The 57671-nt window shown below is 61.1% G+C and carries 40 protein-coding genes and 1 pseudogene (1 of these 41 running past the window's edge); 14 read left to right on the top strand and 27 right to left on the bottom strand.

Annotated features, from left to right (window positions below):
• Nucleotides 1-396, top strand: partial view of an ABC transporter ATP-binding protein gene (locus tag J4E53_RS05315; RefSeq protein WP_103308585.1) — the end only. Its footprint begins 576 nt before the window's first position; the window shows 396 of its 972 coding nt (coding positions 577-972); the start codon falls outside the window, past its left edge; it ends in the stop codon at nucleotides 394-396.
• A 28-nt stretch (nucleotides 397-424) separates the two neighbouring features.
• Complete coding sequence (locus J4E53_RS05310) at nucleotides 425-1939, top strand: ABC transporter substrate-binding protein (RefSeq protein ID WP_060739264.1); 1515 nt, start codon at nucleotides 425-427, stop codon at nucleotides 1937-1939.
• Nucleotides 1940-1960: 21 nt separating this feature from the next.
• On the opposite strand, the gene J4E53_RS05305 is transcribed toward J4E53_RS05310, so the two are convergent.
• Nucleotides 1961-2551 carry a hypothetical protein gene (locus J4E53_RS05305; RefSeq protein WP_103308586.1) on the bottom strand — a complete coding sequence of 197 codons (591 nt, stop codon included), beginning with the start codon at nucleotides 2549-2551 and terminating at the stop codon, nucleotides 1961-1963.
• Nucleotides 2552-2910: 359 nt separating this feature from the next.
• On the opposite strand from J4E53_RS05305, the gene katG reads away from it, so the two are divergent.
• Nucleotides 2911-5175, top strand: a complete 2265-nt coding sequence (gene katG, locus J4E53_RS05300; protein ID WP_103308587.1) for a catalase/peroxidase HPI — start codon at nucleotides 2911-2913, stop codon at nucleotides 5173-5175.
• A gap of 97 nt (nucleotides 5176-5272) precedes the next feature.
• Here the strand turns inward: katG and J4E53_RS05295 are convergent, their stop codons facing one another.
• Both J4E53_RS05295 and J4E53_RS05290 read right to left on the bottom strand, forming a co-directional pair.
• A complete protein-coding gene (locus J4E53_RS05295) occupies nucleotides 5273-6133 on the bottom strand; it encodes a phosphatase PAP2 family protein (RefSeq protein ID WP_103308588.1) in 861 nt (286 codons plus the stop codon).
• 24 nt (nucleotides 6134-6157) lie between these two features.
• The gene (locus J4E53_RS05290) at nucleotides 6158-6829 is read right to left on the bottom strand and encodes a histidine phosphatase family protein (protein ID WP_371919211.1); all 672 of its coding nucleotides are present in this window, start codon (nucleotides 6827-6829) and stop codon (nucleotides 6158-6160) included.
• Between the two features lie 212 nt (nucleotides 6830-7041).
• Here J4E53_RS05290 and J4E53_RS31000 point away from each other — a divergent pair.
• Both J4E53_RS31000 and J4E53_RS30995 read left to right on the top strand, forming a co-directional pair.
• Nucleotides 7042-8055, top strand: a pseudogene (locus tag J4E53_RS31000) (methyl-accepting chemotaxis protein); the annotation flags it as partial.
• A 42-nt stretch (nucleotides 8056-8097) separates the two neighbouring features.
• Nucleotides 8098-8961 (top strand): methyl-accepting chemotaxis protein, encoded by an 864-nt coding sequence (locus tag J4E53_RS30995; protein ID WP_371857826.1) that lies wholly within the window; start codon nucleotides 8098-8100, stop codon nucleotides 8959-8961.
• Nucleotides 8962-9015: 54 nt separating this feature from the next.
• On the opposite strand, the gene J4E53_RS05280 is transcribed toward J4E53_RS30995, so the two are convergent.
• Together J4E53_RS05280 and J4E53_RS05275 are read right to left on the bottom strand one after the other, a co-directional pair.
• Nucleotides 9016-9435 carry a type II toxin-antitoxin system VapC family toxin gene (locus J4E53_RS05280; protein ID WP_103308590.1) on the bottom strand — a complete coding sequence of 140 codons (420 nt, stop codon included), beginning with the start codon at nucleotides 9433-9435 and terminating at the stop codon, nucleotides 9016-9018.
• Nucleotides 9432-9677, bottom strand: coding sequence for a FitA-like ribbon-helix-helix domain-containing protein (locus tag J4E53_RS05275; RefSeq protein ID WP_060739269.1), 246 nt, complete (start codon nucleotides 9675-9677; stop codon nucleotides 9432-9434). The genes J4E53_RS05280 and J4E53_RS05275 overlap by 4 nt, the downstream gene beginning before the upstream one ends.
• 230 nt (nucleotides 9678-9907) lie before the next feature.
• On the opposite strand from J4E53_RS05275, the gene J4E53_RS05270 reads away from it, so the two are divergent.
• The 4 genes from J4E53_RS05270 to J4E53_RS05255 are packed head-to-tail and all read left to right on the top strand — an operon-like array spanning nucleotide 9908 to nucleotide 23591.
• Nucleotides 9908-12457: a Tc toxin subunit A gene (locus J4E53_RS05270; RefSeq protein ID WP_103308591.1), complete on the top strand. Its 2550-nt coding sequence runs from the start codon at nucleotides 9908-9910 to the stop codon at nucleotides 12455-12457.
• A gap of 30 nt (nucleotides 12458-12487) precedes the next feature.
• Nucleotides 12488-16312, top strand: a complete 3825-nt coding sequence (locus J4E53_RS05265) for a neuraminidase-like domain-containing protein (RefSeq protein ID WP_103308592.1) — start codon at nucleotides 12488-12490, stop codon at nucleotides 16310-16312.
• Entirely contained in the window at nucleotides 16309-20796 is a 4488-nt protein-coding gene (locus tag J4E53_RS05260) for a SpvB/TcaC N-terminal domain-containing protein (RefSeq protein WP_103308593.1), read from the top strand. Before J4E53_RS05265 ends, J4E53_RS05260 begins: the two co-directional genes overlap by 4 nt.
• On the top strand, nucleotides 20793-23591 hold the full coding sequence (locus J4E53_RS05255; RefSeq protein WP_103308594.1) for an RHS repeat-associated core domain-containing protein: 2799 nt from the start codon (nucleotides 20793-20795) through the stop codon (nucleotides 23589-23591). The genes J4E53_RS05260 and J4E53_RS05255 overlap by 4 nt, the downstream gene beginning before the upstream one ends.
• Nucleotides 23592-23657: 66 nt before the next feature.
• On the opposite strand, the gene J4E53_RS05250 is transcribed toward J4E53_RS05255, so the two are convergent.
• From J4E53_RS05250 to J4E53_RS05235, 4 genes are all read right to left on the bottom strand, one after another.
• The gene (locus J4E53_RS05250; protein ID WP_060739274.1) at nucleotides 23658-24026 is read right to left on the bottom strand and encodes a glyoxalase superfamily protein; all 369 of its coding nucleotides are present in this window, start codon (nucleotides 24024-24026) and stop codon (nucleotides 23658-23660) included.
• A gap of 124 nt (nucleotides 24027-24150) precedes the next feature.
• Nucleotides 24151-25623 (bottom strand): amidohydrolase family protein, encoded by a 1473-nt coding sequence (locus J4E53_RS05245; protein ID WP_103308595.1) that lies wholly within the window; start codon nucleotides 25621-25623, stop codon nucleotides 24151-24153.
• A gap of 1 nt (nucleotide 25624) precedes the next feature.
• Entirely contained in the window at nucleotides 25625-26485 is an 861-nt protein-coding gene (locus tag J4E53_RS05240; RefSeq protein WP_072411014.1) for a MurR/RpiR family transcriptional regulator, read from the bottom strand.
• A 27-nt stretch (nucleotides 26486-26512) separates the two neighbouring features.
• The gene (locus J4E53_RS05235; RefSeq protein WP_103308596.1) at nucleotides 26513-27862 is read right to left on the bottom strand and encodes a gluconate:H+ symporter; all 1350 of its coding nucleotides are present in this window, start codon (nucleotides 27860-27862) and stop codon (nucleotides 26513-26515) included.
• A 309-nt stretch (nucleotides 27863-28171) separates the two neighbouring features.
• On the opposite strand from J4E53_RS05235, the gene J4E53_RS05230 reads away from it, so the two are divergent.
• On the top strand, nucleotides 28172-29617 hold the full coding sequence (locus tag J4E53_RS05230) for a SulP family inorganic anion transporter (protein ID WP_060739278.1): 1446 nt from the start codon (nucleotides 28172-28174) through the stop codon (nucleotides 29615-29617).
• A 143-nt stretch (nucleotides 29618-29760) separates the two neighbouring features.
• On the opposite strand, the gene J4E53_RS05225 is transcribed toward J4E53_RS05230, so the two are convergent.
• From J4E53_RS05225 to J4E53_RS05215, 3 genes are all read right to left on the bottom strand, one after another.
• Nucleotides 29761-30654, bottom strand: coding sequence for an NAD-dependent epimerase/dehydratase family protein (locus J4E53_RS05225; protein WP_060739279.1), 894 nt, complete (start codon nucleotides 30652-30654; stop codon nucleotides 29761-29763).
• Nucleotides 30655-30756: 102 nt separating this feature from the next.
• On the bottom strand, nucleotides 30757-31668 hold the full coding sequence (locus J4E53_RS05220) for a LysR family transcriptional regulator (RefSeq protein WP_060739280.1): 912 nt from the start codon (nucleotides 31666-31668) through the stop codon (nucleotides 30757-30759).
• 88 nt (nucleotides 31669-31756) lie between these two features.
• Entirely contained in the window at nucleotides 31757-32347 is a 591-nt protein-coding gene (locus J4E53_RS05215) for an NAD(P)H-dependent oxidoreductase (RefSeq protein ID WP_103308754.1), read from the bottom strand.
• A 201-nt stretch (nucleotides 32348-32548) separates the two neighbouring features.
• On the opposite strand from J4E53_RS05215, the gene J4E53_RS05210 reads away from it, so the two are divergent.
• Nucleotides 32549-32863, top strand: coding sequence for a putative quinol monooxygenase (locus tag J4E53_RS05210; protein ID WP_060739282.1), 315 nt, complete (start codon nucleotides 32549-32551; stop codon nucleotides 32861-32863).
• Here J4E53_RS05210 and J4E53_RS05205 read toward each other — a convergent pair.
• On the bottom strand, nucleotides 32853-33617 hold the full coding sequence (locus J4E53_RS05205) for a sulfite exporter TauE/SafE family protein (RefSeq protein WP_103308755.1): 765 nt from the start codon (nucleotides 33615-33617) through the stop codon (nucleotides 32853-32855). The genes J4E53_RS05210 and J4E53_RS05205 overlap by 11 nt on opposite strands.
• A gap of 216 nt (nucleotides 33618-33833) precedes the next feature.
• Here J4E53_RS05205 and J4E53_RS05200 point away from each other — a divergent pair, with 216 nt between their 5' ends.
• The gene (locus J4E53_RS05200) at nucleotides 33834-34715 is read left to right on the top strand and encodes a LysR substrate-binding domain-containing protein (RefSeq protein ID WP_103308756.1); all 882 of its coding nucleotides are present in this window, start codon (nucleotides 33834-33836) and stop codon (nucleotides 34713-34715) included.
• 97 nt (nucleotides 34716-34812) lie between these two features.
• Entirely contained in the window at nucleotides 34813-35157 is a 345-nt protein-coding gene (locus J4E53_RS05195) for a cupin domain-containing protein (RefSeq protein ID WP_060739285.1), read from the top strand.
• 67 nt (nucleotides 35158-35224) lie between these two features.
• Here the strand turns inward: J4E53_RS05195 and gntB are convergent, their stop codons facing one another.
• The 8 genes from gntB to J4E53_RS05155 all read right to left on the bottom strand — a co-directional run bounded on the left by gntB (nucleotide 35225) and on the right by J4E53_RS05155 (nucleotide 44777).
• Nucleotides 35225-36211, bottom strand: coding sequence for a guanitoxin biosynthesis L-arginine gamma (S) hydroxylase (gene gntB, locus J4E53_RS05190; protein ID WP_103308757.1), 987 nt, complete (start codon nucleotides 36209-36211; stop codon nucleotides 35225-35227).
• Between the two features lie 202 nt (nucleotides 36212-36413).
• On the bottom strand, nucleotides 36414-37529 hold the full coding sequence (locus J4E53_RS05185) for an aminotransferase class V-fold PLP-dependent enzyme (RefSeq protein WP_103308758.1): 1116 nt from the start codon (nucleotides 37527-37529) through the stop codon (nucleotides 36414-36416).
• A gap of 3 nt (nucleotides 37530-37532) precedes the next feature.
• Nucleotides 37533-38714: an MFS transporter gene (locus tag J4E53_RS05180; RefSeq protein ID WP_371919215.1), complete on the bottom strand. Its 1182-nt coding sequence runs from the start codon at nucleotides 38712-38714 to the stop codon at nucleotides 37533-37535.
• Between the two features lie 23 nt (nucleotides 38715-38737).
• A complete protein-coding gene (locus tag J4E53_RS05175; protein WP_103308760.1) occupies nucleotides 38738-40042 on the bottom strand; it encodes a hypothetical protein in 1305 nt (434 codons plus the stop codon).
• Nucleotides 40039-41100, bottom strand: a complete 1062-nt coding sequence (locus J4E53_RS05170; RefSeq protein ID WP_060739290.1) for a low specificity L-threonine aldolase — start codon at nucleotides 41098-41100, stop codon at nucleotides 40039-40041. Before J4E53_RS05170 ends, J4E53_RS05175 begins: the two co-directional genes overlap by 4 nt.
• Before the next feature lie 11 nt (nucleotides 41101-41111).
• Nucleotides 41112-42074, bottom strand: a complete 963-nt coding sequence (locus tag J4E53_RS05165; RefSeq protein WP_103308761.1) for a proline dehydrogenase family protein — start codon at nucleotides 42072-42074, stop codon at nucleotides 41112-41114.
• Between the two features lie 278 nt (nucleotides 42075-42352).
• A complete protein-coding gene (gene mmsB, locus J4E53_RS05160) occupies nucleotides 42353-43240 on the bottom strand; it encodes a 3-hydroxyisobutyrate dehydrogenase (RefSeq protein ID WP_103308762.1) in 888 nt (295 codons plus the stop codon).
• A 10-nt stretch (nucleotides 43241-43250) separates the two neighbouring features.
• Nucleotides 43251-44777: a CoA-acylating methylmalonate-semialdehyde dehydrogenase gene (locus J4E53_RS05155; RefSeq protein WP_092201974.1), complete on the bottom strand. Its 1527-nt coding sequence runs from the start codon at nucleotides 44775-44777 to the stop codon at nucleotides 43251-43253.
• A gap of 139 nt (nucleotides 44778-44916) precedes the next feature.
• Here J4E53_RS05155 and J4E53_RS05150 point away from each other — a divergent pair, with 139 nt between their 5' ends.
• Complete coding sequence (locus J4E53_RS05150) at nucleotides 44917-45864, top strand: LysR family transcriptional regulator (protein WP_103308763.1); 948 nt, start codon at nucleotides 44917-44919, stop codon at nucleotides 45862-45864.
• On the opposite strand, the gene J4E53_RS05145 is transcribed toward J4E53_RS05150, so the two are convergent.
• The 6 genes from J4E53_RS05145 to recC form a co-directional block, all read right to left on the bottom strand.
• Complete coding sequence (locus tag J4E53_RS05145; RefSeq protein ID WP_060739298.1) at nucleotides 45861-46364, bottom strand: OmpA family protein; 504 nt, start codon at nucleotides 46362-46364, stop codon at nucleotides 45861-45863. The two genes, J4E53_RS05150 and J4E53_RS05145, sit on opposite strands and share 4 nt — an antisense overlap.
• 3 nt (nucleotides 46365-46367) lie before the next feature.
• On the bottom strand, nucleotides 46368-47636 hold the full coding sequence (locus J4E53_RS05140; protein WP_060739299.1) for a diguanylate cyclase domain-containing protein: 1269 nt from the start codon (nucleotides 47634-47636) through the stop codon (nucleotides 46368-46370).
• Nucleotides 47633-48208: a YfiR family protein gene (locus J4E53_RS05135; protein ID WP_092476378.1), complete on the bottom strand. Its 576-nt coding sequence runs from the start codon at nucleotides 48206-48208 to the stop codon at nucleotides 47633-47635. The genes J4E53_RS05140 and J4E53_RS05135 overlap by 4 nt, the downstream gene beginning before the upstream one ends.
• Before the next feature lie 138 nt (nucleotides 48209-48346).
• Nucleotides 48347-50443, bottom strand: coding sequence for an exodeoxyribonuclease V subunit alpha (gene recD, locus J4E53_RS05130; protein WP_103308764.1), 2097 nt, complete (start codon nucleotides 50441-50443; stop codon nucleotides 48347-48349).
• Complete coding sequence (gene recB / locus J4E53_RS05125; RefSeq protein ID WP_103308765.1) at nucleotides 50440-54129, bottom strand: exodeoxyribonuclease V subunit beta; 3690 nt, start codon at nucleotides 54127-54129, stop codon at nucleotides 50440-50442. The genes recD and recB overlap by 4 nt, the downstream gene beginning before the upstream one ends.
• On the bottom strand, nucleotides 54126-57578 hold the full coding sequence (gene recC / locus J4E53_RS05120; RefSeq protein WP_103308766.1) for an exodeoxyribonuclease V subunit gamma: 3453 nt from the start codon (nucleotides 57576-57578) through the stop codon (nucleotides 54126-54128). Before recC ends, recB begins: the two co-directional genes overlap by 4 nt.
• Nucleotides 57579-57671 lie beyond the last annotated feature (93 nt).

Below are 57671 nucleotides of genomic sequence, written 5' to 3'. Positions count from 1 at the left end.
ATCATCAACCTGCTGCTGGAGCTGCGACAGCGCATGAACCTGGCGATTCTGTTCATCGCTCACGACCTGGCGATCGTTCGGCGGCTCTGTGATCGGGTCGCCGTGATGTACCTCGGCGAGATCGTCGAGCAAGGGCCCACGGAGGCCGTGTTCAGCAGCCCGCGGCATCCTTATACCGTCGCGTTGATCCAGTCCATTCCACACATCGACCCGACTCGAGCGTTGCTGAGCGCCCCCCTGCCTGGCGAGCCACCCAGCCCCCTGAACCTTCCATCCGGCTGCGTTTTTCACCCGCGCTGCCGGTATGCACAACCCATCTGCGCGAAAACGCCGCCCCCCAGCCATGACATCAATGGACATCGTTATAGCTGTGTGCTCGGAGAGCCATTGCTCTAAAAAACATTCATCAATAGGGAGTTTGACCATGCGATCGAAACACTTGAAGTTGCTGACCGCCGCGACGTTGACCGTTTGCACACTGGCGGCCGGTGTCGCCCAGGCAGCAGGCGTGCTGACCATCGGTTGCCGTGAAGAAAGTACGACGTTCGACCCGATCAAAAGCGCGCAGAACCGTGATAACTGGGTGTTCTCCAATGTCTACGACGTATTGGTGCGCGTCGACAATACCGGCACCCAGCTGGTACCGGGGCTGGCCGAGAGCTGGCAGGTTTCCGACGATGGCATGACCTATACCTTCAAACTACGTTCGGCCAAGTTCTCCGACGGCTCAGCGATTACCGCCAGCGATGCAGCGTTCAGTCTGTTGCGCATCCGCGACAACAAAGGGTCGCTGTGGAGCGACTCCTACAAGATTATCGACAAGGCCCAGGCAACCGACCCGCAGACACTGGTGGTGACACTCACGAGCCCTTCAGTGCCCTTCCTCGCGCAGCTGGCGTTACCCAACGTCTCCATCCTGTCGCAAAAGGCCATGGAGAAAATGGGTGAGGAAGCCTATGCCCAGGACCCCGTCGCCTCTGGCGCCTTTATCGTCAAGGAGTGGCTACGCGGTGATCGCGTAGTGCTGGAAAAGAACCCCCACTTCTGGCAGGCCGACAAGGTGAGCCTGGATGGCGTGGAATGGATCTCCATCCCGGATGACAATACGCGGATGTTGAAGGTACAGGCCGGTGAACTGGATTCAGCGATCTTCGTGCCCTTCTCGCGCGTCGAAACCCTGAAGAAAGATCCCAACCTGGTCGTACACATGGATCCCTCCACCCGTGAGGATCATCTGCTGATCAACCATGAGCACGGCCTGCTGGGCAAGCCTGAAGTACGTCAGGCCCTGGACCTTGCGATCAACAAGAAATCCCTGGTCGATACCGTGACCTTCGGCCATGGCCAGGTGGCTTATTCCTACATTCCTAAAGGAGCGCTTTATCACAATGCCGATAATCTGCAGCGCCCGTACGACCCGGAAAAAGCCAAAAAAATGCTGGCCGATGCAGGCGCTTCAGGCCTGAAGCTCAACTATGTGGTCAATGCGGGCAATGAAGCCGACGAGCAGATCGCCGTGCTGGTCCAGCAACAGCTCGCAGCAGTCGGCGTGACAGCCACCTTGCAGAAAGTCGACCCAACCCAGAGTTGGCAAATGCTGATCGACGGCGACTACGATCTGTCCGTGATGTACTGGACCAACGACATCCTCGACCCGGACCAGAAGACCACCTTCGTGCTGGGACATGACACCAACATGAATTACATGACCCGCTACAAGAACGACAAGGTCAAGGATCTGGTCGCGGCCGCGCGGGTAGAAGTGGACCCGACCAAGCGCAAGCAGATGTATACCGACCTTCAGGCAATCGCCAAGCAGGACGTCAACTGGATCGATCTCTACTACAGCCCGTACATCAATATTTCGCGCAAGAACATCGAGCACTTCCAACAAAACCCACTGGGACGCTTCTCTCTTGAGGAAACAGTGAAGCGCTAGCGAGTAGTGGCAACGCCTTGATCACGAATCGAGGCTTGCCACTTGATGGCCGAGCAACATCGGCCGCTCCCCGGTCATCTCACACAGCAGCGCTGTGACGGCGTTCCCTTCAACCGTGCCATGCTCTTGCAGAAAGCCCGCCACGGCGCTGACAGCCGGCCAGTAACGGTGCACCAGGCAACTGCAACGAGCGATGGCCTGGGCTTGGGCGTCGAGCAGCTTGCGCGGTGGCAGCAGGCTGATCAGCTCGTGCCCCCGGTCCAGGTCACCCCGGCCGCTGCCCCTGAACAGCCGGTCGGACCTGCGGTGCCGGTAGACCGCTTCGGCCACAGGCCCGGCGAAGCAATGGAGCAGGTCACGCTCGATGGCATCGATCATCGAGGGCAGGTATTCAGCGATCCCCGGCGCGTCGAAGGCCGGGCGCGAAACAAGGTAGTCGGCTTCGACCAACCCTTCTGCGTATTGCGGGTTGCCGTGCAGGTCGAACAGCGGCCCCGCCCAGGCTTCGACCTTGGTACGCACGGTGATGCGCTTTATCGGTAGGCCATTCCACCAAAAAGCCAGGGCATGACCGGCTTCGTGGAAGGCCGTGCTGCGCGGGCATTTGTTCATGATGGGGTCCGTCACGGCAGGCGCCGTTCATATCATCTGCCTCACCGCCGGGCGCCGATAAAAGATTATCCCTATCGACCGTTAATACTGCGCCTATTAGCTATCTGGCAAAGGAGGACTAGCCTGAATTCAGGCTGGTGTAATCCGGCCCGTGAAACCTGACAAGAGATAGGAAGCGTTCAGAAACGTACTGGGCTTGCCGTGGGCCACCGTACTGGCAATTAGATGTTGCCGCGTAGCCAAACATGATCAGTTGAGCGAACTGTGAGCCCTGCGCCCTGTGTCATTTATTTCGCCTGTCGCTATTCGAAGCCCGCCGGGCTGGATAGCTGGATGAATACGACCAAAGGTAGCTTCTCATGGCAAACGAATCGAAATGCCCGTTCAATCACGCCGCTGGCGGTGGCACGACGAACCGCGACTGGTGGCCGAACCAACTGAATCTGAAGATCCTGCACCAGCACTCCTCGCTGTCCGACCCAATGGGCGAGGATTTCAACTATGCCGAAGCGTTCAAGCGCCTGGACTTCCAGGCCTTGAAACAAGACCTGAATGCGCTGATGACCGACTCGCAAGACTGGTGGCCGGCGGACTTCGGCCACTATGGGCCGCTCTTTGTCCGCATGGCCTGGCACAGTGCAGGCACCTACCGCACCGGTGATGGGCGCGGTGGGGCGGGTTCCGGCCAGCAGCGGTTTGCACCGCTCAACAGCTGGCCCGACAACGTCAGCCTCGACAAGGCGCGTCGGCTGCTGTGGCCGATCAAGCAGAAGTATGGTCGCAACATCTCCTGGGCCGACCTGATCGTCCTTACCGGCAACGTCGCGCTGGAGTCCATGGGCTTCAAGACCTTCGGCTTTTCCGGTGGTCGCGCCGATGTCTGGGAGCCGGATGAAGACGTCTACTGGGGTTCCGAAAACAAATGGCTGGGGGGCGATGTCCGCTATGGCAAGCCCGACAAAGCCGCCATGCAGGATCCCGGCGAGGGCCAATTGGTGGCCGAACCTGGCAACGAAGAAAGCCGAACTGACGAAGGACGCAACCTGGAGAACCCGCTGGCCGCCGTGCAGATGGGGCTGATCTACGTCAACCCGGAAGGCCCCGAGGGCCAGCCGGACCCGGTCGCCGCCGGGCTGGATATTCGCGAAACCTTCGCCCGCATGGCGATGGACGACGAAGAAACCGTGGCACTGATTGCCGGCGGCCACGCCTTCGGCAAGACCCACGGCGCCGGGCCTGCGGACAATGTCGGTGCCGAGCCCGAAGCCGCTGGCCTGGAGCTGCAAGGCCTGGGCTGGAAGAGCACCTTCGGCACCGGCAAGGGGCCCGATACCATCACCAGTGGCCTGGAAGTCACCTGGACCACCACGCCCACCCGCTGGAGCAACAATTACCTGGAGAACCTGTTCGGCTTCGAATGGGAACTGACCAAGAGCCCGGCAGGCGCGCATCAATGGACACCGAAAAACGGCGCAGGCGCGGGCATTATCCCCGATGCCCATGACCCGGCCAAACGGCGGAATCCAACGATGCTGACCACCGACCTGGCCCTGCGCTTCGACCCGATCTACGAAAAAATCTCCCGGCGTTTCCTGGAAAACCCGGAGCAGTTGTCCGACGCCTTTGCCCGCGCCTGGTTCAAGCTGATCCACCGCGACATGGGCCCGCTCTCACGCTACCTCGGCCCGGAACTGCCCAACGAAGAACTGCTGTGGCAAGACCCTATCCCGGCGGTCGACCATCCGCTGGTCAACGACAGCGACATCGCCGCCCTCAAAGGCAAGCTGCTGGCCGCGGGCCTCACGGCTTCACAGCTGGTGTCCACGGCGTGGGCCGCGGCTTCCACCTTCCGTGGCTCCGACAAACGCGGCGGTGCCAACGGTGGCCGCCTGCGCCTGGCCCCGCAGAAGGATTGGCCAGCCAACCAGCCAGAACAACTGGCACAAGTGCTGGCGACCCTGGAAAGGGTTCGGAGCGAGTTCAATACGGCCCAAGCCGACGGCAAGAAAATCTCCCTGGCGGACCTGATCGTGCTGGCCGGCAGCGCCGGTATTGAACAGGCCGCGAAAAATGCCGGGCTCAGCGTGACGGTACCTTTCACGCCAGGACGCATGGACGCGAGCCAGGAACAGACGGACGTCGAGTCGTTCGGTTTTCTCGAGCCCATTGCCGATGGTTTCCGCAACTACCTCAAGGGCCGGTACCGCGTGTCCGCCGAGGCGCTGCTGATCGACAAGGCACAACTGCTGACCCTCACTGCCCCGCAAATGACGGCACTGATTGGCGGCCTGCGAGTACTGGATACCAACGTCGGCCACACTGCGCACGGTGTCTTTACCCAACGGCCAGGGACGTTGAGCAACGACTTTTTCGTCAACCTGCTCGACATGGGCGTGGAATGGAAAGCCCTTTCCGACACCCAGGAAACCTTCGAGGCCCGCGACCGCAAGACCGGCCAGGTCAAATGGACCGGCACTCGCGTTGACCTGGTCTTCGGCTCCAACGCGCAGCTGCGGGCCCTGGCCGAAGTCTATGCCAGCCCGGATGCCCAGGAGCAGTTCGTCAAGGACTTCATCGCGGCGTGGGTCAAAGTGATGAACCTGGATCGGTTCGATCTGCGGTGAGAAGCGTCCAAGCCCATGAGGTCGTGCAAGGACGCGGCCTCATGAACTTTTCTTCACACCACGCCTGCGTGTGATTGGGTAAAGTCCCCTCGCTCATTCAAGAAACTAAGGTTTTAGCCCGCGCTCCCAGCGGGCTTTTTTTTGCCTGGCGTTCAGGCTGACGAAGTGCGTTGCCCAACGCAGGCTGCTCCAAGGCCGCCCGTCCATAAAACAGCAGCGCCATCAGCCAACAACTCAACCAGACGAAAATCCCCGCCCAGAACGTGTGGGACATGTAGTGCCAACCCTGCAGGACCCGGGTCGTGCCGTAGACAAACCCCAAGGCCAGCGCCCCATACATCAAGGCTTTCGAATGACGCCAGCGGTAGCGGCGGGCGACGAAATACAGCGCCAGCATGGTGAAGCCGCCGGACGCATGGCCGCCGGGCCAGCAACGACCGTCACCGGCGACGTTCAGCAGGTCGAAATTCTGGAACCATTCCTTGTGCTCGATCTTGCCGGCGTACTGGGTGGTTTCCACCGGGCAGTACACGCTGGTATGGCCCTTGAGGTAATGGATCACCCCCGTGCTGAGGGAAAAGGCGAAGACCACGTAGAGAAAGTCGCGACGGTGCTTGTGGGCAAAACGCAGTGGCTTGCTCAGTCGGGTCTTATCCAGCAGGCGAAGCAGCCTAGGGTGTTTTTCCGGTTTGAAGATCGGCCAGAAAAACGCCAACAGCGCTCCCACTATGGCCGCCTCGCCGGTCCAGTTCGGGATGACCCTCGCCCACTTGTGGGTGATTTGCTCAAAGAGCCGCACGTGCTCTAACGGAAAGACCTGGTGCAGCGGATCGTAGAAAAGATCGCTGATGGCGATGTCGATGCGGGTCAGGTCGAACAGCAAGAACACCACGGCGGCACAGACCAAGGGAATTCCGAGGTTGAGTCCGTAGAAACGGGCGCGAGCAGACGTCAGCATGAGCGGTCCTAATCGTGGAAAAAGTTACTGAAACGCCACCGAGTGCCAGTCAGAGGCCTCGATAAACCCAAGCAAGCGTGGCGCTTGGGGCTGGGCGGTGGAAACGAACAACGAAGCGCCATAGCCGAACGCCGAGGTCGGGCGCTGGAGCGCGGTTTCCATGGCCTGCATGCATTCGCTATGGGTCACCAGAATCAGGTTGCGCCCCGCCACCTTGTGGGCCAGGGCATTACGCAGCAGGTCATGCCGGCAATTGATCAGCCAATCGTCACCGGTGCTCACCTTGTTGAACATGTACCCCACCGTCTGGGTCGCACGCACCAGCGGGCTGTTGTAGAGGTCGACGTTGTCCAGGCCCAGTTGCTCGAACCGGGCACCGAGGCCCACCGCAACGGCACGGGCGCGGTCCGTGATGCCCTCGCGGTCATTCAGGCACGCGGCCTTGGAGTGGTCGCAGCGCTCGACGTGGCGCACCAGCACGATCATCTCGCCCTTGGCCCAGCCATCGGCCAAGCCACGGGCACCGGCGATATTGCCATGGGCCAGGTCCGGCACCGCTGCCGGGCTCAGCAACCAGAAGGTCAACGGGATCACCAGCAGCGCCGAAGCCAGCACGACCAGCGTGTTTTGGTAACGGGCAAACCAGCGCGTATCGATCGAGCGCGTCAGGCCGAAAAGGCTCAGTCTCAGTTCCACATCAAGCCGCCCCGACGGCATCCACCCAGTCATTCGATGGCGCGACAGTAGAGAGGCCAACGTAGGCAGGCAGTGAAACCGATGTGAAAAAAAGCTTCAGATCCAGCCCCCCCCGCCGATACAGCCCTGCTACATGCTCTTGCTGGCTCTTAACAACAACAATCTTCCAGCCAATCGATGATCAAGCAGCACAACGTTCCTGGAGGAATTTGATGAATAGCTGGTTTGGCAACATTAGCGTCAACATGAAATTGGGCCTGGGCTTCGGCCTGGTGCTGGTCCTGACCTGCCTGCTGGCCCTGACCAGTTGGACCAGCCTGGGCGGTCTGATCCAGCGCAGCAACTGGATGAGCGACATCACTCAGCTCAACGCCGGCCTGACCAAACTTCGCGTCACCCGCCTGCAATACATGCTGACCAATGGCGACGAAACCGCCGCACAAAATGTGCAGACCACTCTCGATGGTTTCGTGGCGCAACAGAACACCCTGCTCAGCAGCTTCAAGAGCCCGGAAAACGTCAAGCTGCTCAAGGAGCAGAGCGCGGTCATCAGTGCCTATCAGGTCTCCCTGAACAAAATGCGCAGCGCCTACCGCACCGGCAACAGCGCCCGCGACGCCATGGGCGCGAACGCCGAGGTCGCCTACAAGCTGATCGAAGCCATCGACGCCGACGTGCGGCACATGGCCCTCAGCGATGAACGTTTCGCCCAGTTCCAGGCCATCACCGAGGCCAAGCAGGCCTTCATGCTGGCCCGCTATGAAGTGCGCGGCTATACCGCCAACAGCAACGCCGACACCGAACGCAAGGCCATCGCTCAGCTGGACGCCGCCATCGCTTCGCTCAAGCCCTTGAATGAACATTTCTCCAGCAGCCGCCAGGATGAACTGCGGCAATTGGAAAACGCCCTGACCCAATACCGCAGCGCCGTGCAGGCCTTCAAGCTGGCCACCGCCGATGTGGTCCAGGCCCGCAAGGAAATGACCGACCAGGGCACGACCATCGTGACCTTGAGCGAGCAGCTGTACCAGATCCAACTCGACCGCCGCGACGCTGAAAGCGCCCAGGCCCGCACCCTGCAACTGGTCAGCACCTTGCTGGCGTTGCTGATGGGCGTCATTGCCGCCGTGATCATCACGCGCCAGATCACCGGCCCGCTGCGCGATACCCTGGCCGTGGTCGAACGCATTGCCAGTGGCGACCTGTCGCAGAATGTCATCGTCACCCGCCGTGACGAACTGGGCGTGCTGCAACAAGGCATCGCACGCATGGGCGTGACCCTGCGCGACCTGATCAGCGGCATCCGCGATGGCGTGACCCAGATCGCCAGCGCCGCCGAAGAATTGTCCGCCGTGACCGAGCAGACCAGCGCCGGGGTCAACAGCCAGAAAGTCGAGACCGACCAGGTCGCCACTGCCATGCACGAGATGACCGCCACGGTCCAGGAAGTCGCGCGCAACGCCGAAGAAGCCTCCCAGGCCGCCGCCGCCGCGGATGGCGAAGCCCGCGCCGGCGACAAGGTGGTCAGCGAAGCCATCGCCCAGATCGAACGCCTGGCCAGCGAAGTGGTGCGTTCCACCGACGCCATGACCGTGCTGCAACAGGAAAGCGACAAGATCGGCAGCGTCATGGACGTGATCAAGGCCGTGGCCGAGCAGACCAACCTGTTGGCGCTCAACGCCGCCATCGAAGCGGCCCGCGCCGGTGAAGCCGGGCGTGGTTTCGCCGTGGTGGCCGACGAAGTCCGCGGCCTGGCCCAGCGCACCCAGAAATCCACCGAGGAAATCGAAGGCCTGGTGGCCGGCCTGCAGAACGGTACCCAGCAAGTGGCCGCCGTGATGAACAACAGCCGCAGCCTCACCGACAGCAGCGTGGCCCTGACGCGCAAGGCTGGGGAATCCCTGGGAAACATCACCCGCACGGTGTCGAACATCCAGTCGATGAACCAGCAGATCGCCGCCGCTGCCGAGCAGCAAAGCGCCGTGGCCGAGGAGATCAGCCGCAGCATCATCAACGTGCGAGACGTGTCAGAACAGACCGCCGCCGCCAGCGAAGAAACCGCCGCTTCCAGCGTGGAACTGGCGCGGCTGGGCAATCAATTGCAGATGATGGTCAGCCACTTCAGGGTTTGATCATGGACAACGCCCGGTTCCGATGGAATACGGGCGTTATGTATGAAGCCCCCTTCAAGCGTTCCAGGGGTTGATGACGTCAACCCCTGGAAACTCGAAGTCCCTGGTATTGCGGGTTGCAATCAGCGCCCCGTGAGTACGGCAAATAGCGGCAATCTGTGCATCAGCCATGCCTGCCGTCCTCCCCTTCGCCTCGCATGACGCAACGAGGGTCACGTACTCAACCGCCGCATGGGCATCGAAAGGCAGGATCCGGCCAGCAAAATCCTCTTCGAACATTGCCATTGCATGGGCTTCAAGCCTTTGCTTGCGCTTGCCGGAAGGCAGCCGGGCGACACCATGAAGAATTTCCGCCACGGTAACAGCGCAAATGACCAGTTCCATTGCAGGCTGCAAATCAACCCAGGCCAGGACACTGGCGTTCGGCTCTGCACGCATGAACTCTGAAATCACGTTGGTATCGAGCACTATCATTCAGATAAATCCGCCGCATTGGCCTTTTCGTCACGCGCAGGCAGATCCAATTCCACACCGCCCAGGGCACTGAATCTGTTTCGAATGCGACTCCCCAATCCACCTTCAGGACTCACTCTTGCCAAGGCACGCCCTAAAATCAGCCGGGCCTCTTCCTCCATGGAGTGGCCGTTATGGGCTGCCGCGATACGCAGTTGTTCCTTTATCTGATCGTCCAGGTTTCGAATAGTGAGGCTGGCCATAAAACACCTGCAATCAATGAAATCATTGATTGCAAGCTAGTTTAAAGCGCTCAACTTGTCTAGCGGCCACTCACCCGTCAGCCCCCAGGGACCACCGGGAATCAAAAACCGCCCCACGCATCGCCCTTTCGTACACATCTTCCCCTGACGTCCTACCGTTTTTTTCTGCGTGCTCCTGTACGGTTTTCTCCCGAAACGCACATTCCGTTCGAACAGGAGATAGACCCCACATGGACGTTAGCAACGACTCGCTGTTGCACCGGCTCGTCGCCTTCCCTGCCGGCAAGAAAATTTCAGAAACCAAATTCAGAACAGCCCTGCAGCACATGGGTGTGACGTCGGTGTTCGACATCGTGCGCATGGACAAAGCGCAGTTCGCCCTCGAACTCGCCAAGCACAGCGACGCGGATGCCGGGCGGGTGTATGACAGCGCTGTGAGCTATGCCGGACAAATCAGCCGCCTGTACCAGGAGCACCGCGTGTCACCCAGGAAGGACACCCAGCCAAGTTTCCGGTACAGCCTGGATTCGGATACAACGCCAGCGTCCGCCGGCTATCAGGCACTCTTCGAAGAAAACTGGGATCAGTTCTGCGACGAAGGCGACATCGCCGCCATCGACTCACCCGTGGCGTATCTGCGAGCCCTGTATCTGTTCGCCCGGCAATTGGAGCAGCTACCGGCCCCTGTACAAGCGGCCAGGATCACCTTGGAGGAACGGCGCCCGGACCTCGGCAAGCTGATGCTCGATCGACAGAGCGCCTTCGCCACGCGCCCGATGCTCGACATCGTCAACGACACCCTGCGCAGCAACATCGCGGTGCACCTGGCCAGTACCGACAGGGGCAAGACCGTCCAGCAGGTGCTGGCCAGCGAGCACTATCCCTTCTCGCTGCCCTATGACCTGCATCACCACCAATGTCTGCTTGGCTTGGGCGCAGGCAAACCCGTGCTGGGCGAGCTGAACTATCGGATCAGCCTGCAATTGCCATTTTCACGAGGCCCTTCGGCGTACGGTCGCGTCACGACGTCTCATGTCGATGCCCAAAAGCTGTTGTCCGGACTCAGCCCGGAACAACAGAACCTGCTGCTCGCGCCAAGCGCTTCAAGCGCCAGGCCTGACGCGCTGAAGAAAAGCTATGGCACTCAGGACATCACACGCCTGGATCAGCTCGATTTTTTCCAGGAACGCACCGGGCTGACGACGGACCAGGTGGAACAATTCCTGGCGCAAGGCCGCTACAGCCCTCGCAGCTCGATCAATAGCCCGGACGCCATGCAGAGCGTTTATGGCGCCAGCTACATCAACGGGTCGGAGCGGACGGACGCCCTGTGCATCAAAACCCAAGGGGCGTCGCGCGTCTTCCTGCACTATTCCGATGAACGTTTCGACCGTCTCCAGCGCATGATCCGCCTGCATCGCTGGACCGGTATCCCCGTGGCCGAACTGGACACACTGATCATCAACGCCCTGCGATCCGAGGGGAGCGACACGCTCAGCGCCAACACGTTGCGCTCCCTTGGCGTCTACCGGTACCTGAACCAACGTCATGGCATCGCGCCTGAAGAATTTGCTTCTTTGTTGCACGACATGCCGATTGGAGCCTGCGGGGAACGAGTCCCGTTGTTCGATCAGGTGTTCAATCGCACCCGCTTGCTTGAAAACCCCGTGTGGCAATACCCCAAGAAGCCACTGGCCGTCACCGACCAGCAAACCTTCAGCTACTTGAGTGCCGGCCTCGGATTGCCCATGACCCAGGACGCGTTGCTATTGCTTGCGCAACAGAGCGAACAATACCTGCCGGGACTGGAACACGACCTACCTACGGTTTCATCCCTCTACCGCCAGGCCCGCATCGCCCGGATGCTGGGCCTATCGCCGCTGGCGTGCACCGAGCTGGCCCGACTATTGGGCGGGGACGATTACGGCAAGGCGCTGGTGACCGGGCGACTGTCTCCCCCGGCATCTTCGACGCCCGACATTCTCGACGTACTGATGGCCCTGGATTGGGCCGTCGACTGGCTCAGGCAAAACGGGCTCGATGTGCTGCAGTGGTGTCGTCTGTTCGCTGAACCAGAAGCGGGCTTGCCACTGAACCAGAACCAGGAACAACGCCTGGCGAGACTTCGAGAGGACACCGAGCACGTCCCTCAGCACCTGGTTGAAACCCTCCTGCATGACATGGCCGACCTTTCCAGCGAGCTCGTTCCCCACGTGATGCAAATGGCCGGTACCGATGCCGAGGCGCTTGTCGCGGCCATCAAGGCTGCCCCGGGCATCATGCCGCAGGCGCTGGCAAAGGTACTGCGCACCGCCGAGGCTTGCCAACACCTGCACCTGAGCAGCAGCACGCTGAACGTCTTGATGGCAAACCCGACATGGCTGGCCCCGAACACTTCCAGAGCCCTCACCCCGCAAACGCTGTATCTGCTCGAGCGTTTCAGCCATTGCGCCCGTCACCAGGCGCAGTCGGAAGAAAACCTGCTGCACTACCTGCATGTCGCCAACCAGGACGGCCAACAGACGGAAAAAGAAGCCAACAGCCTGCTGGCCAGCCTCCTGAACTGGAACAGCGAAGAAGTGCAACGCCTCACGGCGCAATTGGAACCGCGACGCGCAACGTCAATGGAAGCGCTGGACTGGGTCATCCGCTGCCAGGCGTGCTGCGTCAGCACAGGGCTGTCGGCAGAGCTGCTGCTCAAGGCAACCGCACTGAACCCCCAAAGTCCTGCTTCGGATTGGAAAACCGTCGGCGAAGCGCTGATCGCGGCCAGCCATTGACCACCCCACTTCAATATTCAAGGATCGAATATGACCGTTGCCCTGAAAAAGCAGCTCGATGAAAGCCTGCGCGATGCCCTGCTAGCGCTTTACCTGAACAAGGTTGCACCCGAGCAGGCCACGACGAAAACCCGCCAGCTCAAGACAGCCCGTGACCTCTACGAATACTGGCTGCTCGACGTGCTGGTCAGCCAGGACGTGCCCACCACGCCAGTGGCCTGCGCCATTGCCAGCCTGCAGCAGTACATCAACCGCATCCTGATGAACCTGGAGCCCGGTTACGACCCGGCCAGTATCGGCGCCGAGCGTTTGAAAACATGGCGCGATGAGATGCACCAGTACCCCACCTGGGCCGCCCATCAAAAATTGCTGTACTTCCCCGCGACTTATCTCGACCCCGCCCTGAGGGCTGATAAAAGCGAGAATTTCCGGCAACTGGAAAACGAGCTCAGCCAGAACCAGATTCAACCCGATGCCGTTCAAACGGCGGTCATGGCCTACCTGACCCGCTTCGAAGAAGTCGCCAACCTGAACATTCTCAACGGTTACATCGACGGCTCGGACTTTGCCAACAGCACCTATTACTTCATTGCCAAATCCCGCTCCGAAAACAGCTACTTCTGGCGCTCGTTGAACATGGCCCAGCGTCCGTTCGACGGCCCCCCTGCGCCAGCACCGGCCATCGCACCCAAGCGGGACCAGCCGGATCCGTACGCTTGGTCGGACTGGGAAAAAGCCGACGTGCCGATTCCCGAGAGCGCCGCCGAACAGACGATCCGACCGGTCTGGTTCAACAATCGTCTGTTCGTTGTGTGGGCGGAGTGCATACATCAGGATCCCGCAGCCTCGAGCCGCGTCTCTCAGGTCGCCAGTACAACTGCGCCAGGGGCTAACCGCCCGTTATTACGCTTGAGCTATTGCTTCAAGAAACACGATGGCAGTTGGAGTACGCCGCGGGTCGGCTTGCAAGGCTATTGCGAGGATGAGGTGCTGGGCAGCAAGGACGTGAATGCAATCAAACCATTGTTGTGTACGGTTGCCGAATATCACGTCTCTGAGCGCCACGCGCTGCTCTTCCTGGCGCTGGGCGCCAAGACCGATTCAAAGCCTGCTTCCGCCGACAACTGCAAATTTCTTAAAACGGCTTGCATCGATGAACACCTCGCTGTCGTGCCTTATTTATCAGCCACTCCACCGATAAATCCGGAAATCGACATCAAGGATCTCGACGACGATTACCGCAAACGGCTCTTCGACGCTAATGAACGACGTATTCAAACCGCTCATGGGTTTGATCTACCGGGTAGTCATACCAACCCGAAACTGGGAGCCTTCCTTCCCTTGCCGTTTCTGGTAGACATTCGCCGCATGGCTCCGACTATTATCGAAGAGACGGTAAACGGCCCGCGCCTTGTTCAAATCATCAGCTTTAGCGATTCCGCTATGCATTACAGCGACAACAAAAAACAATCGCGCCAACCCATCCGATTGAACACCGTATTCGCCGCCGAACTGATCCGGCGCACCGAAAACAGCCTCGATGAGCTGTTCGACTGGGCCACACAACATCTGCCGGAACCCGCCGTGCCCGGAGACCCAACCAACCGGATGGATTTCCATGGGCCTTATGGCCGTTACTTCACCGAGTTGTTCCTCTATCTACCCTGGCTGGTCGCCCATCGTTTGAATGCCGAGCAGCGCTACGAGGAGGCCGAGCGCTGGTTGCGCTATACCTTCGACCCGGGTCGCGACAGGGAGGCCTGCTGGCGGAGCGTGCCGCTGATCGACAACAGCATGCCGTCGTATTCGAATCAGGCGCCCCATGATCCACACCAGATTGCCCTCAGTCATCCCGTGCATTTTTGCAAGGCGCTGTACTTCCTGTACCTCGACATCCTGATCAACCGAGGCGATGCCACGTACCGCGAGATGACCCCTGACGGGCTCAGCGAGGCAAAGCTGTGGTACGTGCGCGTGCTGGACCTGCTGGGGCCACGCCCGGTCGTCCGACCGGCCGATCCCTGGACAGCTATCAGCTTGAAAGTACTGAGCGACACCTCTGATGACAGTTTGCGCACTTTCGAATACGCGCTGACCGGCTTGACTGACCAGCACACACTGGTGCTTAGCGAAAGCAGCTCGCGGTCATCCCTGCCAACGATCGACAGCCCGTACTTGCATTTGCCGTTCAATCCGCAACTGCTCAGGTGCTGGGACCTGGCGGAAAGTCGCCTATACAACCTGCGACATAACCTCGACATGACCGGCAAGCCGCTGCACTTGCCGATCATCGCGGCGCCGCTGGACCCGCGCGCCCTCTCCAGCGCCAACGCCCTGAGTCTCTCTGACAGCCCGTCGACAGGCCTGCCGAGCGTCACCATTCCCCACTATCGCTTCAGCGTCATGCACCGCCATGCCCAGAACGCCGTGGAGAGCCTCAGCCAATTCGGCACCCTGCTGCTGTCGCTGATCGAGCGCAAGGAACAAGCCCAGTTGCAGGAGTTGCAACAACAGCAAGCCTGGAACCTGGCGAAAATTTCCGTCGACCTGCAGCGCCAGGCCTTGAATATCGAGCGCCAAAGCCGCCAGGCGCTGCTGGCCAGCAAGGCTATTGTCCAGGGCCGTGCCAGTCATTACAAAAAACTGCTGGAGGACAACCTGAGTGACTCCGAGAAAAATGCAGGTTCCCTCTACGTAGCCAGCGGAGCTTCAGAGCTCGCGGCAATGACCTGTCAAATCGCGGCAGGCGGACTGATGACGCTGCCCAACATCTTTGGCTTCAGCAACGGTGGCAGTCGGTGGGAAGGACCAATGCTCGCTGCCTCCGCCGCGGCCCATAGCGCCGCTATCATCAGCCGCACCGCGGCGGACCAGTACGACCGCCTGGCATCGTTCAATCGACGTAGACAGGAATGGATCCAGGCGTACGATCAGTCACAACTGGAACTGGCCCAGATCGACGCACAACTGGCGCAATTCACCGAGCAGCAAACTGCCACTCGCCTGCAATTGCGCCTGGCCGAATCGACCCTGGGCCAAGCCAAGGCCCACTACGACTTCCTCAGCAAACGCTTTACCAAGGCGCAGCTGTATCAATGGCTGAACAGCCAGTTGGCCGCACTGTATCGCCAGGCCTACGACGCGACATTGAGCCTGTGCCTGGCCGCCGAAGCCTGTTGGCAGTATGAAATCGCCGACTTCGACACGCGCTTCATTCAGCCTGGCGCCTGGCATGCGACCTATCGCGGGCTTGGGGCGGGCGAACTGCTGAAGCTCAACCTGCTGAAAATGCACGCCGGGTACCTGCAACGTCACGAGCGGGAGCTGGAGATCCGCAAGACAATATCCTTGCAACAACTGAAGGGCAAAACCGCTGCCAGCTCTCTCAACAAGGACTGGGCGCAGTTGCACGCCGACCTGAAACAGGGCGGATGCGAGTTCGAGCTGACCCATCAATTGTTCGAAGACGACTACAAGGACCAGCGACATTATCTGCGACGCATCAAAACCATCAGCGTGACCTTGCCCACCGTCGTCGGGCCTTATGAAAACATTCGAGCCACGCTGACCCAGACCGCCAGCACGGTGTTCCTGTCGCCGGGCGATCAAGGCCAGGCCATGGAAAGCTGGCGCGCCAACCAACGGATCGCCCTGTCGACGGGTGTCGACGACAACGGTCTGTTCACCCTGAGCTTCAACGATGATCGCTACCTGCCGTTCGAATACACCGGCGCGATTTCCAAGTGGCAGTTGACCTTCCCGAATCCAGAGGCCCAAAAAGACCTGCTGGAGTCGCTGACCGACGTCATAGTCCATGTGAGCTATACCGCCAGGGTCGGTGGAGGTGTGCAATGAATGAACACGCCCCGCTGCCTGTCACCGCACCGTCCCTGCCCAAGGGGGGCGGTGCCATTCAAAGCATCGGCAAAGGATGGAGCCCCGTCGGCGCCCACGGTACGGCCTCCTATGGGATTGCCCTGCCCATATCCCCAGGGCGTGGCTTTGCGCCGACCTTGACCCTGAGCTATCTCAGCTCGCTCGGCAACGGTGTGTTCGGCATCGGCTGGGGGCTGTCATTGCCCAGCGTGACGCGACGCACCAGCAAGGGTGTACCGGCGTACACCGAGGATGACGAGTTCGTCGGCCCCAGCGAGGTGGCGTGGCTAGCCGAGCGCGATTCACAAGGTGTCATCGCCGCCACCTACATCGACCACTACAACGGTCTGGACCTGGGCACGCGCTATACCGTCACCCAATACTTTCCCAGGATCGAAAGCCACTTCGACCGAATCGAGCATTGGTCCTCGCAAGGCGATGAGGCCGGTTTCTGGCTGGTGCACGGTGCCGACGGCAGCCTCCACCTGTTTGGCAAGCACCCGTCAGCACGGCGCGCCGATCCCCAGGACACGAGCCGTATCGGCGAATGGCTGCTGGAGGAGAGCCTGAACGCTCACGGCGAGCACATCCTCTACCAGTACAAGACAGACACCACGGCCCAACGCTATTTGAGCCAGGTCAGCTATGGCAATTTCGAGGCCGATGCACACCTTTACGGGTGGACAGCGGATCGGCTCGCGAACGTGCAATGGCACTTCGAATTGGTGTTCGACTACGGCGAACGGACCACCGCCTACGCAGGAAAACCGTCTTACGAGGGCCAGCAGTGGCAAGCCCGTGGCGATGCATTTTCCAGCTTCGCCTACGGTTTTGAGTTGCGCACCGAACGGCTGTGTCGCCAGGTCCTGATGTTTCACCGTTTCCCTGAGGAATTGGGCGCCGCCCCCGTCCTGGTGCGGCGCCTGCTGCTGGATTATCGCCAGACACCTCTGGGTTACCCGCTCCTTAGCGCCGCCCATGACCAGGCGTTCGGCGAAGGTGAAGCGGCCGAAAGCCGACCGCCCGTCGAATTCAGCTACAGCGCCTTCCAGCTTGCGCCTGAACCCCGTGCCTGGCGGCGTTTCCAGGACATGCCGGGGCTCAACGATGATCGTGCCTATCAACTGGTGGACCTGTACGGCGAGGGACTGCCGGGGGTGCTGCATCGAACCGACAACGGCTGGCATTACCGCGAGCCCGTGCGGGCCAATACCAAAGGCAACGACGTGACCTACGGGCCGTGGCGAACGCTGCCCCACATCCCGGCGACCGACACGGCCACACCAGTACACCAGGCGCTGAGCGACCTCACGGGAGATGGTCGTTTGGATTGGCTCGTCGCCCATCCGCAAGTGAGCGGCTTTTTCGCCCTCGATGCCGAACGAAGCTGGTCGGGCTTTGCCACGTTCAATGCACTTGCGCCAGAGTTTTTCAGCCCCCAAGGGCAGTTGGCCGACCTGATGGGCGCCGGGCTCGGCGATCTGGCGGTGATCGGCCCGCGCAGTGTTCGCCTGTACGCCAACCGGCGGGAACACGGCTTTTCGCCTCCCGTGGAAGTCCCTCGCGAGGAAAACGAAGACGCCCTGCCCCTATTCAGTGCCTCAGCCGGCGAACTGGTGGCTTTCAGCGATGTACTGGGCAGCGGCCAGCAGCATCTGGTGCGCATTCGTCACAACGAAGTGAAGTGCTGGTCCAACCTCGGCCGAGGGCGTTTCGGCAACGCCAGGGTGCTGGACTTCCCCGGGCTGGCCTACGACAGCTTCGACGCCGCGCGTATCCGCCTGGCGGACCTGGATGGCTCCGGCGCTGCGGACCTGATCTATCTGCAAGCGGACCAGGCGTTGATTTTCATGAACCGCTGCGGCCATGGTTTCAGCCCCGCGGTTGCCCTGCCCTGGCCGGAAGGCCTGCGCTACGATCCTCTGTGCCAGGTCAGCATCGCCGACCTGCAAGGGCTCGGTTGTTCCAGCCTGATCCTGAGCGCGCCGCACATGACGCCGCGGCATTGGCGCTACGACTTCGTCAGCGCCAAACCGTACCTGCTCACCGGCATCCACAACAACATGGGCGCCGACCAGCGCATCCGCTACCGCAGCTCGGCCCAGGAGTGGCTGGATGAAAAACTGCAGCGGATGACGGACGGCAAGCCCCTCACCTGTCGCTTGCCCTTGGCCCTGCACCTGGTTTGCGCCCAGACCCAAGTGGATGAAATAACCGGCAATCGACTGACCCAGGCATTCTCCTATCGCCAGGGTTACTACGACGGCATCGAACGTGAGTTTCGGGGCTTTGGCCTGTTACTGCAAACCGACACTGAAGCGAGCCCCGGCGACACAGACGTCCAGGCCTTCACCGCCACCTGCCTGAAAAAGACCTGGTTTCATACCGGGCGAAGGGTGAACCTGCCACGCAATGGCTACAGCCGGGCAGACAAGCAAGCCGTGCCGCTGGGCAAGACCTTGCTGTGTCACTGGCCGCCAGAGGCGTTGCAGGATCGCATCATTGCCTCGCCAGATGCGGCGACCGAACTGGAAATGTCCCGCGCCCTGTGTGGCCGGGTACTGCGCAGCGAGGTCTTCGGCATCGACAGACAGCTGAAAACCACCCGTCTGTATTCGGTGGAGGAAAACCGTTATGGGCTGCGCCTGCTGCAAGCGCCCGACAGCATTCGCCGGCAGGCCCGAATGTTGCCCCTGCTGCTGGAGTCCATCCGCTACCAGTACGAAGGCATTGTCGATGACCCGCAATGCCGGCACACCCTGAACCTGCAACACGACCGGTACGGCGCACTGACCCATAACGTGGACATCCACTACGCCCGACGAAAAACCGCCAGCGACACACCACCGTTCAGCGACACCGACACGCAACAGTGGTGGCGCGATGCGCATGACCCGGCGCAGCAGCTCTACTACCTGAACGAAACCCGTGCCGAATTCATCCACTTGCAGGCGCCCCAGCAATGGCGACTCGGCCTGCCTTATCGCCAGCGCACCCAGGCGTTGCAACGCCCCAAGCGCCCTGAAGACGAGGGGTTGAGCCCACGGGACCTGTCTTTCGAAACGCTCAGCGAACTCACGAAACAAACCGCCTGGAAAACCCAAGGCGTGCTGACCGGCCTGTCCGTGCAGCGCTACAGACACGCGTCGAGCGCAGCGACCCTGCCGGACGGCGTCGCCGATTTTCAGGCCCTGGTCGATCATCTGGAAAGCGCCGAGCTGGATGAAACGGCCTTGGGCGCCTTCCAATTACTGCCACAGGACAGCCGCCCCAAAGGAAAACTACTGGAGCGAATGGGTTATCACCGAATGAGCGATTTTCTTCTCGACACCGCGCCGGAGAAAAAACTCTGGTCCGTCAAAAGCGCTTTCACCACCTACGCGCCATTGGCGGGCTTCTACAAAACCAGGACCGTACAACCGAGCGAAAGCCAAGGCGTGTGCGAGATAGGCCATGACCCATACGCTTGTCTTGTCACCACCTTCAAACTGCCCGACGGCTGCACCACCCAGGCGTTCTACGATTACCGTTCACTCCAGCCCCTGCGCATCATCGACCCCAACGGTAACGTACAAGAAGGCCTGTTCGATGCGTTCGGCCAAGTATTGGCAACCTCTTTCCATGGTGACGAGCACCACACACCCGTGGGTTTCAAGCCGCTCGCACAGTTCAAACGGCCACCGTTCAGCAGCCCCGCGGCCGCCATCCGCCAAAGCGGGGACGCCCTGCAAGACGCCGCCATGACCCTCTATTACGCGCCCTTCAGTTGGATGGGGCGTGTATCGAAGGTTGCCCGGGCGGACACCGACTGGCTGGCACGTTGCGTGGGTAACGGCGACCTGCTGCCCAGCGGCCATATCCGCGCATCGGCCCGAGCACGCCAGGCGGAGCTCCAGACATCCTCCGCCGACGACCTCAAGCTGAAACACGAAATCGCAGCCGCGCCCCGTGAACCGATACACATCGCCACGCTGGTCGCCGACCGTTTCCCGGATGACCCCCGAAGACAAATCCGCATCGCCGTCAGTGGCTTCGATGGCTTCGGACGAACCCTGCAAAGCAAGCAACTCGTCGAACCGGGCCAGGCTTACGTCGTCGACGCCAAGGGCGACCTGACACTGACGGATGGAAAGCCCAAGGAGCAGATCGCAGCCAGGCGCTGGCGTGTCAGCGAACGGGTGGAATACAACAGCAAGGGCCTGGCGGTGCGTATCTACCGTCCATATTTCGCCGACCGGCACAGCCACATCAACGATGCGTCCTTGCGCCAGTCCGGGCATTTCGACCAACACTTCTACGACCCACTCGGACGCCCCAGCCATGTATTACTCGCCAGGCAAAATGGCCTCGCCTATCTGCGCCGGCATACACGTCACCCCTGGTACACCGTGGACGAGGACGAGAATGACACGCTGCAGGAAGTCCTGTCCGAACACGCCGCCACGGCCGGAGGTGGCGCATGAACCCACGCCTTCATCACAAGACACCCACGATCAATGCCCTCGACGGTCGTGGCCTGCCCGTGCGGCAAATCGCTTACTACCGGCGCGACGCCCAGGCCCCCTCCCAGGCGCGCATTGCCCAGCGAGACTACGACGCGGCGGGACGAGCGGTGGCGCAGCGTGATCCTCGACTGTTTGCCATGGCGACCGGCGGGGCGAACCTGCGGACGGTCTTCAGTTTGTCCGGCAAGACGCTGTTGCTCGACAGTATCGATGCCGGCTGGCGCCTGTACCTGCCTGGCGATGCCGGGCAGCTATCGCACTGCTGGGATCAGCGGGGCTCCTATTGGCGAACCACCTACGACACGCAACTGCGCATGACGGCCGTCCATGAGCAAGCGGCAGGCGACGTGCCGCGCAGGGTCGAATGCCGGCAATACGGCGACAGTTCGCCGGAGTCCGCAGTGCATAACCGCTGCGGTGCGCTGATCCGTCACGATGACAGCGCCGGCACCCTGCTGATCCATGACTATGGGCTTTGCGCCAAACCTCTCAGCCAGACCAGGCACCTGCTGGCCACCGCCGAACGCCTGGACTGGCCAGCGCAGGAGGTAGACCGCGATCGCTTGCTGGAACAGGGGAACGGCTACACCACGAGCTGGCGCTACGACGCCCTCGCCGAGCTCATCCAACAGACCGATGCCGCTCAGCACCAGCAGCGCTACTCGTTCGATGTCGCCGGTCAGCTCAAGTCCGTGGGCCTGCAGATAAGCCACACGGCGACCGAAAAAGTCATCATGAGCGATCTGGTCTATAACGCGTCCGGCCAGATCGAGTCCCAGACGGCCGGCAACGGGGTCGTCAGTCGCGCCGTGTACGATCCGGCCAACGGTAGACTGACCGCCCTGCGCACGTCACGGGCGGCCAGCACCTTGCAGGATCTGCGCTACACCTACGACCCGGTGGGCAACGTGACGCATCTCGAGGACAAGGCTCAACCGGTGCAGTTTGGCAGTAACCAGCGGGTCGAAGCCGCCAGCACATTCACCTACGACAGCCTTTACCAATTGATCAGCGCGACGGGCCGCGAGGCCGCCGGATTGACCAGGCCCCCGGACCTTCCAGCCCTCGGCAAAACACCCATCGCCCCCAGTCAGCTGTTCAACTTCACCGAACATTACGAGTACGACGCCGGCGGCAATCTGATTGAGTTGCGCCATCGTCGCGAAGGCAACCACTACACCCGGACCCTGAACGTGGCCGCCGCGAGCAATCGCCTGCGCGCCTGGAATAAAGGCCAATCGACGCCCGACGTGGCAGTGGACTTCGATGCCAACGGCAACCAGCAGGCGCTTTCCCCAGGCCAGGCGCTGACATGGAACCTGCGCAACCAGCTCGACGGCGTGGTGTTGGTGCGGCGTGAAAACGCTGCCGATGACATCGAGCGCTATCGCTACGACAGCGGCGGTCAACGAGTACGCAAGCTCCAGACAACCCTGGGCGCAACACGGGTTCACACTCGGGAAGTCCGTTATCTGCCGGGCCTCGAGATTCGCACGCGCGATAATGAACGCCTTGAAGTCATCACCCTGCAAGCCGGTCGCTACAACGTGCGCTACCTGCACTGGACCGAAGGCCGACCGTCCGGTATCGCCGCCAACCCGATACGCTATGGCCTTGGCGACCACCTGGGCTCCAGCTCACTGGAACTCGACGACCAGGGCGGCCTGATCAGCCAGGAAAGCTACCTGCCCTATGGAGGAACCGCTTGGCAGGCCTCCCGCTCGGCCGTGGAAGCCGACTACCGGACCCTTCGCTACTGCGGCAAGGAACGCGATGCCAGTGGCCTGTATTATTACGGGCAGCGGTACTACGCGCCGTGGTTGCAACGCTGGATCAGCCCCGACCCGGCAGGGGCGGTCGATGGCTTGAACCTGTATGCCATGGTGGGAAACAACCCCCTCAGGTTTGTCGACCGTCAAGGGTGGATGAAGGAGGATTTCATCCAATGGATGAAAGAGGATGGCCACGCCCGTTCCCTGAAAATGATGCAGCCGCCACCGACGAAACAAGCTAAAAAACGTGCCGGCACTCATCAGGAAGGCCCTCCAGACCCCGACGCCAGCCCCAGTTTCAGCAAAACCAAACGCAAGGAGCTGGTCGTTCACTCCCATGGCTTGGTCGATGGCTTGGGCGTGGGCCTCAACGAGTTCTACAACCTCACCGGGCCCAAATCCGGCCCGGAGGGATACCGCGGCGTAGACAAGGCGTATGACGGCACCGCCGAAAGCGAGAATTTCTACCTGAACTTCGGAAGCTACAGGATCGGCAATACCCACGATTACCTGGCCGACTTGGCCGAACGATACAGCGCGACGAAAATCGATCCGATTCATAAAATCGAACTGGATCTTGACGAGTTAAAGAGCGAGCCGACGCTGAGCAGGACCGTCGAGGACGTCCATGAACTGCAGCAATACACCCAGAACCTCATTGCCAGGCACATTGAACAATCCAATAGCATCATCCCCATACGCACCGGGGGACCAGGGGCTCATGGAGAAGTCCGCCTGATCAACTCGGTCGTTGCGCTCTACCCGGGTCAAGCTGAAATGAAGCTGTCGAACACGCAACTGTTCACCCACAAAATAACCGGCGTGGACGAACCGAAACCTTTCATTGCCTGCTTCAATTGCAGCGGCATTATCCCGGAAAGCGTCAGTATCCAGACGGGGCGCCACGCTATGGACTATGGGAAATACAACGAGCATGTCTTGGCTATCAATCGTGCTCCGCGCCCTGGTCTCAGTTCCTGACTGCACCTGGCCAACTCAAACCCGCTCGGATCCTGCCAGGCCTGGGGATCCGAGCGAGGGCGCCTCTCAGACAGTGATCGCATTAGTAAACACCAACCGATTCCCAAACGGATCGACCACCGTCATGTCCTGGCTCCCCCAGGGCATGGCCTGGATCTGGGGGTGGGCGTAGCGATACGCCTTGTCCTGCAATTGCTGTTGGAACGCTTCCAGCTCATCGGTCTCGATCCGCAGGGCCGAGCCCGGCGTGCAATCGCCATGGTGCTCGCTCAGGTGCAACACGCAATCGCCACGGGAGACCTGCAAGTACAACGGGAAGTTGTCACCGAAGCGATGTTGCCAGTCGACGGTAAAGCCCAGGAAGTCGACATAAAACGCCAACGCCTTGGTTTCATCGAAGATCCGCAGGATCGGGGTGGTTTTACCGAAGCTCATGGGTTGCTCCCTGGCTGAAAAGACCCAGTTTAGATGGGTTGACCCCAATGCTTCGGCCTTGGGCCCGGCTTCTTTAGTGTCGCAGTGCCATTATTGTGACGCCAATTTACACAATATCAGCCGCTTACACGCCATTCGCGGGACCAAACCCCCGGCGCAAGTCGCCTTCCCGCGCCAGGAATCGCCCCTCCCGGCGCCCGTTTGCCTGCCCATCGCGGTAGCTCAAGACACCATTGACCCACACGCCATCAATCCCTTCGGCAGCCCGTTGCGGCTGGTTGAAATCGGCCACGTCGCGAATGGTGTGTGGGTTGAACAGCACCAGGTCCGCCCAATGGCCTTCAGCGATTTCACCTCGGCCCTTCAAGCCGAAGCGCGCCGCCGACAGACCGGTCATCTTGTGCACGGCGGTGTGCAACGCAAACAGCCCGACGTCACGACTGAAATGGCCCAGCACTCGTGGGAATGCGCCCCACAAGCGCGGATGAGGAAACGGGTCTTCGGGCAATCCGTCGGAGCCGACCATGGACAGCGGATGGGCGAGGATTCGACGGACGTCGCCTTCGTCCATGCCGTAGTACACCGCACCGGCCGGTTGCAGGCGCCGCGCCGCTTCCAACAGCGACACCGCCCATTCGCGGGCGATGTCGGTCAGGTCGCGTCCGCCCATTGACGGGTGCGGTGTCGACCAGGTGATGGTGATGCGATGGGCATCGGTCACTTGCTTGAGATCCAGGGTCGAGGAGCTGGCCGCGTAGGGATAGCAGTCGCAACCGACCGGATGGGTTTTCGCCGCGTGCTCCAACGCCGCGAGTACCTGCGGGCTTCGCCCCCAATTACCGGCCCCGGCACACTTGAGGTGGGAAATGATCACCGGGCTCTGCGCATGACGACCGATCTGGAACGCCTCGTCCATGGCCTCGAGCACCGGCTCGAATTCGCTGCGCAGGTGGGTGGTGTAGACCGCGCCGAATGCACTCAACTCCTCGGTCAGTTGCATGACTTCGTCGGTGGACGCCGAAAATGCGTTGGCGTAGGCCAGGCCGGTGGACAAACCCAGTGCACCGGCCTCCAGGCTTTCGCGCAATTGCCGACGCATGGCAGCGATTTCGCCCACCGAGGCAGTGCGCAACAAATCATCCATGTGATTGCTGCGCAACGCCGTGTGCCCGACCAATGCGGCCACGTTGACCGCCGGTTTGGCCGCCTCTACCGCCCCCCGATAATCCCCGAAGCGTGGGTAGGCGAAGGCCTGGGCCGTGCCGAGCAGGTTCATCGGGTCCGGCGGATCGCCCCGCAGGCTCACCGGCGAAGCGCTGATGCCGCAGTTGCCGACGATCACCGTGGTCACGCCCTGGCTGAGCTTGGGCAGCATCTGCGGTTGGCGAATCACCACCGTGTCGTCGTGGGTGTGCACATCGATGAACCCCGGCGCCAGCACACGGCCGGCGGCGTCGATGTCTTCCAGGGCCCGGGCATCTCCCAGCTCGCCGATGCGTTCGATGCGACCGGCGCGAATGCCGACGTCGGCGTGGTAACCGGGGCTGTCGCTGCCGTCGATGACCAGCGCATTGCGAATAAGCGTGTCGTACAGCATGTCAGTCTCCCAGCGGCAAGTGATCGTCGCCGCCGCGGTAATCGTCCAGGGCGAGTTTGACCCGCCGCAGGCGCTCTTGATTGTCTTCAGGATGGGCCAGCGCCAGCTCGGTGGCGAGCACGTCGATGGCCAGCAGCATGCCGTAGCGCGCCGCCGTGGGTTTGTAGATGAACGAGGTTTCGGCACCTTGCAGAGGCAGCACGCAGTCGGCCAGTTGGGCCAGTGGCGAGTCGGCGCGGGTGACGGCCAGGATCGCCGCGCCGTAGCTGCGGGCCAATTCAACGGCACTCAACAGCTCCGGCGTGATACCGGTCAGTGAACAGGCGATGACCAGATGCTGGTCGCTCAGCGAAGTGGCGGTGATGCGCATCATCACCGGGTCGCGACAGGCGGCAATCGGGTAGCCGAAACGCACCAGCCGCACCTGCAATTCCTCGCCGCACAGTGCCGACCAGCCACCGAGACCGAACGCATGAATCATCCGTGCCTTGCCGATCATCCGCACGGCATCGCCGAACCGTGACTCTTCGAATGCTGACAGATGCTGGCGCAGAGTCGCTTCGATATCGCCGACGATCTGTCCATAAAATGCCGATTGCTCCGGCGCGCCGGCGGGGTCGAGGAAACGGCTGCCGACACCGCTGGCCTGGGCCAGCTGCAGGCGCAAATCCCGCAGGTCGCGGCAACCGACGGTACGGGCGAAGCGCGACAGGGTAGCGCTGCTGACTTCCGCCCGTTGGGCCAGTTCATCGAGGCTGGCGGAGGCGGCAAAGCCGACGTCTTCGAGCATCAGTCGGGCGATTCTTCCTTCGCCGGCGCTGAAGGAGTCCTGGCGGGAACGGATCTGGTAGAGGATGTCCATGGCGGCTCCTGTTGGGGTGCGTTGCGCTCAAAGCAAGCGCGAAAGCCCGAGGGTCAAGGCGAACGCGACCACGGAAATCAGCGTTTCGAGCACCGTCCAGGTCTTGAAGGTTTGCGTGACGGTCATATTGAAGTATTCCTTGATCAGCCAGAAGCCGCCGTCGTTGACGTGGGAAAAGATAACCGACCCGGCGCCAGTCGCCAGCACCAGCAGTTCGGGGTGGGGATAACCCAGGCCAATCGCCACGGGTGCGACGATGCCCGAGGCCGTGGTCATCGCCACCGTGGCCGATCCGGTGGCAACGCGCATCAGTGCGGCGAACAACCAACCCATGACCAGCGGCGACAACTGGAACTCCTGGGCCAGGCCGACAATCTGTTGCGTGACCCCGGCGTCCACCAGGATCCGGTTCAAACCACCGCCAGCGCCCACCAGCAAGGTGATGCTGGCGGTCGGTGCCAGGCATTCGTTGGTGAACTTGAGGATCGATTCGCGGTTGAAGCCCTGGGCCAGGCCGAGGGTCCAGAAACTGAGAATGGTCGCCAGCAACAAGGCGATCACCGAGTTGCCGATGAACAGCAGGAACTGGTTGAAACCGCTGCCCGGGGTGGAGATCAGGTTGGCCCAGCCGCCGATCAACATCAGGATCACCGGCAGCAGAATGGTCCCCAGGGTCACGCCGAAACCCGGCAGCCTGGCACGCGGCTCACGGTCGAGGAATTGTCGCTCCAGCGGGTTCTCGGCCGGTAGCTGGATGCGCGGCACGATGAATTTGGCGTACAGCGGGCCAGCAATGATCGCGGTGGGAATGCCAATCAGGATCGCGTACAGCAAGGTCTGGCCCACCGAGGCCTGGAACGCCTGCACCGCCAGCATCGCCGCCGGATGGGGCGGCACCAGCGCATGGACCACCGAAAGCCCGGCGACCATCGGCAGCCCCACCATCAGGATCGACACACCCACCCGCCGGGCGATGGTGAAGGCGATGGGCACCAGCAGCACAAAGCCGACTTCGAAGAACAACGGCAAGCCCACCAGGAAGGCAATGCACACCATCGCCCAGTGGGCGTTACGCTCGCCGAAGCGTGCGATCAGCGTCTGCGCCATCCGCTCCGCCCCACCGGACTCGGCCATCATCTTGCCGAGCATCGTGCCCAAGGCCACCACCAGCGCAATGTGCCCCAGCGTCTTGCCGACACCTGCCTCGTACGCCCCCACCACACCCGACGGCGGCATCCCGGCCTGCAACGCCAGGCCAATGGAGACCAGGGTAATCACGATGAACGGATTGAGCCGATAACGGGCGATCAGAACGATCAGCGCAATGATGGCGATGGCCGCATAGACCAGTAGCCAATAACCGAAAGCAGGTGCCATGCGTTACTCCTCGAATGGGGTCACGTCGATGTGTTGTGAAACTCATAAATCATTTCGACGATGAATCTTCAAACCCACTGAAAGTAATTTTCGCCCACAAGCAAGAAATGTCGCTGACGGACATCACGATGCAGCCGCTATGAAAATCCGGCGCCGGACTTTCATACAGAACCATTCTCTTGTGCTGAGGGGATTTATCCCCTCAGCACAGACGGCTGGCCGCCCCGCGCTCAATTCCGTACCATCCGCACCTGTTTTTGCACCACTCCCCGGCAGCCGACGCTCCACCGGCGCCCAGTCAGGTAAATCATGAAATCAGCCCGTCTTCGCGCCGACACCCTCGCCGGCCTCACCACCTCTTTCGCCTTGCTCCCCGAGTGCATCGCCTTCGCCCTGGTGGCCCACCTCAACCCGCTGATGGGGTTGTACGGTGCCTTCATCCTCTGCACCCTCACTGCCCTGTTCGGCGGACGGCCCGGGATGGTTTCGGGCGCGGCGGGGTCGATGGCCGTGGTGATCGTCGCGCTGGTGGTGCAACACGGCGTGCAGTACCTGTTGGCGACCGTGCTGCTGGGCGGGCTGATCATGATGGCGTTCGGGTTGTTGCGCCTGGGCAAGCTGGTGCGCATGGTGCCGCACCCGGTGATGCTCGGCTTCGTCAACGGCCTGGCGATCGTCATTGCCCTGGCCCAGCTGGAACACTTCAAGAATGGCGAGGCCTGGCTGAGCGGCCCCCCGCTGTACCTGATGGCCGGCCTGGTGGCGCTGACCATGGCCATCGTCTACCTGCTGCCGCGCCTGACCCGCAGCGTGCCGCCGGCGCTGGTGGCCATCCTCGGTGTTGGCCTGGCGGTCGACCTGCTCGGCCTGCCGACCCGAACGCTGGGCGACATGGCCCACATCGCCGGCGGCTTGCCGACCTTTGCCCTGCCGGACATTCCCTGGAACCTGGAGACCCTGCAGATCGTCGCACCCTATGCGGTCATCATGGCGATGGTCGGTTTGCTGGAAACCTTGCTGACCTTGAACCTGACCGATGAAATCACCGAGAGCCGCGGCTATCCGGACCGTGAGTGCGTGGCGTTGGGCGCGGCCAACATGGCCTCCGGCTTGCTCGGCGGCATGGGCGGTTGCGCCATGATCGGCCAGACGATGATCAACCTCAGCTCGGGCGGACGCGGACGGTTGTCGGGCGTGGTGGCCGGGGTGATGGTGTTGCTGTTCGTGTTGTTCCTGTCGCCGCTGATCGAGCGCATCCCGCTGGCGGCACTGGTGGGCGTGATGTTCGTGGTGTCCCAGCAGACATTCGCCTGGGCCTCGTTGCGGGTAGTCAACAAAGTGCCGGCCAACGATGTGCTGGTCATCATCGCGGTGACGGTGATCACGGTGTTCACCGACCTGGCCGTGGCCGTGCTCTGCGGGATTATCATCGCGGCGCTCAACTTCGCCTGGCAACAAGCCCGGGAACTGTACGCCGACACCCACGAGGAAGCGGACGGCAGCAAGCTTTATCGCTTGCACGGCACGTTGTTCTTCGCCTCGTCGACGCCGTTCCTCAACCAGTTCGACCCGGCCAACGACCCGGCCCTGGTGACCCTCGATTGCCGTCACTTGCGCTTCGTCGACTACTCGGCCGTCGCCGCACTCAAGACCCTGCGCGAGCGCTACAGCAAAGCGGGCAAGCACCTGCGGGTGTTTCACCTGTCCGAGCGTTGCAAACAAATGCTCAAGCGTGCGGGCGTGCAGCACGATTGAAGCAACACCCAACAAAAACCTGTGGGAGCGAGCTTGCTCGCGATAGCGGTGGGTCAGCCAGCTTCAGTACTGACTGACCCGGCGCCATCGCGAGCAAGCTCGCTCCCACAAGGTGCTTACTCTGCTGGCACTACCGATGTCACTCACACCATCTCATCGAGAATCCACTCCACCACCGACGTCCGCTTCGGCGTCCAGCCCAGCAGTTCACGGGCGTTCGTGCCTCTCACACGGCTGTTGGAGCCCAGGCCATAGTTGGCCATTTCGTAGCCCCATTCGGCCTCGGCTTCGGCCAGCGGCCAATCTTGCGGCTCGCCCAGCTTCAGCGCCCGGGCCATGGCTGTGGTCATGTCGATGAACGAGGCCTCGCCGCTTTCAACGAAATAGAACGTGCCGGGTACGTTACGGGTCAGGGCCAGTTTGTACAGCTCGACCACGTCTTCGATGTGCACGTTGGACCAGATGTTCTGCCCCGGTCCCACATGCCGCACCACCCCACTTTTACGCGCCTGCTTGAGCAGCCGTGGCAACTGCACACTGTCACGCTTGACCCCCAGGCTGTGGCCGTAGATCAAGGTGTTGCAGATCACCGCCGAGTTCACGCCTTGCTGGGCGGCGTCCAGGACAAGATTGTCGATGGCGACACGGGCCGCTTTGTCGACAGTGGGTGGCGGCAGATGGCCTTCCCGGTAGATGTCATCGCTGTGACGACCACCGGACGCATCGCCGACAATGCTCGAACCGCTGGTGTGCAGCAGCACTTTGTTCGAGCCTTCGAGCCCCTTGATCAGGGCTTCGACCGCACCCCGATGATCGCTGCTGGCGGCGTTGATCACGGCGTCGGCGGCACGGGCCTGCTCGGTGAGCAGCGCGCTGTCCTCGAGGGTGCCAATGACCGGCTCGATGCCCAGCGCAGTGAGTTCGCTCGCCTGTTCGGCACTGCGCACCAGACCGCGAACCTGATGCCCGGCGCGTACCAGGCCGGTGGCGATGGAACCGCCGATAAAACCGGCAGCGCCGGTGATGAATACGTTCATGGATAACTCCTTGGCAACCTGAGTGATGGGACGAGTATCGAGGACTGGTCCTTGCCGAAACAGTCCACATTGCCCAAATCACTCTTGCCTTGAAGTCACGAATCAGCCCTTGAAATCCCGCGCGGCGTAGTCGGCGAGTTTGCCCTGGATGAAGTCCAGGAAGCACTGGATCCGCAGGGCCAGTTGCGAGTTGCGGTAGTACACCGCATTGATCGGCTGGCGGTATCCGCTGTTGGCATCGGCCAGCAGCACCTTCAGCCGACCGGCCTGGATGTCTTCGCGGGTCATGAAGTCTGACAGGCAGGCGATGCCCTGCCCTTGCAACGCCAGGTGCCGCACGGTCTCGCCGCTGGACGCGCTGATGGCGGGCTGGATCGGCCAGCGATCACCGTGCGGGTGGCGCAGCGGCCATTGATTGAGCCCCTCGTTCTGGGCAAAACCCAGCAACGCATGCTCCGCCAGTTCGGCGACGCTGGTGGGTGTGCCGTGCCGCTTCAAATAGGCCGGGCTGGCGAGGATGTGCAACGGGCTGCAGCCCAGGGCGCGGGCGTGGAGCGTCGAATCGGTGAGGGTGCCGATGCGGATGGCGATGTCGGTGCTTTGCTCCAGCAGGTCGATGATCAGGTCGTTGCTGTTGAGTTCGAGTTGGATGTCCGGGTAAAGCCGGCGGAACTCTTCAATGTGCGGGACGATGGCGTGCAGCATGAACGGCGAGGCCGCGTTGATCCGCAAGCGTCCTGCGGGATTTTTCTGGCGGGACGACAGGCGCTCTTCCAGTTCATCCATCTGGTCGAGGATGCCTTTGGCTTGTTCGAAGAAATACTTGCCTTCCTCGGTCAGGTCCATGCGCCGCGTGGTGCGGTTGATCAGCGTGGTGTCGAGCTTGGCCTCCAGCCGCGACAGCGTGCGGCTGACCGCCGATGGCGTCTGCCCGACCTGTTCGGCGGCGGCGGAGATCGATCCGCACTCGATCACGCAGACGAAAATCTGCAACTCGTCGGATCTGGCTTTCACGGGTGTCCTCTCATGACATGCAACTCAATGTGACAGGGCTTGCCACAGATGCATGATTGCCTGCAGGTAGGTCCCGATAGTAGCCGGATTACCGCGAAAGGCCGAACACTTCGATCAAATGCCGCTCATACCGCGCCACATCCTCTTCGATGTTCGGACGCTTCATCACGTCCACGCACAGGAAGGTCGGCAGGCCGGTCATGCCGAGGAACTGATTGGCTTTGTGGAACGGGAAGTACACCGCGTCCACGCCCTTGGCTTCGAAGAAGTCGGTCGGGTCGTCGAAGGCTTGCTGCGGGGCGTTCCAGGTCAGGGACAACATGTACTGCTTGCCTTGGATCAGGCCGCCGCTGCCATATTTCTGCGAGGCATCGGAACGGGTCCGACCGTCGCTGGCATAGAGGCTGCCGTGGCCTTCGGTGAAGACTTCGTCGATGTATTTCTTCACGGTCCACGGTGCGCCCATCCACCAGCCTGGCATCTGGTAAATGATCACGTCGGCCCAGAGGAACTTGGCGACTTCCTCCTGGACGTCGTAGCCGCCGTCGATAAAGGTGGTTTTCACATCGAAACCGCCACGGTCCAACACACTGAGCGCCGCGTCGTGGAGGGTGGTGTTGTAGCGACCGTCGGAGTGGGCGAATTGTTTGCCGCCGTTGAGCAACAGGACTTTTTTCATGGGGAGCCTCATCGGGTTCCACGGCGTGGGCCGTTGGAGGGCCGCTGCATGGAAAGGTTGAAAACGATGGCGGCAGAGTACCGACGAGCTTCACGCGGAATAAGCACCACAACGGCAAAACTGATTTGACCTATACGCAAGAATGGAAGGCCGATTGTTGCCGTAAGCTCCGACACCTCTTTTACTTCAGGAGCCATCTCGATGAGCGAACTGCACGGTTTCATCCTGCATGCCAAGACCCGCCCGGAAAAAGCCGAAGCCTTCGAAGCGCTGTTTCGCGCCTACGTCGAGCCAAGCCGTGCCGAGCCCGGTTGCATCGAATACCACATGCTGCGGGACCAGCAGGATCCAACGCTGTTTATCTTCTATGAGATCTGGGCCTCCCAGGCGCACCTGGAGGTGCACTCGAACCTGCCGCACATGCGGCAATTCTTCGAGCAACGCATGGACTATCTGGAGCGCGACTTCGACATCCGCCGCGTCGACATGCTCAGCCCGTCCTCGGCTAGCCGCTGATCAGCAAATGGCCGCCGAGCACGCCGAGGCCGATGAAAAATGCCCGTTTGAACAACACGGCGCTGATCCGCTGGCGCAACCATTGCCCCAGCCACATCCCCAGCAGCGCCGGTGCCAGCGCCAGTAACGAAGCGCTCAATTCGCCGCCGCCCAGTTCGCCGCGCCACAACAGGCCGGCGGCCAGGGCCAGAGTAGAAACGGTGAAAGACAGGCCCAGGGCTTGCACCAATTCATCCTTGCTCAAGCCCAGCGCTTGCAGATAGGGCACCGCCGGAATGACGAACACACCGGTGGCGGAGGTGATGAGGCCGGTCAGCAGCCCACAAAGCGGAGCGATCCACGATTCGGCATCGGGACCGACCCGCAGCGTCGGCAGCAACAGCCCGCTCAACGCATACAGCAACAACGCCCCGCCCAAGGCCCGCACCACCCAAGCCCCGCCCGTCATACCGATCCACAGCGTACCGAGCCCGGTGCCCATGAAAATCGCCAGCAACAGCGGCCACAGGCGCCGGATCAGGGCTTGCAGATGACCGCCAAACGCCAGTTGCCAGAGATTGGTCAGGGTCGCCGGGATAATCAGCAACGCCGCAGCCTGCGCCGGAGCCATAGCCAGCCCGAGCAAACCCATGGAGATGGTCGGCAGCCCCAGGCCGATCACACCCTTGATGGTGCCGGCCAGCAGGAAGGTGGCGATGACCAGCAGGGACAGGGCCAGGCCGAGATTTTGATAGAAAGCGATGAGTGTGTTCATGGGCGTATCGTGCACCCCGGGACTTGGCTTGAAAATCTGCCATATACTGAGGGTGCCTCTCTTGTGGCAAGAGGCTGTTCATTCGCTGATGCTGCCGACGCTATCGCGAGCAAGCTCGCTCCCACAGGGGGATTGCATTTCAAACTGTGGGAGCGAGCCTGCTCGCGACGGCGACATACCAGACACCAGACAAACCCGGCACAGGATCACCCGCCCATGCACTTCGACCTCACCGACCTGCGCCTCTACCTGAACATCCTCGACACCGGCAACATCACCGCCGGTGCGGCCCGCAGCCATTTGTCCCTGGCCGCGGCCAGTGCGCGGGTCCGGGCCATGGAAGCCTCCCTGGGCATCGACCTGCTTGAGCGCGGACGGCGTGGCGTAGCCCCAACGCCGGCTGGCAGGGCCCTGGCCGAGCACGCCCGAGTCCTGTTGCAACAGGCCGAACGCCTGCAACAGGACCTGGCCGAATACGCCAAGGGCGTCAAAGGCCGGGTGCGATTGTTGTGCAACACCAGCGCCATGACCGAGTACCTGCCCGAACTGCTGGCCGGTTTTCTCAAGACCCATCCCAACCTCGACATCGACCTGCAGGAATTACCCAGCTCACGGATCACCCATGCGCTGCGCCAGGGCGCGGCGGACCTGGGGATCGTTTCCGACGCGGTGGACACCCACGGCCTTCAGGCCTGGCCGTTTCGCGACGATCCACTGGTCTTGATCCTACCGACCGGGCACCCACTGGCTGACGGTCGAGCCGTGCGTTTCAGCGAGACCCTCAGCCACGACTATGTCGGCCTGAACGCCTCCAGTGCCCTGGCGATTCACCTGGAAGAACAGGCCCTGCACATCGGCTCGCGCATGCAAATCCGCATTCGCGCCGATGGTTTCGACGGCATGATTCGCATGGTGGCCCATGGTGCAGGCATTGCCATCGTGCCGAAGGCGGCCATCGACCGGCGCCCGCCCGAGCCTTCGTATCACTGCGTCCCGCTGCAAGAGGCCTGGACCCACCGGGCGCTGCTGCTGTGCGCCCGCCACTTCGACGGTTTGCCGGCCTACGCCACGGCCCTGGCTCGACATCTGGCCGATTGATGCGCGCTTCTGGATAGCTCGATGTCGACCACAGGCATCTATCCGCCCAGGCCACGCGTTAGGGTGCCTGTTCTCTTCCGCCCCTTTCGGAGTTCACATGACCGCCCCCATCACCGTCCTGCGCGACACCCATCCGCTGCCCGTACTCGATGCCTGCAAATGGGAAAAACTCGAAGGCGACCCGCACACCGTCAACCTCAACGCCTACACCAGCGAAGACGGCAGCAAGATCATGGGCACCTGGATCTGCACACCCGGCAAATGGTATGTGGAATACGTGAAGTGGGAGTACTGCCATTTCCAGGAAGGCTACTGCATCATCACCCCAGAGGGCCTGGAGCCGATCCATCTGCGCGCCGGTGACATCTTCGTCATCGAGCCAGGCATGAAAGGCACGTGGGAAGTGGTCGAGACCGTGCGCAAATACTTCGTCTTCGCCTGACGAACGCGCTTGACCGATACGCTGTGCTCAAAGGCGCGCCTGGAGCACAGCGCAGCATGACCGCCCGCTATGCCGTCACGTCGACGGTGCTGATTTTACCGCTGCGATACGCCTCGAATATCTGATGCAGGCTCGATCGGGCCTCCCCTTTCGCAGTGAAAATGCCGCCACACCCCCGATTGGCCGCCGCATAACTTTCATCCTCCATCAATATCTGGTGCGCCTGCTTCAGGTTCCAGAACGGCACGCCGGCAAACAGGTGGTGCGTCAGATGATAGTTATCGCCATGCATACCGATAAACAATCGCTCGACCGGCGTGGGGAAACGATTGCGCGTCAACTGCACCTCATCCTGGTACACCCCGAACATGCCGAAGTGCTCGGAAATCTCGGAGAGCCAGCCAATCACCTGGAACACCGTGAAGTAAGGAACCAACCAGAACAGGACATAAGCCCACGGGCCGACAAAGTAATTGAAGAGCAACAACATGGCGCCATGAACCGCCAGAAGCTTCAAGCCCTGTAACGGATTGGCCAGGATGTCCCCCGCCCGGTTCTTGACCAGATAAAGGAAGTACTTGTAGGTGTTGACCAGCGTCACGCTCCTGAACAAATGACGGAACAGGAAGTCCAGACGGTCCTGAGCCTCGTACAAACCCGACTCGATGTAGAAACGATGATCGGGATCCTTCAGCTTGTCGCCCAGATGGTGGTGGTGCATCTGCACATGGGATCGACGATAGGCTTCATAGTCCTGGAAGATGGGGTAGGCCAACAAATACTCACCGACCCATTTGTTAAGCGCCTTGCTTTGAGCCAACGTCATATGCGCCGCTTCGTGCAAAAGCGAGGCAAGTGCCCGCTGCCGAGAGCCAATGAATAACAATGCCAGCGGATAAAGCGCGTTATAGCGATTGGCTAGAAATATCGCCGAGACAATGATCAGAAGATCCGCACCCAGGGCAACCAGCCAGTGCCAATTGTCTTTTTTGTACAAAGGCCGCAGACGCAGCCTGAGTGCAGCAGAAGGATTAAACCTGTTCACATCGTTCATCGGAATTCCCTTTCGTAACTCGAAGTGATGAATACAGGCGCGAAACGCCTGCGCAACCTTGATTACTTCCCCGGACAAAACAATTAATGCAGTACCACTGCCGCAGACGGTCACCTGCCAGGCACACGACGCACATTCCATTGCGACAAACCGCACGATATAGACTTTTTATTTACAGGCTATTGATTGCCTCATTGGTCATTTACAACTCGGTCAGTACCGCGATGAACTCATCCACGTCTTGAGCGTTGTTCCTCCCATTGATGGAAACGCGCACAAAACGCTCATGCCCCTGCGCCAACATGAAGTACGGCGTATGCGATGCATATCCCGGCCAAGCGTTGATACCTCGGGCCCGCAGATAACTGACGAGTTCTGTCGCCGAACGACGCTCATGGGTGAACGCGATGATGCCCTGATGGTGAGTGCCCGGAGCAATCAAGTTGACACCGGGGGTCTCTGCCAGACGCCGGAACAGCACTCGATAGAGCTCGGACTCCGCCCCGTAGGCGCTCGACAGGCGCTCTTTGATCGCCTGGTTCAAACCCACTACGGCCGCGTTGTTACGCTCGGCATATTCAAAACAGCGGGCATCTCCCACCCCTCGCGTGACGACGCCGCTGACATCGACCGTGGCCCGGCCCAGGTCAGTGAAACGAGGCTGCGCGGTGGCCAGGAAACGCTCGGACAGGTAGGCAAACCCTGTTCCCCTTGGACCACACAGGAACTTTCTGCCGGCAGCCGTCAACACATCGCAGCCGGCGGCGCCCACGTCCAGCGCCAGCATGCCCGCCGATTGACAGGCATCGACAAAGTACCAGGCCGAGTAGTCGCGCAGGATATTCCCCACCGCCTCGATGTCATTCACGATGCCACAGCAAGAAGGGACATGGACGATCGAGACCAACTTGACCTCGGCGCTCATGTGCCGGGCCAGCCATTGCAGGTCGAGGTTGCCATCGGCCAGCAGCGGCATCACTTCAACCACCACCCCATGCAGGCGCTGCAATGTTGCAAGTGCGATCAAGTTGCCCGCGTATTCGTAGGGCGTGACCAGAACACGTGCGCCTTCGGACCAGGTCAATGCCTCCAGCGCGGTCACCCAAGCCTTGGTCGCCCCATCGAAAAGCGCCACGTTACGCACATCGGCGCCCAGCAGCCGGGCAATGTTTTCATAGACCTCAACGTCCAGCACAGGGGCGTAATTCAATTCGGTTTCATAAGCCCCCGACTCGAACTCGTCCTGCAGATAACGTTGCATCAGCTTCAGCGTCTCGGCAGACATCAGCCCCGAACCCGCCGTATTGAAGTGAATCATCAATCACCTCTCACGCCTTGAACCCAGGAAATAAAACAGACTGGCCACGACCACGCACATGGATAACAGGTAGAACACCGCCCAAGGTGCAAAGAGCGACAGGGCAACACCGCATAGCACCGGCCCCAGCGCGGCCCCCAGGTTGGACAGGTTTTGCGCACCGTAGTAAACGCCGCGCATATCCTCCGGGGCGATGTAATCGATGAACAGGTATTCCACCGGGATAATGATGATTTCACCCACGGTAAAAACGATCATGGCCAATACCCAGGCCAGCGGAGTCTGTGCGTAACAAAACCCCATCAGGCCCACCACGAAAAACAACATGCCCAGCATCAACATCCGGAACAGATTATTCTGGTTGATCCTGGAGCCGACCAGGTATTGCAAACCGATCACCACGCAAGCATTGGTGGTGACCAGATAGTTGATGATCTTGTAGGTGTTCTCCGGCGTGCTGGTCACGATCAGGTATTGCGACAAATAGGCCGTGAACTGACCGAACACGACAGCGCTGAGAACGCCTCCGATCGTAAAACACACCAGCTTGTAGTTACGCACCAAATGGACCAGCACGCGGGCAAAATCATGATTCGGCCGCTCTACGCCTTCTCCACGAGGAAGCCGTGCCCCCATCCCGCTGTACAACACGACAAAAGCCACCCCGATCAAGGCCGAGACCGCAAACGGCAGGCCGGGACTGATTTTCGCGCACAGCACACCCAGGAAAGGGCCGATGGCATAACCGACGTTGGTCAGCGTGTACTTCATGGAAAACACGCTCGCCCGCTTGTCCACCGTCACCAGGAAACCTATGCCTGATTTCACCGCGATGTCGATCACCGCATAGGCGAGGTTGACCACCACGATAGCGATGATGAACGGCACCAGGCTGGCCACCTGATAAGCCACGGCAAACGCCAGGGCAAACAGCGTGGCGGCACCGAGCAGGATCCGGTAGTTGGAAAACCGGTCCACCAGAAAACCGCCGTAGACACCCAGGATGGAGCTGACGATCAGCGCGCCGCCCACCACAAGACCGATATCGGTGACCCCCAGGCCAAAGGCCTGGGAGAAATAAACCACCAGATAAGGCAAGGCCAGGGCCCGGGCAACGGTCAGGATGAACGTCGCCGACAGCAGCAGAACCACGGGCCGGGTATACACCTTGAATCCACCCTGCACCGCCAGCTCTCCCGACACGTCTTTCATGACAACATTTCCCTGTACACGCCGGGTTCGTCCTCGCGCAGCAACTCGATGCTCTTCTGAATGGCTGCACGGTCACGGTCGAGAATGAACACGTGGCCCGGGCAGTTCTCCAGGGAAACGGTTTCCTTGAGCGCCCCTTCGTCCTGAATCTTGATGCTGTGTACGCCCGGGATCGCTTTCCACCGGGCGAGGTCTGGCGCACGCTTGATGGGCCCGGCCTGTCGAGCGATCAGGAACACGCAGCTGGAATGGAAATAAAGCTTGTTTCTCGGGCGCTGCCGGTAATCGAGAAAGGCCTGGGGGTTGATCAACGAATCGATCCACAGGCTCAACTGGTTATGCCCCAAGGCCCGGGTATAGGCCGACAGGTCGATGCCGCCCGGCATGCGTGCCGCGGTTTCAAGCAACACCGGTTCGTCGTCGACAATCATCAGTTCGCTGTGACCGACACCCTGCTGGATACCCAGTGCATCGAGCACGGAAAAAATGTATTGCGACAGGCGACGGTAGACGTCGGCATTGTCCACCGGGCACATCAGCTGGTTGTAGTCGTGCACGGGCGAATCGCCAATCCGAGTGCGGTACACCCGGATGATTTCGCTGACATAGTGCTGGCCGTCGACACTCACGGTATTGACGCAGTATTCGATGTCCACGTCCGTGGATTTACTCGCCGACAACTCCGAGTTGAAATCCGAATTGTCCAGATACTGCTGGACCAGGATTTCCTCGTTGCTTTCAAGGAACAGGTTCTGGCTCGACTTGATGACCTCGAAGGCCTGTTCGACTTCGCGTTCCTGCGTACAGATATGAATATTGTCGGATCCGGCACTTTTGATCGGCTTCAACACCACCGGCAGGATGCGTTGTTCTTTTACCCACTCCAGAATCGCTGCCAGCGAATCCGACTTGAAATGCTTGATCGAGCGCACACCCGCCCGCTGCAAGGCTTCATGCATTTCGAACTTGTCGCGCCAGCGAACAGCGTGCGCCGGATCATTGCGGCGAGGGATATCGAACAGGCCCGCCAGATGCGCAGCCAGCTCAACGCCAAACTCGCAGCCGGCCAGCACGAACTGCACCGAGTAATCGGATAATGCCTGCTGCAGCTCGGCGTCAGAGTGATAGAGAACGTCCTGGATAAAGTCGGCCGGCCGGAGCCAGGACTTGTAGAAGGCGTTGACATTGGCGGTGGAACGCACGTGCACGCATTCGAATCCACGGGAAATAAAGGCGGGCGCGATGAGGCTGCCGATCGAATAGGCATCCACGATCAGCACAATGTTTTTCTTATAGATCACTTGATCGTCTCCGGGGCACGGCTGAGTTCGCGGACGGTAGCCTTGATAATCCCGGCGGCTTTATGAATATCGTCGCGGCTGATGTTGAGATGCGGCATGAAGCGCATTTCCCTGGCGTTATAAGGCAAGCCCCCCACCCCTTTCTGACGCAGAAGAGCGGCGAACTGCACCGGCGCGACACCCAGCGCGGAAATGTCCAGGGTGACCATGTTCGTGCCCTTGTAGCGCGCAGGCGCCTCGTCGATGTCATTGAGCAACTGGTGCAGCAACGCCGCGTGCTCATGGTCGTCGGCCAACCGCTCGACGTGGTTTTGCATCGCATAAAGCCCGGCCGCCGCCATCATGCCGGCCTGGTGCAAATCACCACCGAACCATTTGCGATATTTTTTGGCGCGCAGTATCAGTTCTTGCGAACCCACCATGATCGAACCGATCGGCGCCCCCAATCCCTTCGACAGGCACATGGAAAGCAGATCAGCGTTGTCGGTGTATGAAGTCACATCGATACCGGAGGCAATCGACGCATGGAGAATGCGTGCGCCATCGAGATAACGATAGGCACCGATATCCTTGGCGTAAGCAAAGACATCGTTCATTTGTTGCAGCGGAAAGATGTCCCCGCCTTTGCAGCCGAGGGTGTTTTCGATCACCACCACCCGCGGCAAGGCATAGTTCTGACTCCAGCGGCATTTGGAGGCGTGGAGTTTTTCCAGGTCAGCGACGTCGAACAGGCCGTTGTCGTGGTTGGACAGCGAAAAGTTGACCCCTGAAAAAGCCGACGTCGAGGCCGACTCATAGAAATTGATGTGGTACGAAGCGTCGAGGAATATCTCGTCGCCCGGGTTCGTCAGTGCCTTGATCGCCAACTGGTTGCTCAAGGTGCCGCCCGAGGTGAACAGCGCCGCTTCCTTCTGGAAGTAATTGGCGCAGTACTCCTCCAGTGCCCGCACCGTCGGGTCTTCACCGAAGCAGTCATCACCCACTTCAGCCTGATAAATCGCCTTGCGCATGCCTTCCGTTGGCTTGGTTACCGTGTCGCTTCTCAGATCGATAAACATAAATTGCTCCGTTAGTAACCTGCGCCAAAGACGATGCGAGAGGGATCGTAGAAGTCAGCGAGGGACTCCAGGACGTTTTCAGGCGACTCGGCGAGCCGATGCAGAAAATGCAGGTACCAGCTGTCGCCATAAACCGCCGCGATACGACAGACCAGCCCGGCCTCCTTGGCTTTACGCAACGTCTCGGGTTGCACACCGTGGAGCATTTCCAGTTCCTGGATCTGCGAGTGGTAACCCTGCTCGAAAATGCGCTTGATCAGGTTGGGGTCCTGCGTCGCGCAACTGACCGCGATGTTGGCCTCGAGAAGTTCGGCGAGTAATGTCAAATAGCGCTCATCCAGTTCTGTACCACGGGGGAGGGCTATTTCACGCGCTTCGTTATATACACCTTTAACCAATCGAATCTTACGACCATACCCAATGATTGCGGGTAAATCATCAAGCGTTCTATGCAAGTGCGCCTGTACTGTTAGACCAATATTGGAATGATCGGGCGCCAGTTGGGAATAAACTTCGAGGATCTTATCGACCGCCGAAGAATGCTCCATGCTAATCATCACGGAAATATTATGTTCTGCGGCAGCAGACAGGATAGTGGCGGCGTTGCGATAGGCCGTTTCCTGGGAAATGAGCATGCCCACGGCACTTAGATCAAACCCCAATTGCGGTGTTAGTCCGGCCTTGGCGAACGTCTGGATAGACTTCAGGTATTCATCGACGAAGGCCTGCACCACGCGCGGATCATGGTTCTCCTCGCCGACATACTCAACGCCGAGTCGATAGCCTTTGTCGTGGAGTAATTGGAGTTTTCCAGCGAGCTCTTCTCGATCGGAAGAGACGATATAGCGGTGGGCCGCTTGCTCGAATAACTTGAAGAACAACGAGTCTTTGCTGAAGGCGTCACGACATTCTTGATTGAGCGCCAACTTTTTAAGGGCAGCAGATATAAGTACGCACGTATCCTGCGAAGGCATGGGTATCGCTCCTTGATAATGATTGCTCGTCCTGAGCGCCGAGTATTGTGCAACGATTTTTTTCTGTCAAGGCTCCACAACTATAACAACTCGTTATCACTCACAACGTTTCATATATATGAAACCACAGACACTCAAGACAATTTCATACTAACTATCGTTTATTACAGCTTCACGGCAAATCTCGCCCAGCCAGCTTATTTCCCAGGCCAGCGAAGCGAGCGGCTTGAACAGGAGATTGTGTGGCGAGGGAGCTTGCTCCCTCGCTCATTGCACGCTTATTGCGGCTTGCGATAGCTGTTAACAATCGCCGAAAAATCCTTGCCGCCCTCGCCCCGCTGGCTCATCGCCTGGTACAACTGCTGCGCCACCGCCCCCAACACCACCGGCTGATGGGCCTGCCGCGCGGCTTCGGTCGCCAGGCCAAGGTCCTTGAGCATCAGGTCGGCGCCAAAGCCACCCGTGTAGCCACGGGACGCCGGCGCCGTTTCGATCACGCCCGGCCACGGGTTGTAGGTGTCCGAACTCCAGCAACGACCCGTCGAGCTGTTGATGATCCCGGCCAGCACCTGGGTGTCGATCCCCAAGGCATCGCCCAGCGCCATGGCCTCGCTGACGCCCACCATGGAAATGCCCAGCAGCAGGTTGTTGCAGATCTTGGCGATCTGCCCGGTGCCGACTTCGCCACAGTGCACGATGTTACGGCCCATTTGCGCCAACACCGGTTGCAAGGTGGCGAACAACTCAGCCGTGGCGCCGACCATGAAGGTCAACGTACCCGCCGCCGCACCGCCGGTGCCGCCCGAAACGGGCGCATCGGCCATCGCCACCCCTTGTTTCGCAGCGGCAGCCGCCACGTCGCGAGCGGTCTGTGGATCGATGGTGCTGCAATCCACCGCCGGCGTGCCAGCGGCGATACCGGCCAGCACACCGTCCTCACCCAGCCAGACGCTACGCACATGGGCGGCGGCCGGCAGCATGGTGATCACCAGCCCGGCGCCCTGGGCCGCGTCGCGAGGCGAGGCACTGACGGTGCCGCCCAATGCCGCCAGCTCGGCCAGCACCGTCTGGTTCAGGTCGAACAGGTTCAGCGAATGGCCGGCCTTGAGCAGGTTGCGCGCCATGGGGGCGCCCATGTTGCCCAGGCCGATAAATGCGATGTTCATGTCCGGCTCCTTAACGCAAATTGATGGTGGTGTTCACACCGTCATTGACGCTGTCATCATCGAACCAGCGCGCGGTCACGGTCTTGGTCTGAGTGTAGAACTGCACCACTTGTTTGCCGTACGGGCCGAGGTCGCCGAGTTTCGAACCACGGGAACCGGTGAAGCTGAAGAACGGCACCGGCACCGGGATCGGGATGTTGATGCCCACCTGGCCAACGTCGATTTCGCTCTGGAATTTGCGCGCCGCCGCACCGCTCTGGGTGAACAGGCCGGTGCCGTTGCCGAATGGGTTGGCGTTGACCAGGGCAATCGCCTGATCCAGGGTGTCGACTTCCAGCACCACCAGCACTGGGCCGAAGATTTCCTCGGTGTAGATGCGCATCTCGGTGGTCACGCCGGAAAACAGGGTCGGACCGACAAAATTGCCCTGCTCGAAGCCCGGCACGCTGATGCCACGGCCATCGAGCTCCAGCTTCGCGCCTTCCTTCACGCCGCTCTCGATCAACTCGAGAATCCGCGCCTTGGCCCGCTTGGAAATCACCGGACCAACGTCGGTGCCCGGCTCACTGCCGGCGTTGACCTTGAGCTTCTGCGCCAGGGCCTTGAGCTCCGGCAACCATTGTTTGGCCGCGCCCACCAGCACCACCACGGAGGTGGCCATGCAGCGCTGGCCAGCCGCGCCAAAACCGGCGCCGACCAGGGCGTTGAGAGTCTGCTCACGATTGGCATCGGGCAACACCACCGCGTGGTTCTTGGCCCCCATCATCGACTGCACGCGCTTGCCATGGCGACCCGCCAGGTCATACACGTGGGTGCCGACCGCCGTCGAACCGACGAAGGAAACCGCCTTGATGTCCTTGTGGGTGCAGAGCGCATCCACCACGTCCTTGCCGCCGTGCACCACGTTGAGCACACCCGCCGGCACGCCGGCCTCGATGGCCAGTTCCACCAGCAGCATGGTCGACAGCGGATCCTGTTCCGACGGCTTGAGCACAAAGGTGTTGCCGCAGGCGATGGCCATCGGGAACATCCACAGCGGAATCATCGCCGGGAAGTTGAACGGCGTAATGCCCGCGCACACCCCGATCGGTTGGCGCAGCGTGTAGGTGTCCACGCCACCGGCGACGTTCTCGGCAAACTCGCCCATCTGCAGGGTGCCGATGGAACAGGCGTGCTCGACCACTTCCAGGCCGCGGAAAATATCGCCCTCGGCGTCAGCGATGGTCTTGCCCTGTTCGGCGCTGAGCACCGCGGCGATGCGCTTGGAATGTTCGCGGATCAACGCCTGGAGCTTGAGCATGATGCGCATCCGCGCACCGATGGGCGTCAGTTTCCAGGTCTGGAACGCACGCTGGGCAGCGGCGATGGCGGCATCGACTTCCGACGCCGTAGCGAATGGAACCTTCGCCAACACCTGTTGGGTAGCCGGGTTGACGATGTCGTGCCATTCGCTGGATTGGGATTCAACCCATTCGCCATCGATCAGCAGTCTGACGGTTTGCAGGGTGGTGTCGCTGGGCGTAAGGGAAACGTTCATGCTGGCCTCCGGGATTGTTCTTATAGAGAGCGCTGGTTCAGCAAAGACCAAGGTGCACGGGCACGCATGGTGATGAGACGGTTTTTGGAGTATAGATGTGCAAACTTCTAATAAGAATGCACATAAAAGCCGGTCCATCATGCAAAAAAACATCACCTCCCTGGGGTCGCTGAATTGGGACGACCTCAAGTTTTTCCTCGAAGTGGCCCGCACCCGCAAGGCCAGCACGGCCGCCAAGCGCCTGGCCGTCGACTACACCACGGTGTCGCGACGCATCAGCTCGCTGGAAGCCTCGCTGGGCACGCTGCTGTTCGAGAAATCCCGGACCAACGGTTTTGTCCTGACAGCTGAAGGCCAGCGCCTGCTGGGGTACGCCGAATCGATCGAAAGCACCCTGCACATGGCCTGCGAACAGGTCTCAGGCTCTGGCGTCGCGCTGTCCGGCCATGTACGCATGGGCTGCACCGAAGGCTTCGGCAGCTTCTTCATCACCCCGCAACTGAGCCATTTCGTCGACGCCTACCCGGCCATTTCGGTGGACATCCTGCCGCTGCCGCACTTCATCAGCCTTTCCAAGCGCGAAGCCGACATCGTCATCGCCCTCGAACGCCCCGAACATGGCCCCTATGTGTGCTGCAAATTGTGCGACTACCGGCTGCAGCTCTATGCCACCCAGCCCTACCTGGACAATCACCCACCGATCCAGCGCCCGGCCGACCTGGGCAAGCATTCGTTCATCAGCTACGTGGATGACCTGGCGTTCAGTTCCGAATTGCTCTACCTGGCCAACGTCCTGCCCGGTGCCAACGCCCACCTGCGCAGCACCAGCGTGATCGCGCAATTCGTGGCCGCGCAGCAAGGGCGCTCGCTGGCGATCCTGCCCTGCTTCCTCGCCGCCCAGGACCCACGGCTATTGCCGGTGCTGCCGGAGGAAATCACTGTCACCCGGCAGTTCTGGATGTACTGCCGGGAAGACCTGCGCAAGCTCAAACGAATTACGTTGTTGTGGGATTACATCCGCGAGGTGACTGAACAGAATCAACCATTGTTGATGGGTGAAAGCCGGGAGATGGTGTTCGCCGACTAGTCGGCGATGACCACGATGGCGACGCGGCGGTTTTCGGTGCGGCCGCTGGGTGTGTCATTGGAGGCGACCGGGTTGCTGCTGCCCAGGCCGCGCAGCTGGACGTTTTCTTCGCGCATGCCAACGCTTGTCAGCACCTTGCTCACGCTGGCAGCCCGGCGCATCGACAGTTGTTCGTTGTAAGCCTGGGAGCCCGAGGCGTCGGTATGACCATCGACGCGTACGCGCTCGATGCCCGCGCCCAGCAACGCCTTGCCGATGCGCTCGACGATTTCGGTACTGGCCGGGTTGAGATTTTCCATATCGCTGCCGAACAACACCTTGCCCGACAAACCGAAGGCCCAGCCATCGTCGGTCAATTCGAAGCCTTGTTGCTTGAGTACGGCAATTTGCGCCGGGGTCAGGCCTTTCGGCGGTGCCGTCTGGCAACCACTCAGCGCCAGGATGGCAAGCAAGAACAGCGCCGCGAACCAGCGCAGGGAAAATTGAGGGTATGAACGCACGAGTCAGCTCCTGGTTTGAAAATCAGCGACGGAGTGATCCGACCCCGCCGTATGTTGACCGCCTCGAGCGAGGCGTTTGGCTTGGTACATTGCCGCGTCGGCGGCATGGAGCAAGGTGCCCGGTGTGTCACCATGATCCGGGTAGACGGCAATGCCGATACTGAGGGAGGTCAGCACGGAGGCGTTGCCGGGTAATTGAATCGGCATCTCCATGCTGGCGATGATTTTTTCAGCGATCCGCTCGGCATCCTCGGCCTTGTGCAGGGGCGCCAGCAGCACGGCGAATTCATCGCCCCCCAGGCGCGCGACCAAATCATCCTCGCGCAACTGGGCCCGAACCCGGGTCGCCACGGCCGTCAGCACCGCATCACCGGCGGCGTGACCGAAGTTGTCATTGATGCCCTTGAACCGGTCGCTGTCCAGGTACAGCACGGCCACTTGCTCGTTGAGCTTGCCGGCATTGCGCAAGGCGCGAATCAGTCGGCCTTCGAAAAACGCCCGGTTCGGCAAACCGGTCAGGCTGTCGTGGCTGGCCTGGTGCGCCAGGGTTTCGTTTTCGCTTTGCAGGTGGGTCTGCCAGGACTCCAGTTCATCGAGCAATGCGTTGAAGTCATTGGCCAGGTTATCCAGTTCAGCAATGGCGGCCGGTGGCACGCGTCGGTCCAGGGCTCGCTCGCTGCGTGCCGCGTGGGCCACCTCGGCCAGGCTGCGCAGCGGCCCGATGATCGCACGCAACTGGCGCCGCGCCAGATAAAGCGCCACCCAGGCACTGACCGCCGTGCACAGGATGATCCCCGCCAGGCCGCTGAGCAAAAAGCGCAACAGGCTACCGCCATGCCCCGCCAACACGATACGGCCGATATTCTGTCCTTGATGAACGATCGGCAGGCTGATGGGTTTTTCCAGGAAGGCCTTGGCAATGTGAACTTCCAGCTCCGACAACAGGCCGGTTTGCGGTCGCTGCCAGCGCGCCAACAGACGGCCATGTTCATTCAACACCTGGGCATCGGCGACTTCCTCGGTGGAGGCGATCAAGGCCAGTGCTTCGGTGGCCGCAGCCGAATCATCGAAGACCACGGCCGCTTCCACGGTGTAGTTGATCGAACGGGCGATCAAATGCAGGTTGTGATCGGCGTAGACCCGCAATGCCAGCAGGCCGAGCAAGGTCAAGGAAGCACTGGCCATGGTGATGGCCACCAGCGCGACGATCAGATGGCCACGACCGATGACCGAGCCCAGGGTGGGACGGACCCTTGGTTTGCGCTGTTTCATGGCGTCGCCGGCCTGCGACGGGAAAGCTGCAGCACACTTGGATGGATGCGCACACCACTGCGCGCCACAGAGTCGAGGTTGACCTCGAAAGACACTTGTTCATCGCCGACTCGCAGACAGAACAGGCTCCCCACGGTGCACTGGTCGCCGCCTTCGCTGATGCTCAGCACTGGCTTGCCGATCAAGGACGCAAACAAACGGGTGTGCTCATCGTTGGTCAGCCTGCCGACGTAGACCGCGTTACAGGCGGTGGCGATATCAGGATGATCGGCCAGCAGCCGCTGCACCGTCACCGGCCGCCCCGTGGCCTGGGTGGTGCCCTTGACCAGATCGTCGGTGTATTGGGTAGGCCCGACGATGCACAGCTGCAGTTGGGTAGGCTCCACGGGCCAACGGGCGTAGCTGAGAATGCCCAATACCACCTGGGTCACCGCTTCAGCCCGCTGCTCGGCCTGGGTCGTGGTGACTTGCTCCTGGGCCATCGCGACAGGCAGCAGCAGACACAAAAGGCCGGCCAGCAGAAAATGCCCCCGCCCCTTGCTGCGCACTGCCTCCCGTACAGGCACTTTCATGGAGAATCTCTTGATCCAGACGATAAGTGCCGGAACGATAGCACAGTGCCCAAAAGCCAGCGAGGCCGCGTGTTACGTAGACTTCGGAGCGAAACAGGCAAAATTGCCGTGGGGCATGAACCATTAAAAGCTGATGATTCAGTCAGCCGGCTCCAACTCCAGCATCAACCCGCTCAAGCGCTTGACCTTGCGCCGGACCGCCTCCTCGAAAATGCCCACTCGCGGTTCGATCAGACTGAACCATTGCTTGCCCCGGGTAATGGCGGTGTACACCAGTTCCTTGGTCAAGACCGGGTTGAGCGCATCCGGAAGGATCAACGCGGTATGGGTGAATTCCGAACCCTGGGATTTGTGCACCGTCATGGCATACACGGTTTCCACGTCATTGAGTCGGCTGGGCAGGACGAAACGCACACCGCCCTGGCCGTCATTACGCGGGAAAGCGACCCGCAGGACCTGTTTGCCGGCATCGGGCCCGTCACGCTCGGGCAGCTTGAGGGCAATGCCGATATCGCCATTCATCAACCCCAGCCCATAGTCATTACGGGTCATCAGTACCGGGCGTCCTTCGTACCACTGGTGATCGCTATCGATAAGGCGAGCCTTGAGCAATGCCGCGGTGATCCGTTGGTTCAACCCTTCAACGCCCCACGGGCCTTTACGCACCGCGCAAAGCAATTGGAATTCGTCGAAGGCCGCCAGTACCTCCCGAGCCCACTCGGCCCAACAACCGTCTTCCAAGGGACGAGAAATGGCCGGGCGACGCTGCCGCAACAGGCTCAGGTAATGCCGATACCCCTGGGGCCCTTCTGGCTTGCCGTCGAGCAGCAGCTTTTCCAGCTTGGTGTCGTGCTCACTCGCCAGTTTCAGGGAGGACAGATCGGCATATTGCCCTTGCTCCAGCAACTGACGGGCTTTTTCAGGCTGTTGCTGGTTGACCCAGCGAGCCAGTTGACCGATCCCACTGCCTTCGCCGAAGCGTCGGGAATGCCTGAGCATCACCACTTGCTGCGCCAGGGGATGAGTGCCGTCGAGGTCTTGCCGCAGGTCACTGGCCGCCAGGTTCTCACCACTGACCGACTCAAGCCAGGCTCGGGTCCGGGGGCTGTACCAACCGTCCTCGGCGTCTCGACACAAATCCCCCAGCACCGCACCGGCCTCTACAGAAGCCAGCTGGTCCTTGTCCCCCAGCAACACCAACCGTGCATGGGCCGGCAGTGCATCCAGCAGATTGGCCATCATCTCCAGGTCGATCATCGACGCCTCATCGACCACCAGCACATCCAGCGGCAAGCGATTGCCGGCATGGTGACGAAAATGCCGGGTGCCGGGACGGCTGCCCAGCAAACGATGGACTGTCGTGACGTCGCACGGAATGCGTTCGCGCACAGCCTCATCCACGTCCAGGGTCCGGACCTGCTGGCTGATGGACTCGGTCAGGCGCGCCGCCGCCTTGCCGGTGGGCGCAGCCAGGCGAATCCGCAGCGGCTTCCCGGCCTCGACAGCCGGAGCCTGCAACAACGCCAGCAGGCGCACAACGGTGGTGGTCTTGCCGGTCCCCGGGCCGCCGGTCACGATACTGAAGGCTCCGCGAGTCGCCAGCGCGCAGGCCAGCTTCTGCCAATCGATCGGGCCGTTGGCATCGGCCGGTCCGAACAGCCCGTCCAAACGCTCGCGCAGGTCACCAGGCGCCGCTTCATGGTCAATCAGCCGTTGGCGCAACGCCTCGTCGATCCGTCGTTCATAACCCCAGTAGCGGCGCAGATAAAGACGCTTGCCAGACAGCACCAACGGACGTTGCTGCGCCTCTTCGCTCTCATCCGCAGCCAGGGCCACCAGACGACTGGCCGCCAGGGCCTTGCACCAATGGGTGCCGTCCAGTGTCTGCAATATTTGCGAGGGCAACAGCATCACGCCTGGCTGCAGGTCGCCCTCGGGAGGCAGCGACAGGGCGAAGTCCGGCTCCTTGAGGGTCTCGAACACATCCAGGCAAACATGCCCGTGGCCCAGTTGGTGACTGGTCAGCGCAGCGGCGAGCAGGACCAAGGGATCATCGTCCGGCGCCAGTTCATGGAGGAGCGCCACGAATGCCTTGTCCAGGGCGCGCAACCAGCCGCGCTCGACCCAGCGCGTCAGTAACAACAGCAGGTCCTGGGCACGGCTCAAGGGGGCCAGGCCAACCGGGCTCTCGTCGTCGGACGCCTTGGGCAGCAGGTCGGCAAAGGAACGACTCATAGCAGTTCTCCCTGTACCCACGCCGGCTCGGCCTTGGGTTCGGGCGCGCCCTGGAACAGCCGATCCAGTTGTTCGATCAAGGCCCGTGGCGGCTTGGTGAAATACACGCCCTGGCTGGTCGAGCGGGTGCCGCGAAGGAACAGGTAGAGCGCGCCGCCGACATGCTGGTCATAGTCGTAACCAGGGAGTCGCGCCTTGAGCTGGCGATGCAGGGCCAACAGGTACAGCACGTATTGCAGGTCGTAGCGATGGTCCAGGATCGACTGTTCCATGGCCTGTACGGTGTAGGCCATGTCATCGACACCCAGCCAGTTGGATTTGTAATCGGCCACGTAATACCGACCGTCGTGCTCGAACGTCAAATCGATGAAGCCCTTGAACATGCCGTTGAGCAGCACCGGTTCCGCCGCGACACGGGCCACACCGCCATGGGTGAACCGGCAAACCAGTTGATCAAGCTTTTGCACATCGACCTTGTGGCTGGCGAACCAGAACTCCATCTCGACCTGGAACCGGGTCAGTTGTTCGAGCACCACCGGCGCCTGGTCGTTGCCGACGGGCATGGGTATTTTGATCAGGTGCTGCAGCCAGTCGCTCAATGTGATGATCCAACCTTTCCAGCCTCGGCGATTGCAGCGTCGGGCAATGGCATCCTCGATATCCGTCGGCGCAGATGAAAAACCTTCCCCGGCGGCCCACTCCAAGAGACCATGAAGGAAAGTGCCGGGACCGGGGCCACGGGGAAACCGGTGAATATCGCCACCGAGGGCGATGGTCTCCCTGGGAGCGTCCGGGTCCAGTCGCTCATCGTCGAACAACTTCTGGGCTTGCGGATTCTCTGGCGCGGTATCGCTGCCTTCGCTCAGGCTTTCGCCGATGCGCAGGGCGCTGTAAGACGCGATCCACCAATTTTCGCTGGCTTTTCGCAAGGGCACCAAGGGTTCGAGCAACACAGCGTCATTGCGCGGCGGCCGGTAGCGCTCGTCGGTGGCTTCGGGCACTGGCTGGCAACTCACCGCGACACTGCCTTGTTGCAGGTCTTCCAGCCAACGCCTCAACTCCACCGACTCGGCCAACGGCACGCCGCCGCCCAACAGATAACCCAGTGCGGACACATGCAGGATCGAGCTGTTGTTGTTGCCCCGCTTGAGGTCTGCCACACCCAGCCAGCAGGCATGTTGTGCACGGGTCAGTGCCACGTAGAGCAGCCGCAGGTCCTCGGCCAGACGCTCGTCATCGGCCTTGGCGATCAGTTCGGCGGTGGGCTTGAGGCTGATCTGCGCCTTGTTGGCCTCATCGTGGTAATGCAACGGCAATCGACTGCCATCCACCGGTTTCGTCGAACAGATGAAGGGCAAGAAAACCAACGGATATTCAAGCCCCTTGGACTTGTGGATCGTGACCACCTTGACCAACTGCTCATCGCTTTCCAGGCGCAGTATCTGCTCTTCCCCCGCCTGCCCGGACAAGGCCAGGTGCTCGGACAAATGCCGGATCAAGGCTTGTTCGCCATCCAGTTCACCGGCGGCCTGCTGCAACAGTTCGCAAAGGTGCAGCAAGTTGGTCAGCACCCGCTCGCCATCGCTACGCGCCATCAAGGCCTGGGGCAGTTCGAAATCATGCAGCAGGCGGCGCAACATCGGCAGCACGCCCTGGCTGCGCCAGACCGAACGATAACCACGAAACTGCATGACCCGGGCTTCCCAAGCCAGCTCATCCTGATTGAGGCGCTCCAGCTCCGTCAGCGGCAAGTTCAACGTGATGCTGGCCAGCGCTGCCCGTAGCGGTCGCTCCACATCCGGCTCGGCGCAGGCCTTGAGCCAGGTCAGCAAATCCCGCGCCTCTTGCGATGCGAAGACCGAATCCTTGTCGGACAGATAGACACTGCGCACGCCCCGCGCGGACAACTCGCCTCGCACGGCCTGCGCTTCTTTACCGTCGCGCACCAGGATGGCGATATCCGCCGGGCGCAACCCGCGCAGCGTTTCGCCATCGACCGTGAAACCGTCGCGTCCCGACTGGCCACCGTTGAGCAATGCCGTGATCTCACTGGCGCAGGCGGCCGCCATGGCTTGCCGGTACATCGCACCGGAAAGCGGCTGCTCCGACGGCAGGTGCCAGATATTCAGCGCCGCAACGGCCTGCCCTGCCACCTGCAAGGACTCCTTGCGCCCCTGGGACTCAACGGACAGGAACGGCACCGGGTTCTCACCCGAAGGTTCACGGAACAGAAAGGCACCGCGGCCCTTCGGACGGGACTCGGCCTTCTGGAAGACATGGTTTACCGCACCCACCATGGCATGGCTGGAACGGAAATTCGTGCCCAGCGTATGCAACCGGCCGGCGGTGGCCTGGCGAGCACGCAGGTAGGTGTAGATGTCGGCACCGCGAAAAGCGTAGATCGCCTGCTTAGGATCGCCGATCAGGAAAAGTCCGGTCTCAGTGTCGTTGTCTTCGATGCGGTAGATGCTTTCGAAGATCCGGTATTGAACCGGGTCGGTGTCCTGGAACTCATCGATCAGCGCCACCGGAAACTGCTCACGGATCAGGCTCGCCAGACGTTCGCCCCCGTCGGCCTGCAGCGCCGCGTCGAGACGCAGCAGCATGTCGTCGAAGCCCATTTCGGCGCGGCGACGTTTCTCGGCTTCGAAACGCGCCCCGACCCATTGCGCGGCATGCTGCAACACGGCGGCATCTGGCGTGGGCAACGCATCCAGGCTGGCCTTGAGACCGGCCATGGCGTCCAGCCCGGGATGGCTGGGCACTTCACCTTTCCAGGCTTCGGCCATGCCTTCGGGGGTCAGGCGCGTGAACCCGGTGCCGATGTCCAACAACTCAAGACTTTCGTCATCGACCCAGGCGGTGATTTTCTGAAACCACGGTTCGAAGTAACGCGCCTGCATCTTGCGCCCATCGACGGACTTGCTGGCGACGCCTTGCTGGCAGATTTCCAGCAGTTCCACGGCCCACTGTCGCCATGGCGCCTTGAGATCGAGCAAGGCAGCACTGCGCTCCTGCAGGGAGGCCGCGATGAGTTCGGCAGGCTCAAGCCCGTCACCGTCGTCACGCTCGCTGGAAAACAACCCCCTCACCCGTGGCAACAGCGCAGCCGGCCCTCCCCAATGGGTACGCACCCAATTCAGCGCCTCGCCTTGCATCGAATAGCAGAACAGCCGCCAGTAATCACGCAAGACCTCGCCCAGCAATTCGCTGTGGTCGGTTTCCAGGGTCTGGGTAAACAGGCTGCCGCTGTCGAAGGCATGCTCACGCAACATGCGCTGGCACCAGCTATGGATGGTCGAGACGGCCGCTTCGTCCATCCACTGGGCGGCGATGTCCAGCCGGTTCGCGCAGCCAGGCCATTGCTCGGCACTGAATTCATCGCGCAATGCAGCGATCAGTGAATCCGGGGCTGGAATCTCGTCGCGAAAGAAGCGTGCGGCTTCGGCCAGACGGGTACGAATTCGCTCACGTAACTCCTTGGTGGCAGCGTCCGTAAAGGTCACCACCAGGATTTGCGGCGGAAGCAGTTCGCGGCCAAAACCGGACACCGAACCGCCATGCCCCAGCACCAGACGCAGGTACAGCGCCGAAATGGTGAAGGTCTTGCCGGTACCGGCGCTGGCCTCGATCAGTTGGCTGCCTCGTAGCGGAAAAGCCAGGGCCAATGGTGTCTGCCGACTCATGAACGGGCCTCCTCGCCGGCCGATGAACGCCATGGGGCTTCGAGCAAGGGCCGATAAAGCGCATCGCACCAGTCGGGGAATGTTTCATCAGCCATCAAGGCCGTGAAATCCGGAAACTGTCGAGCCAAGGCCGGGTTCTCCCGCCGTTCGCCTTCAAACGTCTGTCCATCGCCCTCATAGGCTTTGCGCGCCGCGGCTTCGGCCTTGAGTGGATCACTCTGGCCGAGCCAGGCGAAAGCCGTCTTCACGGCGATCGGCAGCGGCTGGCGCATACCGGTCTGCCAAGCCTGCAGCATGTCGCCCAACAACCTTCGTGCGACCGGCTCTTCGAAAGGTGCCAACAGCAAGCTGTCATCACTGGCCACCAGCGCTGTCGTCAACGACAAGCCGTTAGCGCAGGCCACGAGATGGTTGACCCAGGGCCGTATCAGGCGATGCCACTTTCGGGTCTTGGTGGAGCCGATGCTATTGGGTATAGCCGTGATGGCGAGGACCGCACCATCGGCGCGCTGGTGCAGGCCACTGAGCCATCCTTCGACACTCACGCCCTGCAAGTGCAGACTGACAGGCACGGCACTGGTCAGCGGTGTGGGCCATAACGCCAGAAGCCGTTGGTAACGCTGGAGCAGATCCGGCAAGGGCTCGATCAACTCACGCTGCATGCACTCTCCGAACCCGGCCATCGGTAACAGGCCGCTGTTCTGGAGTCTCTGGGCGTGGGCGGCCAGGGCCAGATCTGGCTGGTCCAGGCGTACCAGCGCAGCATCGAGCAGGCTGTCACTCAGGGTGTAGCGTTGCAGCGCATCGAGCACGAAAGGCTCGTCATCGGCCAGAGGCGCCTCGATGGCTTCGAAGAATACTTTCAGCCGCTGGCTGAAAAAATGGCGGACAGGATTGCGCAGGAAGTCCTGCAACTGACCGAGGCCCAAGGGTTCTTCCTGGACGTAAGGTGCCAGCACCTGGATTTTGTCAGTGTGATCGGAGGTGTCGTGGAGCATTCGCCATTCGCTGGCGTAACTGAACAGCTCGTCACCTTGATGGAAATAACGCGCACTGAACGGTTGCAGCGGATGCTCCTGGGTCAGGGCATCGAGAAGACTCTTGCTGTCATCGGCCAACCGCCAGCCACTGGCGAGATGATCGCGCAGTTGGCCGATCAACACCGATGCCGGTCGCTCACTGTTGTCGCGGATGCTGCGCCCCACCCAACTGACGTACAGCTTTTCCCGGGCCGAAAGCAGCGCTTCCAACAACAGGTAGCGGTCATCCTCACGGCGGGAACGATCGCCCGGACGATAATCGCCGCCCATCAGATCGAAGTCCAAGGGTGGCTGGGCTCGCGGGTAATCACCGTCATTCATTCCCAGCAGGCACACCAGCTTGAAGGGGATCGCACGCATTGGCATCAAGGTACAGAAGTTGACGGCGCCGGCCAGGAAGCGTTGGGACAGTCGCCCCTGATCCAGCCCGGCCAGCCATGCTTCACGTACCACCGTCAGCGGCAATTCATCTTGCAGCCCCACCGACTCACAGGTTTCCAGCCAGGTTTCACGCAAGTCTTCGAGTTGGGCCAGCAAATAGTCGTCATGTTCGTTGCTCGCCTGGAAAAACAGCTGCATCAGGTCGTGCAGGCGCGAACCCCATTGCTGCGGCGATGCCGGCTGGGTGAGCTCCTGATGAGCGACTTCCAGGGCATCCAGCAACGCAACCAGCGGACCGATCAATGCCGCATCCAGGCCGCCGATCTCGTCATAGGGCTCGATGCCGTCATAGGCCTGCGAACTGCCGACAGCGTACCCCAGCAACATGCGACGCAAGCCGAAACGCCAGCTGTTCTGCTCAAGCTCCGCAGGCAGCCCCAGCCCGGCACGGTGTTCGGCGCTCATCCCCCAGCGGATCCCCGCCCCTTCGATCCAGCGGTGCAATGTCGGCAGGTCGGCCTCATCGATGCCAAACCGTTCGCGCAACGCCGGGACATCCAGCAGATCGAGGATTTCGCTGACCGGGAAACGACTGTCCGGCAGCTTGAGCAAATGCTCGACGGCAATCAGCAATGGATCACGTCCACGCTGGCCCTGGTCAGTCAGCGTGAATGGAATGAAACGAGGGTCGCTCCGGTCGAGCTGGCCGAACACCGCGCGAATGTGCGGCGCATAACTGTCGATGTCCGGGACCATGACGATGATATCCCGTGGGCGCAGGGTCGGATCCGCACTGAAGTGGGCCAGCAACTGGTCATGGAGAATCTCGACTTCACGCTGGGCGCCGTGGGCCACATGAAAGCGGATCGAGCCATCTCGCTCCGTATCGACGACAGGCCAGTGCTCCCGGGTTTCGTTCAGGGGGCGTAGCTCCAGGATGTCATCCTGCAACTGACTGAGCAGGGTCGTAGGGGTCCCATCCGTAAACAGGTCGATTCGCCCATCGCGAAATACCGCGCGGTAGCTGTTGGGGTCGTCGTAGCTGTCGAGCAGGTTGATATAGTCGCGCCCCTGCTTGCCCCAGGCAGCCAATAACGGATGGGCATGTTGATGCAGGGTTTGCGGATCGAGGACGGCGGGCATGCCGGTCTTGCGAGCCTGACGCTTGTATTGGTGGCGCAGCAGATCCTTGTCGGCGACGATATCCGCCCAATGATGACGACACGGGTTATGCACGCAGAGCAGAACCTGGCTGAACCGGGAAAGACCGGCAAGCGCCTCGAGGACCTGGGCAGGCAACGAAGAAATACCGAATACGATGACCCGCGCCGGCAAGCCTTTCGGAGCGACTTCCAGGTTGTTGATACGCTCGATGTAGCGCTGGTGGACGCCGGCACGGCTTTGCGCCATGCCTTGTTCACCCACATCCAGCAACAAGGCTCGCCACAGCTCCGCTTGCCAGCAATTCGCCGGCGAGAGCGGCTTGATTTCGCCTCGGACATTTCGTGTCTGGTGTCGACCTTCAGCCCAATCCTCGAGCCAGTCGGCCCGGTACACCTGGTACTGGTCGAACAGATCGGCAAGGCGCTCGGACAGTTGATAGCGCTTGCGCAGGTCGGTGTCGTGGGTAAGGAATCGTCGCAAAGGTTCGAAATGAGGCTGCTCGATCAACTGCGGCAGCAGGCGCATCAGGCGCCAGGTCAGCGGAGCCTTGTCCAATAGGGACTTGGCCGGAATCTCGTCACGCCCCAGGACTGTTCGATACAGCTGCCACATGAAGCTGCCCGGCAGTTGCACATCAATGGCCGCCGCAATACCGCAGCCGCCGGAATCATCATCTTCCGGGTCTTCAGCCAGTGCGAGCTTGAGCCATTGGGCAATGCCGTTGCTTTGTACCAGGGCGATTTCATTTTCAAGGGGAGCCAGCGGGTAGCGCCGCATCAAGCTGATCACCAGGCTGCGCAACTCATCAAGGCGATTCCCGTGAACCACCATGAAAGCTGGGCTAAGGGACGTTGCGTCCGGCATGAAAGGCATCCTTGAAAATGCAAAAGCTAGGGCAGAACCTTAGCACTGTCGGGGGGCTGTGACAGCCGGGAGCTGTCCGAGCGTGTCGTAAGA

Source organism: Pseudomonas sp. FW305-28, from assembly GCF_017351395.1.
GTDB lineage: Bacteria > Pseudomonadota > Gammaproteobacteria > Pseudomonadales > Pseudomonadaceae > Aquipseudomonas > Aquipseudomonas fluorescens_AA.
Note: the sequence above shows the minus strand (reverse complement) of the source record. Positions and strands in the feature narration are given on the sequence as shown.

Excerpts from the sequence above, each read along its gene's own strand:
- J4E53_RS05165 (WP_103308761.1), bottom strand. The coding sequence starts at position 42,074 with ATGCCTTCGCAGGATACGTGCGTACTTATATCTGCTGCCCTTAAAAAG.
- recC (WP_103308766.1), bottom strand. The coding sequence starts at position 57,578 with ATGCCGGACGCAACGTCCCTTAGCCCAGCTTTCATGGTGGTTCACGGG.
- J4E53_RS05135 (WP_092476378.1), bottom strand. The coding sequence starts at position 48,208 with ATGAAAGTGCCTGTACGGGAGGCAGTGCGCAGCAAGGGGCGGGGGCAT.
- J4E53_RS05195 (WP_060739285.1), top strand. The coding sequence starts at position 34,813 with ATGACCGCCCCCATCACCGTCCTGCGCGACACCCATCCGCTGCCCGTA.
- J4E53_RS05310 (WP_060739264.1), top strand. The coding sequence starts at position 425 with ATGCGATCGAAACACTTGAAGTTGCTGACCGCCGCGACGTTGACCGTT.
- recD (WP_103308764.1), bottom strand. The coding sequence starts at position 50,443 with ATGAGTCGTTCCTTTGCCGACCTGCTGCCCAAGGCGTCCGACGACGAG.
- katG (WP_103308587.1), top strand. The coding sequence starts at position 2,911 with ATGGCAAACGAATCGAAATGCCCGTTCAATCACGCCGCTGGCGGTGGC.
- J4E53_RS05150 (WP_103308763.1), top strand. The coding sequence starts at position 44,917 with ATGCAAAAAAACATCACCTCCCTGGGGTCGCTGAATTGGGACGACCTC.
- J4E53_RS05185 (WP_103308758.1), bottom strand. The coding sequence starts at position 37,529 with ATGATTCACTTCAATACGGCGGGTTCGGGGCTGATGTCTGCCGAGACG.
- J4E53_RS05295 (WP_103308588.1), bottom strand. The coding sequence starts at position 6,133 with ATGCTGACGTCTGCTCGCGCCCGTTTCTACGGACTCAACCTCGGAATT.
- gntB (WP_103308757.1), bottom strand. The coding sequence starts at position 36,211 with ATGAACGATGTGAACAGGTTTAATCCTTCTGCTGCACTCAGGCTGCGT.
- J4E53_RS05255 (WP_103308594.1), top strand. The coding sequence starts at position 20,793 with ATGAACCCACGCCTTCATCACAAGACACCCACGATCAATGCCCTCGAC.
- J4E53_RS05210 (WP_060739282.1), top strand. The coding sequence starts at position 32,549 with ATGAGCGAACTGCACGGTTTCATCCTGCATGCCAAGACCCGCCCGGAA.
- J4E53_RS05155 (WP_092201974.1), bottom strand. The coding sequence starts at position 44,777 with ATGAACGTTTCCCTTACGCCCAGCGACACCACCCTGCAAACCGTCAGA.
- J4E53_RS05280 (WP_103308590.1), bottom strand. The coding sequence starts at position 9,435 with ATGATAGTGCTCGATACCAACGTGATTTCAGAGTTCATGCGTGCAGAG.
- J4E53_RS05170 (WP_060739290.1), bottom strand. The coding sequence starts at position 41,100 with ATGTTTATCGATCTGAGAAGCGACACGGTAACCAAGCCAACGGAAGGC.
- J4E53_RS05275 (WP_060739269.1), bottom strand. The coding sequence starts at position 9,677 with ATGGCCAGCCTCACTATTCGAAACCTGGACGATCAGATAAAGGAACAA.
- J4E53_RS05260 (WP_103308593.1), top strand. The coding sequence starts at position 16,309 with ATGAATGAACACGCCCCGCTGCCTGTCACCGCACCGTCCCTGCCCAAG.
- J4E53_RS05230 (WP_060739278.1), top strand. The coding sequence starts at position 28,172 with ATGAAATCAGCCCGTCTTCGCGCCGACACCCTCGCCGGCCTCACCACC.
- J4E53_RS05240 (WP_072411014.1), bottom strand. The coding sequence starts at position 26,485 with ATGGACATCCTCTACCAGATCCGTTCCCGCCAGGACTCCTTCAGCGCC.
- J4E53_RS05140 (WP_060739299.1), bottom strand. The coding sequence starts at position 47,636 with ATGAAACAGCGCAAACCAAGGGTCCGTCCCACCCTGGGCTCGGTCATC.
- J4E53_RS05270 (WP_103308591.1), top strand. The coding sequence starts at position 9,908 with ATGGACGTTAGCAACGACTCGCTGTTGCACCGGCTCGTCGCCTTCCCT.
- J4E53_RS05225 (WP_060739279.1), bottom strand. The coding sequence starts at position 30,654 with ATGAACGTATTCATCACCGGCGCTGCCGGTTTTATCGGCGGTTCCATC.
- mmsB (WP_103308762.1), bottom strand. The coding sequence starts at position 43,240 with ATGAACATCGCATTTATCGGCCTGGGCAACATGGGCGCCCCCATGGCG.
- J4E53_RS05265 (WP_103308592.1), top strand. The coding sequence starts at position 12,488 with ATGACCGTTGCCCTGAAAAAGCAGCTCGATGAAAGCCTGCGCGATGCC.
- J4E53_RS05215 (WP_103308754.1), bottom strand. The coding sequence starts at position 32,347 with ATGAAAAAAGTCCTGTTGCTCAACGGCGGCAAACAATTCGCCCACTCC.
- J4E53_RS05205 (WP_103308755.1), bottom strand. The coding sequence starts at position 33,617 with ATGAACACACTCATCGCTTTCTATCAAAATCTCGGCCTGGCCCTGTCC.
- recB (WP_103308765.1), bottom strand. The coding sequence starts at position 54,129 with ATGAGTCGGCAGACACCATTGGCCCTGGCTTTTCCGCTACGAGGCAGC.
- J4E53_RS05305 (WP_103308586.1), bottom strand. The coding sequence starts at position 2,551 with ATGAACAAATGCCCGCGCAGCACGGCCTTCCACGAAGCCGGTCATGCC.
- J4E53_RS30995 (WP_371857826.1), top strand. The coding sequence starts at position 8,098 with ATGGGCGTGACCCTGCGCGACCTGATCAGCGGCATCCGCGATGGCGTG.
- J4E53_RS05245 (WP_103308595.1), bottom strand. The coding sequence starts at position 25,623 with ATGCTGTACGACACGCTTATTCGCAATGCGCTGGTCATCGACGGCAGC.
- J4E53_RS05200 (WP_103308756.1), top strand. The coding sequence starts at position 33,834 with ATGCACTTCGACCTCACCGACCTGCGCCTCTACCTGAACATCCTCGAC.
- J4E53_RS05235 (WP_103308596.1), bottom strand. The coding sequence starts at position 27,862 with ATGGCACCTGCTTTCGGTTATTGGCTACTGGTCTATGCGGCCATCGCC.
- J4E53_RS05250 (WP_060739274.1), bottom strand. The coding sequence starts at position 24,026 with ATGAGCTTCGGTAAAACCACCCCGATCCTGCGGATCTTCGATGAAACC.